This window comes from Streptomyces phaeofaciens (assembly GCF_014648915.1).
In the GTDB taxonomy this organism is placed as follows: domain Bacteria; phylum Actinomycetota; class Actinomycetes; order Streptomycetales; family Streptomycetaceae; genus Streptomyces; species Streptomyces phaeofaciens.
On record NZ_BMSA01000003.1, the window covers coordinates 286,227 to 342,334 of the forward strand.

The following is a 56,108-nucleotide window of genomic DNA, read 5'->3' on the forward strand; positions in this document are numbered from 1 at the left end:
CATGGCCGCCGGGGCTGCGCAGCATGCGGCTCCGTGAGCCGTGCAGGATGCGGGAGGGGCCGGTCGACGTCCGTCCGCCCGGCTCGTGCGCGCCGCCGCCGGGCATGGCGTGGCCGGAGTCCTGGTGACCCTCGCCCATGTCCGCCATCCCCCTGCCGTGGCTCAGCTGCGCGAACACGGCGTCCGGGGTGGAGCCGTCCACGCCGTCGACCCAGTCGTCCAGGACGACGACCCACTCCTTGTCGTACGAGAGCGGCTCCCTGGGGTCCTCGACGATCAGCGGGGCGTACAGGCCGCGGTCGAGCTGCATGCCCGAGTGGGAGTGCACCCAGTACGTGCCCGGGTGCGAGACCGCGAAGCGGTAGGTGAAGTCCGCGCCGGGTCTGATGGAGGACTGGGTCAGGCCGGGCACGCCGTCCATGTCGCAGCGCAGCCGGACGCCGTGCGAGTGCAGGGTCGTCGCCTGCGGCAGATGGTTGGCGAGGGTGAGCTGGAGGATGTCGCCCTTGGTGATGCGGAGCTCGCGGCCCGGCAGCATGCCGTCGTACGCCCATGATCTGACGGTCGGTCCGCCCAGGTCGAGGGAGGCCTCGGTGGCGGTCAGCGTGAATCTGCGCAGCGGGCCGGACCCGCGGGCCCGCTCGGCGGCCTCGACCTCGGGACCGGACGGGCTCACGTATCCCCCGGGCCCGTGGCCGCCGCCGTGGCCGCCTCCGTGGCCGTCGCCGCGGCCGGCGGGTCGGGCCGCGGCCGGGGGGCCGGGCCGGGGCTGCGAACGGGTCACCGTCCGGGGGCCGGGCCCGGCGGGCGAAGCGGACGCCGTGGAGGCTCCGGACCCGGCGGGCGAGCCGGAACCGGCATAGGAGGCCAGGGCTCCCGCGCCCACGGCCGCGATCGAGGCACCGAGCACGGTGCGCCGCGTATGTGTGGTCATGCCTTAAATAAGACATGTCATATCGTCACATTCGGGATATCCGAGGCGGCGCGTCTCGCGAATCGTGTGCGCCGGCGGCGCCCGCCGAGGTGCGCGGCGGGACGCGCGGTGCGGTCAGTCCCGGCCCGCGTGCTCCTTGCGGCCCACCAGGACCAGCGCCGCCCCGCCGATCACCACCAGGCCGATGGCCGTGCCCGCGATGATCGGGGTCGCGCTGGAGCCGCCCGTCTCGGCGAGGTTGGTGTCGCTGGACGAGGTGCCGCCCACGGTGGCCGGGCTCGGCTCGCTGAGGGTCTGGGTGGTCAGGTTCCCGGTCTCGGCGGCCCGGGTCCGGCAGTCGAGGACGCCGGTGAAGCGGTACTGCCTGCCCTGGGGGCCGGCGATCGTGAAATCGTAGGCCTGGTCCTCCTCGAGCGGGACCGTCACGGTCTGCGAGGCGCCCGCCGCGATGGTGTACTCGGCGCCCATCAGCTCGAAGACGAAGGCCTCGTCGCCCTGGTTGGCCGCGGTGATGTCCACGCCGTGCTCGGCGCAGTTCTTCGCCGCGGACAGGGCCGGTACGGCGCCCTGCGTCGCCCAGGCGGCGCTCGCCGTCGCCGACACGGTCGACTCGCTGGAGCCGGCCAGGATCTGCGTCTGGCTGCGGCTCTCGGAGGTGAACGCGCGGCCGACGGGGATGGTGGTCGAGGCCCGCACGGTCAGCTCGGCGGTCCCGGCCCCGGCGTCCTCGGGCACGTCGAAGAACAACTGGGTGCCGTTCTTCGCGGTGGTCACCGCCACGCCGTCCTTGTCGACGATCCGCACCCCGCTGGTGGCGGCGTCCATCGGCGGGGTGACCGTCACCGTGCCGGCGTCCGTGCGCACCGTCACCGGGCCGAGCGGCGCGCCGGGGCGGCCGGAGACGGCGGGCGGGTCGAGGGTCAGGGACGCCTCGGGCTCCGCCGTGTCGCGGGCGGCCTTCTGGAGGTAGTCCGCGAGCTGTTCGGCCTGCGGGTCGACGGCGTCGACGTCCGCGCCGTCCGCGTGGCGCCAGATGGCCACCTGGGTGCCGGCCGCCGCGTCCTGCTCGGTGAGGGCACCGGCGATGCCGGCCCTGCTCGCGAGCGAGGCGAGATCGTTGACCTGCGGGTAGGAGTTCTGGAGGATCCACCGGACGCGGCCCGCGTCCTGGCCGGCGCCGAGCGAGGTGCCGCTCCAGGGCGTCTCGTGGTACTTGGCGTCCTTCTGCGTGGGGTTGCGAAGGTCGACGCCGTAGGTCTGGAGCGTGCCGCCACCCTCGACGGACATCTCGAACAGGCCCGCCGAGACCTCCAGGTCGCCGCTCTCCTCGTGGATCACGGCGGCGCCGAACGTCTCGAGGCCGCCTATGGTCGCGGTGGCCCCGCCCTCGCCCGGGGTCGCCCCGTCGGCGACGGCCGTGCCCGCGGTGGCGACCACGCCGGCGACGGCGAGGCCGGACACCAACGCCGCCGCGGCGAGCCGGACCGCGCCCCGCCGTCGCGCGAACGGCGCGGAGAACGATGAAATCAACGCAATTCCCCTTCGAGCAGGACCCGTTGATGTGAGGGGTGAGGTCCCACCAGCAGAATCAGAAGCCCCGTGAGCTATGTCCGGCATCCTAGAGACGCGGGCGTACCACCCTTCCCGGTCATCTCATCGGATGGACGATCCGACTCGGAATCGTTATCCCCAAGATCGTCCATGGGCGGGGCTTATCGACAAATCCACCTGACCACTTGAGGTGAACTCGTCGCCAACACACATGGATCCATCGATAAGCCGCAGTCCCATCAATTGATGGTGTTTCCTGGCATCACGTCACCGCAGCCGGTACACGCGGCTGTTGAGCCGGCGTCGCGGCGGAGTCCCCGGGCGGCGTCTCCCAGTGGGTCTCCGGCAACGGGGGCGCGCCCGCGGTCGCCTCGGGCCTGGACGCCCGCCGGAAGGCGGACGTGCCGCGCGCCAGGTCGTGGCCGATGGCCACGGCGTCGATGTCGGCCGACGTCCGGTTCTGCTGCCCGTCGCGCGTCTCCGTGCGCACCTTCAGCCTGCCCTGCACGATCACGGGGTCGCCCACGTTCAGCGAGGCTCCCGCGTTCGTGGCCAACTGGCGGCCGGCCCACACCGTGAAGAAGTTGGTGTGCCCGTCGGTCCACGTGTTCTTCTCGCGGTCCCAGTAGCGCGAGGTCACCGCCAGCCGGAACCTCGCCGACGGGCCCGTCGCCAGCTCCCGGTAGACCGGCTGCGTCGCCACGTTCCCCACCGCGCAGACCATCGTCTCGTTCATCGCGAACCCCTCCCGTCGCCCGGGCGCTCACCCGGGCGGATACCCGTACGGGCCCGTCCCGTACGGCTGCGTCCGGCGCGTCGGCCGCGGTGACACCCGCACCGCGTACCGCCGCCGCACCGGCGTCCGCGTCCGTCGCGATCGCCGTACGGCCAGACTGCCTCCGCCGGGCCGAGCCCGCCGAGCCCTGTGGATCACCACACCCCTGGGGAAAACGCCGCCACCCGCACGAGTGATCCACGTCCTGGCGAACGCCGATCACCCACCACGCGCCGGCCGCACACCCGGTCACGCCGCTCCCCGGTCACGCCACTCCCTGATCACGCCACCCCCTGGTCACAGCGCCCCCGTTCACCGCGCCCCGGCCCCCACCCCCGTGACCCTCCCGTACTGCTCCCGTACCTCCCGGTACCGCAGCAGTTCCGCCGCCACCGGATCCAGCACCCGGGCCCGGCCGCACCCGGCGGCCGCGTCCCGCAGGCTTCTCTCCGCGTCCTGCCCGTACCGCCGCGCCGGGCCGCGGGCCGCCATCTTGCAGCTCCACTCCACCAGCGGCCCGCCGACGATGCCCGCCAGCATCAGCAGCACCGGAACCCCCAGGTTCGGGGCCATCACCTGGGCGATCTGACCGACCAGCCACAGCCCGCCGACGACCTGGAGGAGCGTCATGGCGGCCTGCGCCAGAACGGCGGCCGGCCACCACCCGGGCCGGGGCGGCCTGCCCGGCGGCAGCCCGGTCCGCGCGGCCAGCTCGTCCAGCGCCTCCGGCAGCCCCTGGGCGCCCCGTACGGCCGCCTCCCGCACCGCCTGCCCCCACGGCGCGGGCAGTCCCGCGGAGGCCCGGTCGGACACCGTGCGCACCGCCTGTTCGACGCGCTGGCGGGCCGTGGCCTCCTCGTCGGCCTGAGTACGGACCTGGAGCCGGCCGGTGGCGGCGGGCTCCCGCCGGTCCTGCTGCCACCGCCACAGCCGCAGCCACGGCGTGCCGCACGCGCGGTTGGCGTTGCGCAGCCAGGCGCGTTCGGCGGCCTCGCCCGCCGCGGTCGCGCCCACCGCGTCCGCGAGCCGGCCCGCGAACTCGTCCCGGGCCTCCTCGCTGAGCCCGGTGCGCTGTCCGGTGACGTAGACGGGCCGCAGCCGGGCCGCGGCGCCGTCCACGTCGGCCGCCACCCGGCGTGACGCGGCCCCGCGCTCGCCGACGAACTGACCCAGCAGCTCCCGCAGTTCGGTCACGCCGTCCCCGGTGATCGCGGACAGGGCGAGCACGGTGGCGCCGGGTTCGCCGTACTCGCCGAGCGCGATGCCGTCCTCGTCGAGGAGCCTGCGCAGGTCGTCGAGGACCAGCTCGGCGGCCTCCCCGGGCAGCCGGTCGACCTGGTTGAGGACGATGAACATGACCTCGGCGTGACCCGCCATGGGCCGCAGATAACGCTCGTGGAGGACGGCGTCGGCGTACTTCTCGGGATCGACGACCCAGATGACGGCGTCGACCAGGGCCAGGATGCGGTCGACCTGCTCACGGTGCTGGACGGCGGCCGAGTCGTGGTCGGGCAGGTCGATCAGGACGAGTCCGTCCAGCTGCGCCTCGGCCTCCGCGCTCTGCACGGGGCGCCGCCGCAGCCGGCCCGGGATGCCGAGCCGGTCGATGAGGGTGGCGGCGCCGTCGCTCCAGCTGCACGCGATGGGCGCGGCGGTCGTGGGCCGGCGTACACCGGTCTCCGAGATGGTGACCCCGGCGAGGGTGTTGAACAGCTGGGACTTGCCGCTGCCCGTGGCGCCCGCGATGGCGACGACCGTGTGCTGCCCGGAGAGCTTGCGCCGGGCCCCCGCCTCGTCCAGGACGCGGCCGGCCTCGGCGAGCGTCCGGTTGTCGAGCCGCGCGCGGGACAGCCCGACCAGCTCGCGCAGGGCGTCGAGCCGGGAGCGGAGCGGGCCGTCGTAGGCGAGCGGGGCGGGGGCGGCCGGTGCGGCGCCGACCCGGGACTCCGGGGAAACGCCCTGTTCGGCGCCGGTGCCCTCGTTGACGCGGCGCGCGATGAGCCCGTCGTCCCAGGCGCCGGCGGAGTCCGTACGGTCGTCGGCGGGGGCGTCCGCGGGGGCGCCCGTACGGTCGTCCGCGGCGCGGTCGGTTCCCGGATCGCGTGGCACGCGCGTGGGGGCGCGTTCGGCGCGCTCCCGTGTACGGCCGCCCCCGGCGGGTTCCTCGTCCGGGCCGCCGTCCGGGCCGCCGGCAGGACCCCTGTCCTGGCCCCTGTCCGGGCCCGCGTCGGGGCGCTTCGCCGGCCGCTCGTGCCGGGTGTCCTCGGGGGCCGTGGCCGTCCCCTCGCCCGACGGTTCTCCGGTGGGGGTGTCCGTCACGGAGTGGTCGCCCTCCTCGTGGGCCCGGTCGTCCGCCGAATGGCCGTGGTCCGTGTGATCCATGTGATGCGTGCGATCGGCGCGATCGGCGCGACCTGTGCGGTCGGTGTGACCCGTGCGGCCCGTGTGATCGGTGTGATCCGAGCGGCCCGTGTGATCCGTGTGGTCCGTGTGGTCCTGGTCAGTGACAGCGGTCACCGGTCACCTCTCCTTCTGCAGTACGGACAGCGCGGCGATGAGTTCGGCCTGGGGCTCGGCATGGACGTCGAGAGCTTCGAGCGGGGCGAGCCGGCGCTCGCGTTCGGTGTGCATCACGCGGTCCAGGTGCTCGCCGAGCAGCCGTCCGCCCCGGTCGCGCAGCCGCAGCGCGCCGTGCGCCCCGAGCCGCTCGGCGAGGCCCTCGCCGGCGGAGCGCGCCCGGCGGCCGCCCAGCAGGACCGTGGCGACGAGCGCGGCGACCGCCTCGGGATCGGGGGCGGCCCCGCGTTCCAGGGCGCGCACCTCGTCCTCCGCGTACTCCTCCAGCTCGCGCCGCCATCGCCGTACGGCCAGGCCGATGCGGTGTTCGGCGTTGTCCGGCAGGGGGTCCCGGTCCGTCAGCGCCGGTGCGTCGGAGGCCGGTTCGCGGCGCCAGGCGTCGTCGACGCGCTCGTCGGCGGCGGTGACCGCGCAGAGCAGCAGCGCGGCCAGGCTCTCCACGAGGGCGTCCAGGAGTTCACCGGCGGTGCAGTCCAGCGGGAAGGCGCGCCAGCGCTTGAGCGCGTCCCCGGCGAGCACGGCGCCGCTCTGCAACCGGCCCCGCACCCGCGCGTACTCGCTGTCGTACGCCCCGTCGACGGCCGAGGTGAGCCGCAGCGCGGCCGCGTACTGCGCGGCGGCGGCACTGGCCAGTTCGGGCATCCGGGAGCTCAGGGAGTCGAGGACGCCGTGGGCGGTCCGGGCCAGCACCTGGCGGCGGGCGGCGGGGTCCTGGGCCTGGTGGACCAGCCAGGTCCGCAGGGAGGCCACGGCGCTGGCCGGCAACAGTCCTCCGCCCCAGGCGGACTCGGGCAGTTCGGGCACGGTGAAGCGCGGTACGTCGCCGAGGCCCGCCTTGGTGAGGAGGGCGCCGTACTGCCGGGATACCTCGCCGACGACCTGGTGGGGCACCCGGTCGAGGACGGTGACGAGCGTGGCGTCGTACTCCTTCGCCGTGCGCAGCAGATGCCAGGGCACGGCGTCGGCGTATCGGGCGGCCGTGGTGACCATCACCCAGATGTCGGCGGCACACATCAGCTCGGCGGCGAGGACGCGGTTGTCGGCGAGGAGGGAGTCGATGTCGGGCGCGTCGAGGAGGGCGAGGCCCGGCGGGAGGGTCTCGGCGGTCTCGATGCGCAGTACGCGCCGGCCGTCCGGGCCGGTCGGCAACAGGTCGTCGGACGGCTCCTGATGGGGCATCCACACGCGGGTGAGGTCGGGCAGGACGCGCATGCCGCTGAACCAGTGATGGTCCTCCGGATGGCAGACCAGGACCGGTGTCCGGGTCGTCGGCCGCAGCACGCTCGCCTCGCTGACGCGCCGCCCCACGAGGGAGTTGACGAGCGTCGATTTGCCGGCGCCGGTGGAGCCTCCGACAACGGCCAGGAGTGGCGCTTCGGGCTGTCTGAGGCGGGGCACCAAATAGTCGTCGAGCTGGGCGAGCAGTTCGTCGCGGTTGGCACGCGCGCGTGGCGCCCCCGCCAGGGGCAGCGGGAAGCGTGCGGCGGCGACACGGTCGCGCAGGGCGGAGAGTGCGTCGAGCAGTTGAGGCCGTACGTCCAAGGTCACCACATGCGAAGAATGCCCAATTTTAGGGGATTTATGAAGCATATAGGCATGTCTGCGCGCCGATAGGACACAAGGGACGGAAGGTGCGACTGGGACACAGCCACAGCCCAGGCATAACGAGTGCACAACACCCGGGGTTCGAGGCGCCAAAAGCGATGCACGATTCGCACCTGCCTGCGATTATCAGGACCGCTTCACTGAACCTCCACATTGAGCCACGGAGGCGAAGCAACAGGGACAAGGAACCGGGAGCCCTATCCTTGTCCCCGGCAACGTCACGGATCAGCCCACACCCGGGCAGCACGTACGAGGCCACCACACCGGCCCCCGTAGCTCAGTGGATAGAGCAGGCGCCTTCTAAGCGCTTGGCCGCAGGTTCGAGTCCTGCCGGGGGCGCAAGTCTCCGCCCTCCCTCTGGGAGGGCTTTTTTGCTGGTCGAAGCGGTTTTCGCTCGCTACGACGAAGTCCCGGACACTCCCTCGATGATCAAAGGGAGGTTCCGGGGCCGTCCGACTGTCACCGGGTTTTCGCGGGTGGCCCTGTCGCGTACGTGTCGAAAATCTTTGGCGAGAAGATCAGCCCTCGCCGCGCCGCTCCGGGGCTCCCCCGCCGCCTCCAGCCGCCTTTTCCGGTCAGGGGGCCGCGCCTCACCGGGGGCGGCTCGACGTGCGGCCGATGCGGAGCGGTCAAGCGGCGTCGATGCGGTCGAGCAGCGCCCGGGCCTCGACGGTGCGGCGATGGTCCGGGCCGAAGGAGGCCATGCAGGCGTCGTGAGCGGCGGTGGCTCGACGGCGGGCTTCGGTAGCGCGGTGCAGCCCCAGGAGGGCGGTGGCCACGGCCAGCTCGACGGCACCGGTCTCCGGGCGGCAATCGTCCTCGGGCAGAGCGCGGCGCAACTCGCCGGCGCGCTCCGCCTCGGCGAGGGCCTCCTCGTACCGGGCCTGTCCGCTGAGGCTGCGGGCCAGGCCGAGCCGCAGTACCAGGGACAGCCGGTCCGGTTCGTCATGGGCGGCCAGGTCCTCGCGGGCGAGGGCCTCGGCCTCCACGTGGCGCCCCTGCGCGTCGAGGGCGAAGACCAGTCCGTTGCGGGCGGCCCTCGCCGTGATCTGCAGCTGTAGCCCCGTACCGCGGCCGACGGCCGCGCACTCCGTCTCGCACTCGGCGTACCGACCGAGCGCGGCCAGCGTCTGGGCACGGTCCGAGCGCAGCTTCAAGGTCTGCCAGTGGCCGGCTCCAAAGATCCTTCCGACGCCCGGCAGCACGTCGTCGTACAGGGCGAGAGCCTCGGCGTGACGGCCCTGGGCGCCCGTCGCGTTCGCGATGATGCTCAACGCCAGCGGCGCGTAGGTGTCTTCACCGGGCAGCGACCGGGCCACGGCACGGGCTTCGGCCACCGCCTCGGCGTAGCGCCCGGCCTTGTACAGGGCATGGGCGCGGTCCACAGGGGTGCTCGTCGTCCGCCCGGCGCTGTTTCGGCCGCGTATCCGGAAGAATTTCATGGCCGGAGCATACGGATGCCGCGCACACCGTTCCACGGAGCGGGGGAACGGGTGTTCGGCAACTTCACTCATCGTCAATAAACAACCAGGTCAGGCCCGTTCATTCGATTATCTACCCAGGAGCACGGGGGATTCATGGAAGACATCACGACGCATCAGCCTGCCTCTTCCGGCCGGCAGCGGCCGCGGACCTGGGCCGCCGTCGGTCTCGTGCCGGCCGCGGTTCTTGTCTCCCTCGGCCTCGCCGTCGGCGGGTTCCTCATGGGCCGGGCCTCGGCGGACAACGGTGGGGACGACAAGGGCGCGGCGGACTGCGCCAAGGTGAAGGATCTCGCCGCCACGCAGAAGGCGGAAGCGGACTCGTTCTACAACCAGGAGGGGCGCGACGACGACTGGCTCTTCGGTACGCGTACCTACGCCTACCTCGTGAAGCAGAACCCCGAGTGCTTCGCCGCCGACACACGTGCGAAGGCGCAGGCGACGCTGGACCGCCTCGAGAGCATGGGCTGAGGGTCGGCATCCGCTCGCCGGAAGGCCGCCCGGAATTCCGGCCGACCCACTGAGGCTCAACGCCCGTAGCGCGCCAGCAGGGCCGTCCCGTCGCGCCGGACCAGGCGGAGGCCGTGTGCCCCGATCACCGCGACCGACGCCGGATGCGAGCCGTCCACCACCAGGTCCGCCATGGTGGGCAGGGGCGGCCGAGGGGTGAGCCGGGGCGGCCAGGTCAGTACCGCCGGCGGGGTGTCGGGGGCCGACATGCGCAGCTCGCGCAGCGGGAGGCCCAAGCCCACACCGAGGGCCTTCAGCACCGCTTCCTTGCGGGTCCAGGTGCGCAGGAAGGCGGCCTTCCGCCCGGTGGGCGGGAGGGTGTTCAGCGCGGCGAGCTCGGGCGCGGCCAGGGCCGTACGCGCCGCCGTGTCGACGTCGACGGCACCGTCGCCCTCCTCGACGTCCAGCCCCACCTGGGCGCCCCGGCACACGGCGACACCGATGACCTCGCCGCTGTGGGTGACGGAGAAGTCGTACGGCGGTGTGTCCGGCATGTCCGCCAGCCGCACCTTGCCGTGCGGGCCGCCGCAGCGTGGGCACACGCGCCGCAGGGGAACCTGTGCGGCGGGGACGCCGAGCAGCTCGCCCAGGACGAGGCGGCTGAGGGCGCAGCCGACGAGGAAGCGGCCCTGGTCGGCGGGCCGGACGGTCGCCTCGTACCGGCCGCGTTCCACGGTGTCGAGGAGGTTCAGCAGACCGTCGCGGGCGTCACCGAGGCGAGCCCACGACACATCGACCCGAAAGGCGGGAACAGCCGACGGATTCGGAAATCCCGGTGAACCCTCCGCGGGAACAGCCGGAATGGTCAGTGCACCGCGCGCAGCATGCGCGTCACATTGATCTTCGTCGGCGAAAGGCCCAGCTCCACGCTCTGCATCATCCGTTCGCCGTTCAGTCGGCCGTAGGCGAGCAGGTCGACGTTCGCCAGGCTGAATTCCGGCCAGGTGTGAATGCTCAGATGCGACGCGGAAAGCAGAAGAATGGCAGTGACCGCACCATTCGGGAATACGTGCGACGATTCACCGAGTACCGTGGCGTTTCCCTTTTCGGCGGCCGTGCGCAGCACCTGGAGGAGGCGCTCCTCGTCGGTGAGGATGCTGTGGTCGCTCACCCATACGTCGACGGCATAGGAGCAGAGATCGTCGACGTTTATGCCCTCGGTGGCGAGGTTGGCAGGATTGGTCATGGGGAACCGGGGGCGACGCGGCGCTGCCCCCGTCTCCTTTCACATAGATCCCGCGCTGGTCCGCGCGGCCGAAGAAAAAGGTCACGAGGCCGGTGACCGGCGCTCGGTGGAGCCCAGCGTAGCATCCGGGGCGCTTCGGGGCGCGCGAGCGCAGGGTGTCAAGGGGTACGGGGACGCCCGGCGGATTCGGCCGGAAACCATCGGTGCCGAATTCCTGAGAACCGGGCCCGATAATCCACCGTGAATACCTGTGAAGAATTCATGTGGCACTTTTCTGTTCCCGGCCGCCGCACCGAGTCCGATCACGCCCTCACCAGCCCGTATACTCGATACTCCCTAATCCATCGGCTGGCCTGGAGCAGCATTGTGACGAACGCGAGTCGGCACCCCCGGAGTACCACCGCCGATCAAGTGCTCACGGAAGTCGCGGACGCCGTCAGGCTCCAGGAGGGCCCGCCCGGAGTTCGCTCGGTCCTGCGCGCCCTGCGCCGCCTCGCCCCCGCCTCCACCAAGGACCTCAGCCGCGCCACCGGCCTGCCCGTCCCGATCGTGGCCGCCCTGGGCAACGAACTGCGCCGGCGGGGGCTCGTCACCAAGGAGCGTCCGTCCCGGCTGACCGAGGCCGGTCAGGACGTCGTCGCCGAGCTCGGTATGGATCTCACCCTCGACGCCACCTGCCGCACCTGCGACGGCCGTGAGCTGGTGATCCCCGACGTGCTGGACGAGGCGGTACGGCGGCTGCGCGCCCTGATGGAGTCCGGGCCGGCCGCCGACATGGCGATCGACCAGTCGCACTGCACGGCCGAGACCAAGGTGCGCCGGGTGCTCGCGCTGCTGACGGCGGGCGCGCTGCCGGGCGGCTCCCTGTTGCTGGTCGGTGACGACGACCTCGTGTCGCTCGCCGTCGCCGTCGTGGGCGACGTGCTCGGCGCGCCGATCGTCGAGCGGGTGACCGTCGTGGACATCTCCAGCGAGATCCTCGACTACATCCAGAAGGTGTCGGCGGGGCTCGGCACCCGGGTCGAGACGGTCCGGCACGATCTGCGCCAACCGCTGCCCGCCGAACTGCACGGCCGGCACGACGTGGCGATGACCGACCCGCCGTACACCCCCGAGGGTGCCCGGCTCTTCCTGTCCCGCGCGGTGGAGGGCCTGCGGCCCGGTCCCGCGCACAGCGTCTTCTTCTCCTTCGGCGGCAAGAGCCCGGACGAGATGCTCGAGGTCCAGCGGGAGATCATGGCCCTCGGCCTGGTCACCAACGGCTACATCCGCAACTTCAACGAGTACGAGGGCAGCGGCATCCTCGGTGGTGTCGGCTTCTTCCAGCAGCTCCTCACCACCCGCTCGACCGCCTCCGCGCAGGGCGACTACAGCGGTCCCCTCTACACCGGCGACAAGCGGACCCGGCAGCGTGCGTACGAGTGCGTGGCGTGCGGCGAGATCGTCCCCGTCGGCCCCGGCGCCCGCTGGACGTCGGTCGCCGCCCTGCGCACGGACGGCTGCCCCCGGTGCGGCAAGGGCCCCTTCCGGCCGGGCCGCCTGATGCCGGAGGCCCCACCGGAGACACAGCCGGAGGCGCAGAAGGAGACCCAGCCGGAAGTACAGCCTCAGCAGGCTGCACCGGCCACCGCCCCGGCCACCGCCGCGACCCCGGCAGCCCAGCAGGCTCCCGCAGCCCAGCAGGCCCCCACCGAACCCCCCTCCACCCGCACCATCGGCTGGCACCCTCCCACCGCCGAGACCCGCGCCGCCCTCGAACAGCGGTCCCGCCCCTACGTCACCCGTCAGGCCGACGAGCGCGACCTCCCGGCGATCGGGGCGTTCGAGGCGGAGATCGCCCGGGTGTCCTTCGGCGAGGACGCCATCGACGATCCGGCGCGCTGGGCGGCCCGTCTCGGCCGGGCCATGGAGAAGTCCAAGGAGGGCATGATCGTCGCCCACGGTCCGGGCGAGGAGCCCGTCGGCTGGTGCTGGGTGTCGATCAACCAGAACGCGATGACCGGCGAGCGCTACGCCAACTTCCGCTCCCTCGCCGTCGCCCCGCTGGACAACCGCGGTGACGTCGCCGAGCTCCTGCTCACCGCGGGCCTGGAGTTCTGTCTGGCGAACGGCATCACGGAGGTCGTCGGCCGGGTCCACGTCGGCAACGTCCCGATGCGCACGGTCTACCGCAAGTTCGGCTTCGACCCCACCAGCCTGGCGATGAAGCTGTTCCTGCCGGAGAGCGGCGGCACCCGGTGACCGGCTACGACCCCGACAGCGTCAAGTGCGTCGTCTGGGACCTCGACGGCACCCTCTGGGACGACATCGCCGTGGAGACTCCCACCGACGAACTCCCCACGCCCCGCCCCGAGATGCTGGCCGCGATCGACGCGCTGGCGGCCCGCGGCGTGCTCAGCAGCATCGCGAGCCGCAGCGCGCCGACGGTGCTCGACCGGCTCGCCGGCCGCCCGGAGGTGCGGGAGCGCTTCCTGGCCCCGCAGGTGTCCTGGCAGGACAAGAGCGAGTCGCTGCGCCGGATCGCCAAGGACCTCGGGATCGCCGTGGAGGCCCTCGTCCTGGTGGACGACTCCCCGTACGAGCGGGCCGAGGTCGAGGCCCTGCTGCCCGGCGTCCGCACGCTCGCCCCCCAGGAGGTGCCGGAGCTGCTGGCCGTCTTCGAGGGCCGCGAGGTCACCGCCGAGTCGCGCGCGCGGGTGGGCCGCTACCGCACCGAGGAGAACCGCCGGGCCGAGAGCGAACGCTTCGAGGGCAGCCGGGAGGAGTTCCTGCGCTGGTGCGACATGCGGCTCACCGTCGGCGCGGCCACACCCGAGGATGTCCCCCGCGCCCTGGAGCTCGCCGCCCGTACCCACCGTCTCAACTCCTCGGGCCTCACCCCGGACCGGCTGGGCGAGCTGGCCGCCACGGAGGGCCACGAGCTGTACACCGCCCGGATGGCGGACCGCTTCGGCGCGTACGGCATCATCGGCGCCGCCCTCGTCGACCGCACCGACCCGGCCGTCTGGTCGGTTCCGCTGCTCGCGCTGTCCTGCCGGGTGGCGGGCCGGGGCGCGGCGGCGGCCTTCCTGTTCCGGCTGATGGGGCGGGCCCGAACGGCCGGCGCCGGTACCTTCCGGGTGACCCTGCGCCCGACGGACGCCAACCTGGAGATGCGCATCCTGCTCCGCCAGGCGGGCCTGCGCCGCACGGACGACACTCCCGGCGGCGCTCCCGACTCGGCCGTCCTCGCCCGGCCGCTGCACGGCGACCTCCCCGAGCCGCCCCCCTATCTGCACGTATCCGACCGAGAGGACACCGAGGCGTGACGGACACCCTGGACCGCGCCGCCGTGGAGCGGGAACTGCGCTCGATGATCGCCGAGGCGGCCCGGCTGGAGCCTGCCGTGGTGGCGGAACTCCCCGCGGACACCGACCTGTTCGGGCCGGAGATCGCCCTCACCTCGCTGGCCGGCGTGACCCTGCTGGGCGCCGTCGACGCCCGCTTCGGGGTGGACGTCGCCATGCTGGACCTCAGCCTGGACAGCCTTCAGTCGATCGCCACCCTGGCCGACTTCGTCGCGGCACACCTCCAGGACCGCTGACCCCGGCCGCTCGTCCGTACGGCGCCCGCTGTTCAGAAAGGGTGATCCGTGCCGACGTGCCGTGACCCGCTCCGGGCGGCCGCGTTGAACGGGGCGTGCGACGGCACCCCTTGCCGCCGCGCGAACCGATTCACTTAAGGAGAACGTGATGTCTCGCATCGCGAAGGTGGCCGCTGTTGCCCTCGGCACCAGCGCCGTGGTGGTCAGCGGAGCCGGCCTGGCCATGGCGGACTCGGGTGCGCAGGCCGCGGCCGTGGGCTCGCCCGGTGTCCTGTCGGGCAACGTCGTCCAGGCCCCGATCCACGTGCCGATCAACGTCTGCGGCAACACCATCAGCATCATCGGCGCCCTGAACCCGGCCTTCGGCAACAAGTGCGCCAACGTCAGCGGCCACCACCACAAGGAAGACGGCTACAAGGACGGCGGCCACAAGGACGGTGGCCACAAGGACGGCGGTCACCAGGACGGCAGCCACCAGGACGGCAGCTACGGCTACGGCGACTGACGCGCGCTTCCCCCGCACCACCAGGAAGAGCCCCGGCACCTCGAGCGCCGGGGCTCTCCCCATGTGAACCGCGGAATCGACGAAGCCGGGCGGTGACGGCTTCTCACGCGTACCGGTAGATCCGCCCCACGTCCTCCAGCTGATCCGGCGTCACGTTCCAGGGCGGGAGCTTCTCGTGGCGGGCGACGACCCTGCGGTACTGCCGGCTGCCCGGGCCGGGCGGTTCGGCGGGCAGGTACCGGTGTTCACGGTGGCGCTGCTGCCAGCGGGTCCACACCAGGTCGATGAAGGCGTGGTGCATCCAGAACACGGGGTCGTTGACGGACGCGCCGCCGAGCATCTCCCCGCCGACCCATCGGTGCACGCGGTTGTGGGTGCGCCAGGCGGCGCTGCCCCGGCCGGTCCCCCACCCCTCCAGTCGGTTGCGGAACCCCCGGTTGGACGTCGAGTCCCAGGGCGAGACGTCGTAGACCGGTTCGCTCAGCGCGCCGTCCACGTCGGCCTTGGTCGGCAGCTCGATCGGGTTGGCGGCCCGGCCCAGGTCCCGGGTGAGGAACCTGCTGTCCGTGATGTTCTCCTTGAGGGTCCAGTTGCCGGTGGAATAGGCGAACGGCCCGGTCGTCACCTGTCGGTCCGACTTGCGTCCGTTGCCGCCGAGGAGGTCCTTCGTCCAGGGCGCGGCGCCGACGGAGCGGGCGCGCGTCCAGTCCCAGTACGGCACCGTCACCGAGGAGTCGACCCGGCGCAGCGCGTTCTCCAGGTCCAGCAGGAACCGGCGGTGCCAGGGCAGGAAGGAGGGTGCCATGTGGGCCGTCCGCAGTCCGCCCTCGCCGTCGGAGACGTAGTAGTCGATGTGGCTGCGCACGAACTCGTCGTACTCTCCGCGCCGTTTGATCTCCAGCAGCGCGTTGACGAAGCGGCGGCGCTCGGAGGCGGTGAGGGTGGTGACGTCCTTACGCGTGTAGGCCATGGTGTCCCCCCTGTTCCGTACCGCCGTCCCCCTCGCCGGTGTCGCGCAGCTGCTCGCCGGGGCCCAGCTCGTCGACGGCGGCGCGGGCCGCCTCCAGCGGGGTGGGGTACGAGCGGTAGTGGTCGACCATGCTCAGCCAGGTGCCGTCGGCGCGGCGCATCAGGTGCAGCGGGCGGCCGTCGACCGTGACCTGCCAGCGGGGGTCGACGGCGGCCGCACGGCCGCCCGTTCTGGTGGGGACGCCCTGGATGCGCCGGCCGCGGTACACCTCGTCGAAGGCGAATCCGGATCCGGGCCCGGCGAGTGTCGGGTCCGGATGCGGGTCCGTGGGCCAGGAGGCGGCGACGACGGGGGTGAGGACGAGGGCGGCGGCGGGGGCGAGCAGGACACGCAGCAGCTCTCGCCTGCTTCTGGGTCTTGCCGGGCCCGCCGTCGCCGCGGGTACGGGTACGCCGTCGACGCTTGTGGTCATGGTGTGCTCCTCGTGCGGTTCGGATCTCCGTACGGGTAACCGCCGAGCACCCCGTCGGGTCACCGCCCGGCCCCCGAACGGCCCGTCGGAAACACCGGAACGCCGCCGGAGACGGCTCAACGGGCCCGGACGGGGACGTCCGGGCCCGCTGCCGAGGCCCGGCGGCCGCGTTACAGCCCCTGGCCGAGGCCGAGGTTCGCGCCGGGCACCGCCTGGAGGACCGGGGTGATCACGCCGGCTTGCGGAAGCTTCGGGTCCGGGAGGCCGAAGTTGTCGGGGTCGGGGGCGGTGAGCGGGGCGTCCAGGGCCAGGCCGGGGCCGAGGGTGCGCAGGCCGGAGGCGGGGACGTCGAGACCGACGTGCCGGAAGTCGTCGCCGGGGACCTCCGCGACGGGGGCGCGCAGGCCGAGGCCGGGCAGGCCGGCGCCGACGGGCAGCTGCGGGACGGCCCGCTCCGGGAGCAGCCTGCCCTCGACGTACCGCGGTCCTTCGGGGGCGCCCGGCACCGGCAGCGGGATCTCGGCGCCGGCCGTGGGCAGTTCCATGCCGAGGGACTGCTCGACGCCGTTCAGCGGGAGGGGGACGGGGACCGTGTCGACCGCGGCGGCGGGGGTCGCGACGGCGGCGCCGGCCGCGGCCGCCACACAGGTCAGCACGGCGGCGAGGGTTCCTCGGGTGGTCGGCTTCATCTCGGGTACGGGCCCTTTCTGCGGTGTTCCGGGGGGCGGTGCGTCCGTACCGGGTAACGAGCCGGAAAACGGCATCAGCTCAACAATCCCCCGAGTGCAGCAATTGCCGGACAGCGGCATTGTCAGCTCGTCCAGAAATCCCACCAGCGCGTCAGGACCAGCATGCCGACGACCCCGATGTGCAGCAGCGGCGGCACCCAGGCGAAGTCGGCGAGGAACACCCTGACCGGATCCGGCGCCGGGAGGAAGCGGTGGCGTACGTCGAAGGCGACGGTGTACCAGAACATCAGGATGGTGGCGACCCACGCCAGACAGCACCACAGGCACAGCGCGTTGATCCGGTACAGCGACTCGAACTGGAGCCAGGACACGAACCCGACGCCGAAGAGGCAGCCGGCCGTGAAGGTCAGCCAGTACCAGCGGGGGAGGACGGCACCGGCCAGCAGACTCATGCCGACGCAGACGACGATGCCGTAGGCCACCAGGCCCAGCATCGGGTTGGGGAACCCGAACGCCGAGGCCTGGTCGCTCGTCATGACGCTGCCGCAGGAGACGACGGGGTTCAGGCTGCATCCGGGCGTGAAGCCGGGGTCCTCCAGCAGCTTGAACTTGTCGAGGGTGATGACCCAGGAGGCCAGCAGCCCGGCCGCGCCGGTGAGGACGAGCAGCAGGGCGTAGGCGCGGCTGCCGCCCGCTGCCGTCGTCATGGGCCTCAGCCGCGCAGGCTGCGGGCGGGCAGGACGACGTGCGCCGCCGCGGTGAGCGTCTCCTCGGCGCCGGCGAAGGCGGCCAGTGCCTCGGCGTCGACGGGCTGTCCGGGGACGGCCTCGGGCCAGGGGCGGGTGGTGAAGACGAGGTAGGCGTAGCCGCGCTCCTCGACGGCGGCGAGCCACTCGGGCGGCGGCACGCACTGGGCGTTGAGGCCCGGCATGTTGAGGACGGCGGCGCCGGACTCGACGAGCAGGGTCACCGGCAGGCCCGGCCGCTCGGTGCCGTCGACGAGGTCGCCGCCGACGGGCAGGCCGTTGTCGACGAGGAGGTGCTCGACGGCGGCGGTCGTGGTCTCGGCGCCGCCGTCCGCCGCGTCGCCGAGGGAGTAGGCGAGGAGGTAGGGCATGTCGGCGCCGTCGGGGGTCTCGCCGCTCCACGGCATCACGACGAGGGTGCCCAGGTCGGTCACGCGGAAGGGGCGGGTGGTGCTTGGGGTTGAGGTCACCGCGCGACCATATCGGCGCGCCGGCGGGCCGCCGTCCGCCTTCTCACCCGTGCGGAGGACGGCGGCGGGGCGCTCCACACGAACGAGGGACGGGGTCGAACAGGGCCGACGGACCGGCGGGGGACGGTGCCGGAACGCGTCGAGGGCCGGCTCCGCGTCCCACGGAGCCGGCCCTTCGGTGCGGCGTCGCTCAGCCCTGGAGCGGCAGTCCGCCGAGGAGTTGGGGGGCGTTCGCGTTGAGTGCCTTGGCCGCGCCGTCGACGCTGTGGAGCACGGAGCCCTTGTTCTCGGTGTCGAGGGCGTTGGACTGGTGCTGGAGCGGCATCACGTCGGCGGGCTCGATCTGCCCCTTCGCGAGCGTGTCCACGGCGCCGTTGAGGCTGGTGGGCGTCATGTCGGCGGCGTCGTAGGCGAACGCGGGCGCGGCGGCACCGGCGAGGACGACGGACCCGGCAACGACGGCGGCAGCCTTCAGGGACTTCATCGGGTTCCTTTCTTCGGCGACCGCGCGACGCGCGTCACCACGGGGAATTCTGACGCCGTGCCTAACGATCCCCGGCGAAGGGGGAAACCCCCACAGCCCGAACGGCCGCCCTCCTGGCGGAAGGGCGGCCGTTCGGCGAAGTGGTTCCGTGACGTCAGTCGTTGACGCAGGTGTTGCCGAACGCGGGGTTCAGCAGGCCGCCGCCGTTGATCGTGTTGCCGCAGATGTTGATCGGCACGTGGATGGGCGCCTGGATGACGTTGCCCGACAGCACGCCCGGGGAGTGCTCGGCGACGCCGTTCGCGCCACTGTCGGCGGCGGCGATGCCGGAGGCGCCGGCGACGGCCGCGGCGGCAACGGAGGTCAGGGCCAGGCCCTTCGCGATACGCGACATGAAGAGTGCTCCTTGGGGAATGTGACACAAACACCTGGGCGGGGATGCCCGGCGCTGTGTCAACGCGTGACACCCCCGTGGGTTGTGCCGCCGTACGAGTGACGCAGGGACCGTTCATCACACTTTCCCGGGATCATGGCGGGGACCACGGCGGGGCCACGGCAGGACCGCGGCCGTTCGGGTGATTCGCTCACGCACTCGACGGGCTCCCGGTCCGCGGCGCACGCCCGCCGACCCGGTCGATCCATCTGACGATCTGTTGAACCCACCGCTCAGCGGGCCGGGGGCGGCTCCGCGGGCGCGTGTACCGGCGTACGCGGACGCCCTCCACCATCACCCCCGCGTGTTCGATCTCTGAGCCGGTTTGCGGCAGGGCGGTGACCAGCGGGCGTACCGGCTCGTTTCGCACGAGGACGCGGCGTGGGCCGGGGCGCTCTTCGTCGCCGTCGACCACACGGACGAAGCAGGCAGGCGCACTCCCGTCCGTACCGAGCGTCACCGTGAGCGAGGAAACCGCGCCATGCACCAGCCAGAACCCGTCGGACTGAGGGTCCTGCACCTCACCCAGCCCGTGGACGGCGGGGTCGCCCGTGTCGTGACGGACCTGGCGCGGGCCCAGCTCGCCGCCGGACTGCACGTCACCGTGGCCTGTCCCGACAGCGCCCTCACCGGCGAACTGCGCTCCCTGGGCGCGGACGTACGGCGCTGGGAGGCGACCCGGTCCCCCGGCGCCTGTCTGCCCGGCGAGGTACGGCGGCTCGCGCGCGTGGTCGACGAGGTACGGCCGGCGCTGGTGCACGCGCACAGCGCGAAGGCCGGGCTGGCCGGGCGGCTCGCGGTGCGCGGGCGGATCCCGACCGTGTTCCAGCCGCACGCCTGGTCCTTCGAGGCGGTCGGCGGGACCGTCGCCGCCCTCGCCCTGAACTGGGAGCGGTTCGGGGCGCGCTGGGCCGCCCGGCTGGTGTGCGTGAGCGAGGCGGAGCGGGCCACCGGCGAACGTGCCGGGATCGCCGGCCGGTGGCACGTCGTCCCCAACGGCGTCGACCCCGAACACTTCCGCCCCGGCCCGGCCGGCCCCGCGCGGGCCGCGCTCCTGCCGGACCTCGACCCGGCCGCGCCGCTGGTGGTGTGCGTGGGCCGGCTGTGCCGGCAGAAGGGGCAGGACGTACTGCTCCGGGCCTGGGCGGACGTCGTACGGGAGGCGCCCGGGGCGCGGCTGGTGCTGGTCGGCGACGGGCCGGACCGGGCGGCGCTGCGCTCGCTGGCGCCGCGGTCGGTGGTGTTCGCCGGCAACGCCGCCGACGCGGCGCCCTGGTACCGGGCCGCCGATCTGGTGGTGCTGCCCTCGCGCTGGGAGGGCATGGCGCTGGCCCCGCTGGAGGCGCTGGCCTGCGGCCGGGCCGTGGTGCTGAGCGAGGTGGACGGCGCCCGGGAGAGCCTGCCGGCGGATCTCCTCCCGCACTGCCTGGTGCCCGCCGACGACCCGAAGGCGCTGGCCGGGGCCGTCACCGCGCTGCTGGCGGACCCCTCGCTGCGGGCATCGCTCGGCCACCGGGGGAGCCGGCACGTCCTGTCCACGCACGACGTGCGGCGCACGGCCGAGGCGGTCGCGGACCTCTACCGCGAACTCCTCGGCCAGGTACCGGCCGCACGGGTCGAGCCCTCCGAGTGCAGGGAGTCCCTTCACCCGTGACTGCGGAAAGTACCGTCCCCTCCCCCGGCACGAAGGCCGGGTACCCGCCCGTCTCCGTCATTCCACGGCGTGAGACCGGCACCGGATTCCGTTTTCCCGCCCGGCGTCCCCCGGCGCGGCCCCTCTCACCGCTGCCCCTGCTGCTCGCCGACGGCCTCGCCGCGCTCGCGGGCGCGGCGGCGCTCGTCACGGCCGGCCATCACCCGCCGCTGGTGGTCCTGCTGGTGGCCACGACGTTACTGCTGCGCCCGGGCCGCCCGGGCGCGGTGACCGGGGTGCTGGACGAGTTGCCCGCCCTCTGCGGCCGGACCGGCGTGGCCTGGCTGGCGCTCGGCGCGCTCGCCGCCGCGTGGCACCCGTCGCACGCGCTGCCCGCGCGCACCCTGCTCCTCGGTTTCACGGCGCAGACCACCGCCGTGTGCGCCGGGCGCGCGCTGGCGCATCTGCGTCGCCGCCGTGCGCTGCTGCGTCACCCGCGCGCGGCGCTGGTCATCGGCCCGGCGGCGACCGCGCAGCGGGTGGCCGCCGCGGTGCTGCGCCATCCGCGCTGCGGGGTGATGCCGGTGGGCGTGGTGGCCGAGCGCCCGGACGGCACCGACGGACTGCCCGTGCTGACCACCGGCCAGGAGGTGCAGCGGGCCCTGATCCAGAACGGCGTCCGGGACGTGCTGTGCGTCCACCCCGCCGTGCGCTCCGTGCAGGGCCCGCTGCTGCGGGCGCTGGCCGCGTCCGGCTGCACGGTGTGGGAGGTCGACGCCGACAGCCCCTCGTACGCGAGCCGTGAGCAGCTCGCCGGGTTCGCCTGCCGGCGGCTGGACCTGGGGCTGCGCCGGCGCGGCAGCCTCGGCAAGCGGCTGCTGGACATCACGGTCTCCGGGACGCTGCTGCTGCTGGTCGGCCCGCTGCTGACGGTGTGTGCGGCGGTGCTGCGGCTGACCCAGGGGCCGGGGGTCGTCTTCCGGCAGGAGCGCATCGGCCGGGACGGGCGGCCCTTCACCCTGCTGAAGTTCCGCACCCACCGCCCGGTCGACGAGCACGAGTCGGCGACCCGCTGGAGCGTGGCGGGCGAGGTGCGGATGAGTCCCTTCTGCCGCTTCCTGCGCCAGACCTCGCTGGACGAGCTGCTCCAGCTGTGGAACGTCCTGCGGGGCGACATGAGCCTGGTCGGACCGCGTCCCGAACGCCCCTTCTTCGTCGGCCAGTTCAGCCAGACCCATCCCGGCTACGCGGCCCGGCACCGGATGCGGACCGGGATCACCGGGCTCGCCCAGGTGCAGGGTCTGCGCGGCGACACCTCCATCGAGGACCGGGCCCGCTTCGACAACGCGTACATCGACAACTGGTCGCTGTGGCAGGACGTCTGCATCCTGCTGCGCACCGCGGCCGCCCTCGTGCGACCGACCGGGAGCTGATCCGACCGATGACCTTCGCCCTGCCCCTGCCGCGCGCCCGGACGCTGTCACCGGTGCTGCCGGTCGCCGCCGTGGTCGCCGTCCTCGCCCTGCCCGTCTCCCCCGGCGGCGAGGGCGGCGCGGGACCGGCCGACGCGCTCTCCGCGCTCGTCGTGCTGTTCTGCGCGGTCCGGCTGCTGCGGGAGCGGCGGCGCCCGCTGTCCCGTACGTCCGCCGTGGTCCTCGGGCTGCCGGTCGCCGGGATCGCGCTGGCCGCGCTCGGGGCGTCCTCGCCGGGCGCGGGGCTGACCGGCCTGGGCCGCTATCTCCAGGTGTTCGTGCTGGTCCCGGCGGCCGTGCTGCTCCTGATCCGGGGCCGGTCCGACCTGAGGCTGCTGGCCTGGGCGTTCGTGGGGCTCGCCGGGTGGCAGGGGGCGGTGGGCGTGCACCAGTTCGTCACCGGGACCGGGGCCTCCTACCAGGGCGAGACGATCCGCGCGGTCGGCACCTTCGGGCCGCAGGACGTGATGGGCATGGCGACGGTGGTGTCCTTCGGCCTGGTCTGCGCGGTGGGACTGGCCCTCGGGCGGACCGCCGTACGGCAGCGGGCGGTCGCCGCCGCCGCGGCGCTGGCCCTGCTGGTGCCGCTCGCGCTGTCCTTCAGCCGGGGGGCGTGGATCGCGACCGTGGTGGCCTGCTCGGTGCAGCTGGGGCTGGCCGGGCTGCGGCGGGCTCTGACGGTGGCCGCGGTGGCGGTCGCGGCGGGGGTGGTCCTGGTCGGCGGGTTCGGGGTGGGCTCGGCGATGCTCCAGGAGCGGATCGGCAGCATCACGCAGGTCGGCGACGCCCCGGACCAGTCGGTCACCGACCGGTACACGATGTGGGCGGCCGCCGTCGGGATGTGGCGGGAGCAGCCGCTGACCGGCGTCGGGCTGAAGGGCTTCCCCGAGCACCGGGACGCGCACGCCTCGCTGGCGCTGTCCTCGGGCAGTGACACCGACGGCGCGGGCTCGGGCTTCGTGCGGCAGCCGTTGCTCTCCCCGCACAACATGTACCTGCTGATCCTCAGCGAGCAGGGCCTGATCGGGCTGCTCGCGCTGGCGGGCGGCTGGCTGGCCCTGCTGGCGTGCGGGCTGCGCGGGTGGTGGGCCGTGCGCCGGGCCGGTCCCGGCCTGGACTGCGCGCTCGTCGCCTGCGGCCTGCTGCTGTGGCAGCTCACCGACTTCATGTACGCCGACATCGGCGGGCCCTCGACCGTGCTGACCGCCGTCGTCCTCGGGGTGGTGGCGTGGTGGGCGCTGGCCGGCGGGCGGGCCGTCGGCGCCGTTCCGGCGGGCCCGGCCTGCGGCGGGGAGGCGCAAAGCCGATGAGGGGAACTCCTTCCCGGACGCCTCGCACGGGCCGCCGGACCACGCGCGCCGGCCGCCGGGCGGTCGTGCCGCCGGCCCGGTCCGCCGCTCCGTCCGAGGAGGCTGCTTCCGGACTCCCCGTGGCCTCCCGGGGTTTCCTCGCCAAGGCCGCCCTGGTCACCGCCGCGCTCTCGGTCGCCGGGGCGCTGCTGGGGCTGGTCCGCGACCAGGCGCTGGCCCGGCTGTTCGGGGCGGGCAGCGACACGGACGCCTTCCTGGTCGCGTGGACCGTGCCGGAGTTCGCGGCCACGCTGCTGATCGAGGACGGGCTGGCGTTCGCGCTGATCCCGGCGTTCAGCATGGCGCTGGCCCGCCGCGCCCAGGGTGTCCCGGGCGACCCGGTGCGCGCCCTGGTCGCCGGGACGCTGCCGCGTCTGTCGCTGGCGTTCGTCGCGGTCGGCGCGCTGCTCGCCGGGATCGCGCCCCAGGTGGTCGAGGTGCTCGCCCCCGGTCTGCCGGATCCCGCGCTCGCCGTCGACTGCACCCGGCTCACCGCGACCTGCGTGGTGAGCTTCGGTCTCGCCGGGTACTGCAGCGCGGCCCTGCGCGCGCACCGGCGGTTCGTGGCGCCCGCGGCCATCTACGTGGCCTACAACGTCGGCATCATCACCGGGATGCTCGTGCTGGGCGGGCGGTGGGGGGTGCGGGCGGCGGCGGCCGGGGTGGCGGTCGGCGGCTGCCTCATGGTCGCCGTCCAGCTTCCTTCCCTGCTGCGGCAGCTGGGGAAGCGGGCCCCCGTGGGGGCGGACGGCGGTGCGCAGGAGGCGCGGCCGCTGGACACCGCGCTGCTGGCGACCGTGCTGCTCTTCGCGCTGTGCCGGCAGTCGCAGGTCCTCGTCGAGCGGTTCCTGGCCTCCTCGCTGCCCTCCGGGGCGATCTCGCACCTCAACTACGCCCAGAAGGTCGCGCAGATGCCGATGATCCTGTCGGTGATGGTGTGCACGGTCACCTTCCCGGTGGTCGCGCGGGCGCTGGCCGACGGGGACACCGAGCGGGCCCGGGACCGGGTGGAGCGGGATCTGGCGCTGGCCGCGTCCATCGTGCTGCTGGGCACGGCGGCGGTGGTGGCGTGTGCCCCGCAGATCATCGAACTCCTCTTCCAGCGGGGCGCGTTCACCGCGCGGGACACGGCGGCGACCGCCGGGGTGATGCGGGTGTACGCGTTCGGGCTGCTCGGCCAGACCCTCACCGGTGTGCTGGCCCGCTCGTACTTCTCGGCGGGCCGCGGCGCCTGGCGTCCGGTGGGCGCGATGGCCACCGGGATCGTGGTGACGTCCGTGACCGGCGCGCTGTGCGTCACGGCCTGGGGTGTGTACGGCATCGCCGCCGCCAACGCGGCCGGGATCACCGTCACCGCACTGGTGCTGCTGGCCGGGACGGGCCCGCGCAGCGTCCCGATCCGGATCCCGTGGGTGCTCCGCGAGCTGGCCCGACCGGTGCTGGCCGCCATCGTGGCGACGCTCGCCGGCGCCCTGGTGGCCGCCCGGTGCGGCGGGCCGCTGTCCGCGCTGGCCGCCGGGGGGCTCACCGTGACCGCCGTCTTCGTGCTGCTCGGCCGGGCCCTGGGTGCCCAGGGCGTGGCCTGCGCGCTCCGTTCCGTACGTTCCGTGACCCGAAGGCTGCCGTATGTCTCTTCCCGTTGACACCAGGGTCCCCTGGGTGGCGATGTACCACTCCGTGGGGGACTGCTCCGACGACCCCTACCGGATCACCGTCACCCCCGAGCGGCTGGACCGGCAGCTGGCCTGGCTGACGCGCCGTGGCCTCAGGGGTGTCTCCGTGGCCGAGCTGCTGGCCGCGCCCACCCGCCGGGGCCTGGTGGGCCTGACCTTCGACGACGGTTACGCCGACTTCCTGTCCGGCGCCCTGCCCGTGCTGCGCCGCCACGGCTGTACGGCCACGCTGTTCGTGCTGCCGGGCCGGCTCGGCGGCGACAACGCCTGGGACCCGCTGGGCCCGCGCAGGCCGCTGCTCACCGCCGACGGCATCCGGCAGGCCGCGGCCGAGGGCGTCGAGATCGGCTCGCACGGCCTCACGCACGTCGATCTGACCCGCGCCGACGACCTCACCCTCAAGGCGGAGACCGTCGAGAGCCGCGGCGTCCTCGCCGACCTGCTCGGCACCGCGATCGCCGGCTTCTGCTACCCCTACGGGACGGTCGACCGCCGTGCCATGGACGCCGTACGGGGCGCCGGGTACGGCTACGCGTGCGCGATCGACCCCGGCCCGCTGAACGGCCCGCACGCACTGCCCCGGGTCCATGTCGGGCAGAACGACACCGCGCTGCGCCTCTTCCTCAAGTACCGGCTGCACCGGCTGCGCCGGCGTCCCGTCGAGGGGCTGTAGTGCGGGCGCTGCACATCATCACGGGGCTCGGGGTCGGCGGGGCCGAGCAGCAACTGCGGCTGCTGCTGCGGCATCTGCCTGTGGAGTGCGACGTGGTGACGCTGACCAACCCGGGGGCGGTGGCCGAGGGGCTGACCGCGGACGGCGTCCGGGTGACGGACCTCGGCATGCGCGGCAACCGCGACCTGGCCGCGCTGCCCCGGCTGGCCGGGATCGTCCGCTCCGGCGGCTACGACCTCGTCCACACGCACCTGTACCGGGCCTGTCTGTACGGGCGGCTGGCCGCGCGGATGGCGGGGGTGCGGGCGATCGTCGCCACCGAACACTCGCTGGGCGATTCCCAGTTGGAGGGCCGCGGGCTGACCGTCGGGGTCCGCGCGCTGTATCTCGCGGGCGAGCGGCTGGGCCGTGCCACGGTCGCGGTCTCCCCCGCGGTCGCCGCGCGGCTGCGGGCGTGGGGCGTGCCGGCCCCGCGCATCGGGGTCGTGCCCAACGGCATCGACCTGGCCCGCTTCCGCTTCGACCCGGCGGCCCGGCTGCGCACCCGGCGGCAGCTGGGGCTGCCCGAGGACGCGTTCGTCGTCGGCTGCGTCGGACGCCTCACGGCCGGCAAGCGCTTCGCGGTCGTCGTCCGCGCGCTGGCCCGGCTGCCCGGCGACTGCCGGCTGCTGCTGGTCGGCGGCGGCCCCGAGGAGGCCGCGCTGCGGCGCACCGCCCGGGAGGCCGGGGTGGCGGACCGGGTGCTCCTCACCGGCGAGCGCCCGTACGTCCCCGACGGCACCCCGGGCCCCGACCTGCCCTCCCTCACCGCCGCCATGGACGTGCTCGCCTCCCCGTCCCCCGACGAGACGTTCGGCCTGGCCGTGGTGGAGGCGCTGGCGTCCGGGCTGCCGGTGCGCTACGCCTCCTGCCCCGCGCTCGATCACCTTCCCGCGCCCGGCGCGCGCCGGGTGAGCGGTGACGAAGGGGCGTTCGCCCGCGCCCTGGCCGAGGTCCGCGCCGCGCCGCCGGGTCCGCGCACCACGCCCGAGGCCGCGCACCACTACGACATCACCCGCAGCGCCGCCCGGCTCATGGACGTCTACGCGGCCACCGTCGCCGGCCGTCCTCTGCCGTCCCCCGCTTCCCCGACACCCCAGGGAGTCAGTTCCCCATGACCGAACACTCTCGCCGGCTCACCGCCCCGCGCCGCGCCAGGACCCTCCCGCCCTGGTCGCTGCTGGCCGCCGGCGCCGTCACCGGCGGTCTGCTGGGCGGCGCGTACGGCGTGCTCCAGCCGCCGGTCTACACGGCCACCGCCTATGTCGTCGCCGTCCCCACCGAGAAGTCCGACCCGGCGTCCGCGCTGGGCTTCGCGCAGGCCTACGGCCGGGTCGCGACCCAGCTCGCGGTGCTCGGGGACGCGCAGAAGACGGCGGGGGTGCCGGTGCGCACGCTCCAGCACAGTGTGCAGACGGCGACCTCGCCGGACGCCCCGATGGTCGCCGTCACGGCCACCGCCGCGCGCGCCGATCTGGCCGCCGACATGGCCAACGCGGTCTCCCGCGCGCTCACCCGGCACGCGCGGGGCACCGAGAAGGCCACCAACGTCGAGCTCCAGCAGTTCGCCCCCGCGGTCCGGCCGACCGACCCGTCCTCGGCGTCCCCCGCGGTGACCGGGCTGGTGGGGGCGAGCGCGGGCGGGCTGCTGGGCGGGCTGGCGCTGCTGGTGCGGCCGAGGCGGGAGCGGGAGGTGCCGGGCCGCCCGGCCGTCACCGTCCCGGGCCCGGCCCTCGCCGCGGACGTCCACGGGGCGCTGTGAAACCGGCGGTGTACACGACGGGCCCGGTCACCGGGCACAGCGCCGGGGGCGGCACGGCGGCGGTCGCCGGCCTCGCCTGCGAACTCGTCACCGACGAGCGGGCCTTCGCGGGCCTCGCCGCCGACTGGGGGCGCCTGTACGGGCGTTGCGCGACGGCCACCCCGTTCCAGAGCCATGCCTGGCTGCACTCCTGGTGGCTGTCCTACGGCAGGCGCGGCCGACTGCGCCTGCTGCTGGTGCGCGACGGCGGCGACCTCGTCGCGGCCGCCCCGCTGACGGCCGTGCGCCGCCCGGTGCCCGCGTGGGTGCCTCTCGGCGGGGCGATCTCCGACTACGGGGACGTGCTGGTCGACGACGAGCGCGCCGAGCGGGCCGTGGCCGGGCTCACCGAGGGGCTCGCGGCGGCCGCCCGCACCGCGTTGATCGACTTCCGCGAGGTCCGGCCGGGCGGCGCGGTGGAGCGGGTCTACGACCGCTGGCACGGGCCGCGCCGGCGGGTGGACGACTCGGTGTGCCTGGAGCTGCCGGCCGTGCCGATGGACGAGCTGGTGGGCCGGCTGCCGTCGGCGAAGGCCCAGCGGGTGCGCGCCAAGCGGCGCAAGCTGACCGCGCTGGGCGTGGAGCGCCGGGCGGTGGGGCCCGAGGAGGTGGACGGCGCGCTGCGCCGGCTGCTGGAGCTGCACCAACTCCAGTGGCAGGGCCGGAAGGTGACGGGCGAGCATCTGCGCCCGCGGTTCCACGAGCATCTGGTGCGCTCGGTCGGGCCGATGGTGCGCTCCGGGGACGCGGTGGTCACCGAGTTCCGGCTCGACGGCGACGTGGTGGCGGTCGACCTCACCCTGCTGTCCCGGCGGCTCGCGGGCGGCTATCTGTACGGCGCCCATCCGGGACTGCGGGAGCGCAAGGCGGACGTGGCGGTGATGCTGCTCGACGCCTGCGCCGAGCACACCCGGGACGGGGGGCGTGCCGCGCTGAGCCTGCTGCGCGGCAACGAGCCGTACAAGCACCACTGGCGGCCGGATCCGGTCGTCAACCAGCGGCTGCTGCTGGCCCGGCGGCGGACCGCCCCGCTGCTGTCGGCGGCTCTCTGCGACGTGGCCGCGCGGCGGCGGGGCAAGGAGCTGCTGCTGCGCTGGGAGCAGCGGAAGGAGCGTGACGGTGGCGGCAGGTCCTGACGCGGGCCTGCCGTCACCGCACCGCGGTTCACCTGGTGCGCGACCACCGGTCGACGGGGACGCACAGCCGGCCGCCGAGCCAGTGCTCGATCCATGCGCCGAGGTCCATCGGCGTGCAGTCCGGCGGGGTCGTGGGTTCCGTGGGGGGCGGGGTGGCCGGATCCAGGGGGGTCGTGGGTTCGCCGGGGGCCGTGGACGCGGGTGCCGGCGGTTCGACGGGGGTCGCCGGCCGGTCGGTGCGGCCCGAGAGGACCGAGCGATAGACCTCGGAGGCCTTCGGGTTGCGCCCGCACTGCCAGACGCCGTGCGGGCAGTAGTCGGTCAGCGTGTGGTAGAGCGGCTGCTGCTCGTCCATCCACGCGAGCATGCGCCGCATGTACTCGGGGTTGTCGCCGTTGCGGAAGAGTCCCCATTCGGGATACGAGACGGGCTTGCCGTGGGCTCGGGCGAAGTCCACGTGCGCCTGAAGTCCGTAGGGTTCACCGACCTGTTCGTCGAAGGACAGGCCGGCCGGCTGGTCGTAGGAGTCCATGCCGACGACGTCGACCGTGTCGTCGCCGGGATAGCACTCGGTCCACGCGATCGCGTCCTTGCCGCGCGACGGCGTGAAGTCGAAGGCGAACCTCTGGCCCGGCACGGACCGCATCGTCGTGACGATCCGGTTCCAGTACGCCTTCCACGCCCCGGGGTCGGGGCCGCAACGGTGGGTGTACGTGGTGCCGTTCATCTCCCAGCCGAGCACGATCACCGTGTCCGGCACCTCCAGCGCGACCAGCCGCTCGGCCAGCGCCCGGAAGTGGTGGTCGAACAGGCCCTCGGCACCCTGCCGCAGCAGCGTCCGCACCTCGTCGTCCGAGACCCCCTCCTCGTTGCGTTCCATCATGGGCACGTTGAGGACGAGCATCCGGTCGGCCTTCTCCCGCCGCCAGTCCGCCCAGACGTCGAGGAATCCTGGCGGGCCCTCGATGTTCCGCCACCGGTCGCCCGGCAGATAGGTGTGGCCGACCCGCAGTTCGGCGCCGCCCAGCCACTCGCCGAGCTGGGCGATCCGGGCCACGCCCCAGGCGCCGTAGTCGAGGTAGGCGCCGAAGGCCGGGGCCTGCCGCGCGGGGGCGGCCGGGGTGGGAGCGGGCAGGTCGGAGGCGGCCGGGACGGGAGCGGGCGGATCCGCCGGCCGCACCGCTCCCGCTCCCGCGGCGAATCCGGGACCGGCCGCGAGGGCGGCGGTCGTCGCGACCGCGGCCGCGACGACGGCCAGCCGCCGGGACCGGCCACGTCGCTGATGTGGAGCCATACGTGCTCCTTTCTCCACTCTCACGGTGCCACGCGTCATTCGTACGCATTAATGACACTCAGTCATATGAAAGTCACACCAAAAGGACCACCGCCACCGCCGTTACGGCTTTCGAGTGCCCCGCTGGCCCATTTCGGTGACCCGACCCCTGAAGACCGGAGAGAAATGCCCGTGTCGCTGCTCGACACCCGCGTCCCCGCCGTCCTGCTGCGGATCGACCGGAACCCCTTTCACCACGGAACGCTGGGTGCCGTGCGCTCGCTCGGCCGGGCCGGAATCGACGTGCACGTGGTCGCCGACTCGACGGGGAGTCCGGTACGCGCGTCCCGGTTCGTACGCCAGTTGCATCCTCCGCCGCCGCCCGGCGCCACCCCGGCCGACATCGCCGCCGTCCTGCTGCGGGCGGCCGCCCGGATCGAACGGCCCGCCGTACTGATCCCGATGGACGACGCGGGCGCGCTCGCGGTGAGCGGACTGCGCGAGGAGCTGACACCCGCCTACCTGCTGCCCGAACAGCCCGCCGCGGTGCCCGAACAGGTCGCGGACAAGGCCGAGTTGGCCGGGCTGTGCGCGGCGGCGGGCGTGCCGCACCCGGTGACGGTGGTCCCGGACAGCGCCTCGCAGGCGGCCTCCGCCGCCGGCCGGCTGGGACTGCCGGTGGTCGCGAAGTGGAGCCGGCCCTGGCTGCTGCCGGCCGGCAGCGGACTGCGCAGCACGGCCGTCGTGCGCTCCCCGCAGGAGGCGCGCGACCTGTATCTGCGCACCGAGGAGGCCGGCAGCCGGCTGCTCCTCCAGGCGTTCCTGCCGCCCGGCCCCGACCGCGACTGGTTCTTCCACGGGTACGCCGACCGCTGCGGCACCCTGCGCGCCGGCGGCCCCGGCCGCAAGCTCTCCGCCTGGCCGCGCGGCGCCGGACTGACGGCCGTGGGCGAGTGGGCCGAGAACCCGCGCGTGCGGGCACTCGCCGAACGGCTCACCGACCGGCTCGGCTACCGCGGCATCCTCGACCTCGACTTCCGCCGCTGCGGCACCACCGGCGACTACCACCTGCTCGACTTCAACCCCCGGCCCGGCGCCCAGTTCCGGCTCTTCGCCGACACCGCCGGACTGGACGTCGTCCGCGCACAGCACCTGGATCTGACCCACCGTCCGCTGCCGGCCGGCGAGGCGCTGCCCGGGCGGGCGTTCGTGGTGGAGAACTACGCGCCGCTGGCCGTGCTGCGCCGGGCGCCGCACGGCCGCGAGCTGGCCTGGCACGCCGCCGACGACACCGCTCCCGGGCGGGCGATGTGGCGCCTGTGGTGCGCCCATGTCACCCGCCGGCTGCTGGCCCGCGTCCGCCGCCCCGGCCCCGCCGCCCCCGCCGCCCCGGCCCCGCCGCCCCCGCCGCCCCGGTCCGGGCGCGGGTGTGCCGCCAGGCGCCGCCCCCGGCCGCCGAGATGACCGGACCGACCGACGACGAGAAGGCGGGCAGCCGCTGATGGACGACCTTCTGGTGGTGGGCGCGGGACCGTACGGTCTGTCGATCGCGTCGCACGCCGCGGCCGCCGGGCTGAGCCTGCGCGTCCACGGCCGGCCGATGGCCTCCTGGCGCGACCACATGCCCCGGGGCATGTTCCTGAAGTCCGAGCCGTGGGCGTCCCACCTCTGCGACCCGGCCTCCCGCTGGCGCCTCGACACCTACTGCGCGACCCGGGGCGTGCCGACCCGGCACGGCGAGCCGATCCCGGTGGAGACGTTCGCCGCGTACGGCCTGTGGTTCGCCCGCCATGCCGTCCCCGAGGTCGACGAGCGCACGGTGACCCGGATCGCCCCGCGGCCCGGCGGCTTCGAGGCGGTCACCGAGGACGGCACGACCCTGCACGCCCGGACGGTGGCCCTCGCGGTCGGCGTCATGCCCTTCGTGGACATACCCGCCGCCCTGCGCGGCCTGCCCGCCGACCTCGTCTCGCACAGCAGTCACCACACCGACCTCGACCGTTTCCGCGGCCGGGACGTCACGGTGATCGGCGGCGGCCAGGCGGCCCTGGAGACGGCGGCCCTGCTCGCCGAACAGGGCACCCGGGTACGCGTGCTGGCCCGCGCCGGGCGGCTCCACTGGAACGACACGCCACCCGCCTGGGAACGCCCCTGGTGGCGGTCGGTCCGCTCCCCGCACAGCGGCCTCGGCCCCGGCTGGCGCAACTGGTTCTACGCCGAACGGCCCGGCCTCTACCAGCGGCTCCCCGAGCCCGCCCGGACACGGATCGCGGCCACGGCCCTCGGACCGGCCGGCGCGTGGTGGGTGCGCGACCGTGTCGAGGGCGCCGTGGAGATACGGCTCGGCCAGAACGTGACGGCGGCCCGCGCGGTGGCGGGCGGGGTGCGGCTGGAGCTGGCGGGCGGCGGCTCCGTCACGACCGGCCACGTCATCGCGGCCACCGGCTTCCGGGCCACCCGCGACCGGCTCGGCCTGCTCTCCGACGAACTGCGCGACTCGCTGGCCACGGCCGCCGACGGCTCGCCCCGGGTCGGGCGGGACTTCGAGTCCTCCCGCCCGGGTCTGTTCCTGGCCGGCCTCCTGACGGCGGCCGCCTTCGGCCCGGCGATGCGCTTCGTCCACGGCGCGTCCTTCACCGCGGACACCCTGGTCCGGGGCGTACGGCGCCGACTGCGCACCGGTGTGCCGGGCGGGACGCTCCCGGCACCGGCACAGGTCGTACGGGACTGACCGGAGACGGGTGCCGGGCGCGCGAGGCGTCCGGCACCCGGCACGGTCAGCGACGGGACGCGGACCGGCCCCGGCGGTAGAGGATCGCGCCACCGGCGATCAGGACGGCACTGACACCGGAGGCCGCCAGCAGCGCCTCCCGCTCGCTGCCGGTGTGCGGCATCTGCGGCCGGTCGGGACCGCCACCGTTGTGGTCACCGCCGGTGTCACCGCCACCGCTGTGGTCGCCACCGTCGTGACCCCCACCGTCGTGACCGCCTCCGTCGTGGTCACCACCGGAGTGGTCGCCACCGGAGTGGTCACCGCCGTAGGGGGGCGGAGTGGGGTGGTCGTCGTCGCCACCGTAGGGCGGCGGGGTCGAGTGACCACCGCCGTACGGAGGCGGGGTGGAGTGGTCGTCGTCGCCACCGTACGGAGGCGGGGTCGAGTGACCACCGCCGTACGGAGGCGGAGTGGATTCGTCGTCGCCACCGTACGGAGGCGGGGTCGAGTGACCACCGCCGTACGGAGGCGGAGTGGATTCGTCGTCGCCACCGTACGGAGGCGGGGTCGAGTGACCGCCACCGTACGGAGGCGGGGTGGAGTGGTCGTCGTCGCCACCGTACGAAGGCGGAGTGGAGTGACCACCGCCGTACGGAGGCGCAGTGGAGTCGTCATCGTCGTCGTAGGAAGGCGGGGTGGAGTGGTCGTGCTCGTCCCCGTATCCGTACCCGGCGTCGGAGCCGGAGTCGCCGTAACCGGAGTCCGAGCCCTCGTGCTTCGAGCCGCCGCGGCCCGAGTCGTCGTCGTGGTCCCGCGCGGCCGGCGTGCGGTCCTTGCGGGGGGCGGCCGGGGAGTCGGCACAGGAGTTCCCCGCGGCGGGGCCGAGCGCGGCGGCGGCGGCCGGGTTGCCGCATGCCTTCACCGGCATGTCCGCCGGGTCCTGGACGTTCTTGCCCGACAGCACGCCGGGTGAACTCTTGGGCGCCCCGCCCGCGTGCGAGTCCGCGAACGCGGTACCGCCGGCGCACAGGGACAGAATGCTCGTCGCGGCCGCCGCCGCGACCATTCCCTTACTCAGCGTCTGTCGCAAGATCCTTGTCTTCCTGCTTGAAGAAGTGGGAAAGCCGGCCTCGGCCCGGGCCCCGCGGCCGGCGGTACGCGTCGTCAGCCGTTGCTGCAGGTGGTGCCGAACACCGGGTTCAGCCCGCCGATGACGGTGATCGGGTTGGCGCAGAAGTTCAGCTGGGCGTTGACGGGGATCTGGACGACGTTGCCGGACAGGAATCCGGGGGACCCGACGGCGACGCCGTGGGCGCCGGTGCCGGTGCCGGTGTCGGCGAAGGCCGGGGCGGCTCCGCCGAGGGCCAGGACCAGGCCCGCGACGACTGCTGCGCTCTTCTTCATGACTTTCCCTTCTCTGCGGTCATGCCTCGTTGACGGTTCGTAACCGCGCAGGCGCAACGGTCCGCTCGCACCGCGACCCACAGGCTGCACACGAGAGATAGACAGGGAAGGAACCCCGCGAACGCCCGTCACCCCGCATTTCACTCGAATACCTTCATACAAACAACTCGTATGGACTATCGAAGGAGAAACACTTCACCTGAGCAGTGGAGGATGAATTGACAGAGCGCCGGAATGATGCGGGGCAAAAAAAACCGCCGGACGGCTCGCAGGAAATGCGAGCCGTCCGGCGGCAGAGGCGTCAGCCGTTCTGAAGGCCGTTGCCCGAGAGGGCCGAGATGTCGCTCAGGAGGTGCGACAGCGGCTCGTCGCCCTTGGCCTGGGTGCTGTTCTCGGCGCACTGCTGGTTCTGCGGGGCCGACAGGACGTTGACGTCCTGGACGCCGACCGGGACCCCGCCGAGGAGTCCGCCGACGTTGGCCTTGACCGGCACCCCCAGGCAGAGCTTGTTGAGGGAGCTCTGGACCAGAGTGGCCTGCGGGCTCATGTCGCCCTTGGTCACGGAGTTCCCGAACGACTCGTGCGCGCCGTTGCCGCTGGCGGAGGTCGTGCCGGCGTCGTCCCCGATGGCAAGCGCCTGGGGGGCGGCCGCCGCCGACGCACCGACGACAGATGCGGCGACCGCCGCCGCGGCCATTGCCTTCTTCAGCATTTCTCGCGTCCTTTCCATGTCCCGGCACCGATGCCGGGACCCTGTACCTGCCCCCGACTCAACCGGGCCCGCCGGGAATGGTTGCGGCGCTTCACCCGATAGGAGTTCCGGCCAGGGATTTCCGGCCCGGCCGGGCGCTCCCCGCAATAGGCCATCGGAGTGAAGCGCAGGAACCAAATCCGGCGAGTGGAGTTGACCAGAGCGCTCCGGTGGACGGGGTTTCTCCAGAAGGGACTTGCAAGTGATCAAGAAGGTATTGGCCAGCGCCGCGGTCGCCGTTTCCGTCGTCGGTGCCATGGCTGCCGCCGCTGCCCCCGCACTCGCCATCGGCAACGACAGCGGCACCACGTCCGCCAGCGGCAACGGCGCCCACCAGGAGTTCGGCAACTCGGCCACCTACGGCAACATGAGCCCCCAGATGGCGCTCATCCAGGGCTCCCTCAACAAGCCCTGCATCGGCCTGCCCGCCAAGTTCAACGTCGGTGGCATCCTCGGCGGAGTCCCGGTCGCCGTCCAGGACATCAACGTCCTGTCCTCCCCGCAGAACCAGCAGTGCGTCGAGAACTCCACCCAGGCCAAGGGCGACGAGGCACTGTCGCACATCCTGGACGACATCTCCCTGCTCGCCGGCAACGGCGTCGCCAACCACTGAGTTCCGTCCCGACAGCGGGCCGCCGGATTCACCGGCGGCCCGCTGTCCGTGCGTCCGGACGAGGGGCGCGTGGCACTCGTGCCGGATGCGCTGCTCCAAACGGGGCAAAGCCCGCAACTTTCCCCGGGTGGAAGGCATTAGGCAGCACGCAGCTCCTCCCCCGGAGTCCGCTTTTCGAAAGGGAACGAACATGAAGAAGCTGTGGGCAACCGCGGCTGTCGCCGCCTCCCTGGCCGGCGTCGCGATCGCCTCCGCTCCGCAGGCCCTGGCCATCGGTGACGACAGCGGCACGACCTCCGCCAGCGGCAACGGCGCCTCGTCGGAGTTCGGCAACTCGGCCACGTTCGGCGACATGAGCCCGCAGCTCTCGCTGGTTCAGGGTTCGCTGAACAAGCCGTGCGTGGGTCTGCCCCTGAAGGCCAACGTCGGTGGCCTCGGTGGCGTGGTCCCGGTCGGCGTCCAGGACCTCAACATCCTGTCCTCCCCGCAGAACCAGCAGTGCGTCGAGAACTCCACCCAGGCCAAGGGCGACGAGCCGCTGTCGCACATCCTGGACGACATCTCGGCCCTGTCGGGCAACGGCCGCGGCAACGGCTGACGCCTCCCGCACCGCCTCGGCGGGTCACCGGTTATCCGGTGGCCCGCCGTTCGCGTTGGGCGCGGTCCGTGGGGCCGGGGTTCAGCGGCTCGCCGGCTCCGCCTCGTCGCCGTAACCGGCCCGGTCCGCCTTGTCGGCCTCGTGGATGGCCTCGGCGAGCTGCTCGACGTCGTCGTCCTCGGTCAGGTCGGCCAGGGTGTCGGCCCGCTCGGCCAGTTCACGCAAGGAAGGGGCGTCCGGCAGCGGGGTGTCCGGGTGGCGCAGGGCGTCGGCGAAGTAGGCGGCGGTCGCGGCGACCTGGAAGCGGGCGGGCGCGTCGTCGAGGCCGTCGTGCAGGGCGTCGGTCTCCAGTTGGCCGGAGGTCTCGTGCGGGGTGCGGGTGCGGGGGTCGAGCCAGCGGACGGTGGCGGTGGCGAGGTGGCCGTCGGCGCCCGGCTTCGTGCGGACGGCGTAGAAGGCGGTGACGGTGTGACCGGGGCCGACCTCGCCGCCGTCGACGCGGTCGTCGCGGAAGTCGTCGTCGGCGACGCGGCGGTCGTCGTAGCCGACGAGGCGGAAGTCGGCGACCGTCTCGGGGTCGAAGGCGACCTGGGCCTTGGCGTCCCGGGCGGTCAGGTCGATGTTGCGCGGGAGTTCCTCGGAGAAGACCGTGCGGGCGTCGTCCTCGGTCGAGACGTAGGTGGTGTGGCCGTCGCCCTTGTCGGCGAGGCGCTCCATCAGGGCGTCGCCGTAGTCGCTGCCGACGCCGACGCCGAAGAGGGTGATGCCGTCCTCGCGGCGGGCGGTGGCGATGCGTTCCAGGATCGAGTCGGCGTCGGTGTCGCCGGTGTTGGCGAGGGCGTCGGAGACGAGGACGACCCGGTTGGTGGCGCCCTCTCGCAGGCCCTCGACGGCGGTCTCGTAGCCGGCTTCGACGCCGGCGCCGAGGTTGGTGGAGGACAGGGGTTCCAGGCTGTCGATGGCGTCGTGGACGCGGCCGCGGCGCTCGCCGAGGCGGGTCATCGGCAGAACGGTCTCGGCCCGGTCGCTGAAGGTGACGATGGCCACCGAGTCGTCGTCGCGGAGCCGGTCGGTCATGGTGCCGAGGGCGTACCGGGCGAGGTCGAGGCGGCCCGGGTCGCCCATGGAGCCGGAGACGTCGATGACGAAGGTGAGGGCGGCGGGCGGCCGTTCGTCCCGGCTTTCGGCCGGGCGGGTGGCGAGGCCGACGCGGACCAGGGACCAGTCGTCGTCGCCGGTGCGGGCGCCGCCGACGGTGACCGAGAAGCCGTTGCCGTCGGGCCGCTCGTAGTCCTGGCGGAAGCTGTTGACGAACTCCTCGGGGCGGACCGTGGAGGGGTCGGGCAGCCGGCCGTCGGCGAGGGTGCGGCGGGCGTAGCCGTAGGACGCGGTGTCGACGTCGAGGGCGAAGGTGGAGAGGTGGTCGGGGTTCGCCTCGCGGGACGTGCCGTCCTCGTCCATGTCCTGGCCGCTGCCGCCCCTGGGCTGGGCCGGGGCCGGGAAGCCGTCGGCGCGGTCCGCGCCGCTGCTCGCCGGGTCGCCCGCGCTGCACCCGGTGAGCAGCAGCCCGGTGGCCGCGGCCAGGGCGAACAGATGCCGTGTCCGGTGGGTCTTCATGTGCCGTGCCCCCTGTGTCCGTCGATGTCTGTGACTGTGACGGGGCGGGGGGCCGGAACGTGCGCCACGGGGTGTTGCGGATGGGTCTCGAAGCGGGCACGGAAACGGCCCGCCGAGACCGGTGGGTGATCTTCCGTTGACCTACGAGACGATGTCCTTGCGGGCGAAACCCCTGAAGGCCAGGGCGAACAGCACGACGGCGTACGTTACCGAGACCGCGGCGCCCTGGATCATGCCGGACCACTCGGGGGTGGGCTGGACGGCGTCGGCCCAGGCGAACTGCCAGTGCGCGGGCAGGAAGTCGCGCCAGTCGCCGAGGGCGGTGACGGCGTCCAGGACATTGCCGACGATGGTCAGGCCGACCGCGCCACCGACCGCGCCGAGCGGGGCGTCGGTCCTGGTGGACAGCCAGAACGCGAGCCCGGCGGTGACCAGTTGGGAGACGAAGACGTAACCCACCACGATCACCAGCCGCTGGGCGGCGGTGCCGGAGTCGAGTGCGCCGCCGGTGGGGAGTTCCAGCGGGCCCCAGCCGTAGGCCGCGCTGCCCACGGCGAGGGCGACGACCGGCAGCAGGATCATCGCGGCCAGGCTGAGGCCGAGGCCGACGACGAGCTTGGACCACAGCAGGCGGGCCCGGGGCACGGGTGCGGCGAGCAGATAGCGCAGGGAGGACCAGCCGGCCTCCGAGGCGACCGTGTCGCCGCAGAACAGGGCGACCGGGATGACCAGCAGGAAGCCCGCCGAGACGAACAGGTTGACCGCGGCGAAGTTGGCGGCCGAGGCGGTCGCCGTGTCCATCAGGGTCACCTGGTTGTTGCGGCCGCCCGGCTCGCCGCCGATGGCGAAGGCGATGAGCAGGACGAACGGCAGGGCGGCGAGGATCGCGCCCATGACGAGCGTGCGGCGGCGCTTGAGCTGGCGGGCCAGTTCGACGCGCAGGGGCAGGGTGTGGCCTGCCCGGTAGCCGGAGGCGACCTCGGTGAGCGTGCTCATGCGGAACCTCCGATCAGGGTGAGGAAGGCGTCCTCCAGGCGGCGGTGCGGGCCGACCGAGGTCACGGGCACGTCGAGCCGGACGAGTTCGGCGACCAGGCGCTGGGCGGTGCCGTCCGCGTCCAGGCGGACGAGGAGTCCGTCGTCGGTGACGAGCGCCGAGGCGATGCCGGGCAGCGCGGCGACCTTCTCCGCGACCGGCTCCTCGACGGGGGTGACGGTGCCGACCAGGAGCGTGTCGCCGGAGCCGACGATCTCGGCGACCGGGCCCGCCTGGACCAGTCGTCCCCGGTCCATGACCACGAGGTGGGTGCAGGTCTGCTCGACCTCCGCCAGCAGATGGCTGGAGACGATCACCGTGCGTCCGGCGGCCGCGTACCGGATCATCACCTCGCGCATCTCGCGGATCTGCGGCGGGTCGAGGCCGTTGGTCGGCTCGTCGAGGATGAGGAGGTCCGGAAGGCCGAGCATGGCCTGGGCGATGGCGAGCCGCTGGCGCATGCCCTGGGAGTAGGTGCGCACCGCGCGGGCGAGGGCGTCGCCGAGGCCGGCGATCGCCAGGGCCTCGTCCAGGTGGGCGTCCTCGGCCGGGCGGCCGGTGGCCCGCCAGTACAGCTCCAGGTTGTCCCGGCCGGAGAGGTGCGGGAGGAAGCCCGCGCCCTCGACGAAGGCGCCGACGCGGGAGAGCACGGGGGCGCCGGGGCGGATGGCGTGGCCGAAGACGCGGATCTCGCCGTCGTCCGGCTTGATCAGGCCCATCAGCATGCGCAGGGTGGTCGTCTTGCCGGCGCCGTTGGGGCCGAGGAGGCCGAGCACCTGGCCCTTCTCGACGCGGAAGGAGAGGTCGCGGACGCTGTAGCGGTCACCGCCCGCGTACTTCTTGCCGAGGCCGGTGATCTGGAGGGGGACCTCGGCCTGCGCCGGGTCGGGGGCCGGGCCGGCGGTGCGGCGGCGGCCGGTGAGCAGCAGGGCCAGGGCGAGCCCGGCGCCGGCCAGGGGCAGCCACCAGACCCAGGACGGGAGCGGGGCCGCGGCGGTCGTCACCGCGGGGGCGGTCGGGACCGACAGGTCGCCCTTCAGGGAGACGGTGTACGTCGCCGGGGCGGTCGGGGAGGCGTAGCCGAGGTCCGTGGAGGCGAGGACCAGGCGCAGCCGGTGGCCCTCGTCGATGTCGTGGTCGATCGCCGGGAGGGTGATCGTGACGTCCTTGCCGGCCTCGGCGCCCTCGACGCGGACCGGGGCGACCAGTTGGGAGGGCAGGACCTGTTGGGTGCCGTCGGCGCCGACGTCGTACACCTTGGCGAAGAGGACGGCGTCGTCGGAGGTGGACCGCACGTGGACGGTGGCCGTCGGGGAGCCGGTGATGCGCAGGTCGCCGGTGACCGGGGCGGACTCGAAGGCGGCGAACTGGCCGGGGAAGTCGAGGGAGACGCCGACGCCGAGGGAGGAGAGCTGGGAGAGTCCGCCGCCGCCGAGGCCGGGCAGGGCGGAGACGGCGGGCGGGTTGGCGCCGGCCGGGTTGGCGACGCGCTGTGCGCCGCCGGTGAGCGCGATGGAGCGGTCGTCGCCGGTCAGGCCGGGGTAGCTGTCCGCGCTCGCGCCCCTGAGCCGGGCGGCGCCGTCGGTGGAGTCGATGCCTCCGGTGCGGGTGACGCGGAAGGCGGGGCCGGTGTCGGCGGCCGTGTCGTCCTTGAGGTACCGGTCGAACCAGGAGGTCACCCGGGCCTCTATCCGGCCGCTCTCCAGGTCTCCGCCGTCGTGGCCGCCCGCGATCCAGTCGACGTCGACGGGGGCGCCGTTGGCGCGGATCGCCTTCGCGGCGGCGTCGGACTGGGCGAGGGTGAAGAGGGAGTCGGTCTGGCCCTGGACGAGGAGGGTGGGGACCTTGATGCGGTCGGCGACGGCGGACGGGGAGCGTTCTTCGAGCAGCGCGCGTGCCGCGGCGTCAGGGGTGCCGGACTCGGCGACCCGCTCGTACATCGCGCACAGGGTGGGCTCGAACTTGGCGCAGCCGCCGGCGGTGTTGAAGAAGACGCCGGTCCACAGCTTCTTGAACACGCCGTCGGGGAACAGGGCGTCGGCGAGGTTCCAGTAGGTGATCGCGGGGGCGATGGCGTCGACCCGGTCGTCGTACCCGGCGGCGAGGAGGGAGATCGCGCCGCCGTAGGAGGCTCCGGCGACGCCGACGCGCGGGTCGCCCGCCGCGTCGAGCCGCACCTGGGGCTGCTGTGCCAGCCAGTCGATCAGCCGGGACACGTCGGCGACCTCGGCCTTCGGGTCGTTGAGCCCGATCTTGCCGGTGGACCTGCCGAAGCCGCGCGCCGACCAGGTCAGTACCGCGTAGCCGTCGCGGGCGAGGTCCTCGGCCTGCTGCCGGACGTCGTCCTTGTCGCCGCCGAAACCGTGGCCGAGCAGGACGGCGGGCCGGCGGCCGGCCGCCGCGGAGGTGAAGTAGGAGGTGTCCAGCCGGACCCCGTCCACCGTCATCACCCGGTCGGTGTGGCGCACCGCGGGCGTGTCGTCGTCGGAGGCGACGGCCGTCCACGTACCGGCACCGGCGAGGACGATCACGGCGGCCGCGGCGGCGAGAAGCCGCCCGGGCCGCCGTGGTCCCCGCAGACCGGGCAGTCGAAGATCCATGCTTCAACGGTACGGGGTCAACCTGTCGGAACGTTGTCGACCGGAGGCCGAACTCGGGGCCATCCCGGGGGTGTACGGGGCGGGGCCGCCGTACACCAGGCGCGGTACGTGTCAGGCCCGCGCGTCCTCCGGGAGGGAGATCAGCCAGCGGGTGGCGCGGCGGGGGCGGAGGTAGAAGGCCCAGTAGAGGGTGGCGGCGGCGGTGATGCCGCCGGTCCACAGGAGATAGGCGGTCTCCTGCTGGGTGAGGATGTAGGCGAGGACGGCGATCAGCAGGACCGGCACGGCGGGCCACAGCGGCATGCGCCAGGCGGGGACGTGGCGGTGGGAGTCGCGGCGGGCGAGCAGGGCGGCGACGGCGACCAGGAGGTACATGCCGGTGACCGAGACGCCGGTGACGCCGTACAGGGTGTCGAGGTTGACGAAGCACAGGGCCGCGCCGGGGACGCCGACGGCGAGGGTGGCGACCCAGGGGGAGCCGAAGCGGCCGAGTTTGGCGAAGACGTTGTTGACCGGCTCGGGCCAGGCCTTGTCCCGGGCGGAGGCGAACAGGACACGGGAGTTCTGGATGACCATGACGATGCCGGCGTTGATGATCGCGAGGGCCACGCAGAGGCTGACGAAGGTGCCGACGGCCGAGTTGGACCAGGCGGTGACCATGGAGCCGATGTCCCCGCCGGTCAGCTCCGAGAGGTCGGAGGCGCCGAAGGTGATGGCGACGACCGGGACCAGGATGATCACCGAGGAGATGGCGAGGGTGGCCAGGACCGTGCGGGCGACGTTGCGGCGCGGGTTCTCCAGCTCCTCGGAGAGGTAGACGGCGGTCGAGAAGCCCTGGGTGACGAAGAGGGCGATGGCGAGGCCGGAGACGACGAGCGCGGCGGTGACGGTGTCGGTGTGGCCGTCGGCGCCGGACACCTGCATCGACAGGAGGCTGCCGGGGCCGCGGTGGCCGTGGGCGAAGCCCAGCACGGCCACGACCGCCGCCGCGATGACCTCCAGGACCAGGAAGACGCCGGTGATCCAGGCGTTGGCCCGCAGGTCCAGCAGGCCCGCGAGGGTGGCGAGCAGCATCACGCCGGCTCCGGCCACGGACGGGTCGAGGTGGACGAGGGGGGCCAGGTAGTCGGCCGTGCCCATCGCGATCACCGGCGGGACGATCATGACGACCAGCAGGGAGAGGACGAAGACCAGCCAGCCGGCGAGGCGTCCGGCCAGCGTCGAGACCATGGCGTACTCGCCGCCCGCGCTGGGGATGAGGGTGCCCAGCTCCGAGTAGCAGAACGCCACGGCGATACAGAGCAGTGAGCCGATCGCGATCGTGAGGGCGGTCGCGGTGCCGAGCGAGCCGAACAGGTCCGGGACGACGACGAAGAGGGTGGAGGCGGGGGTCACGCAGGACAGCGTCAGAAGGGTGCCGCCGACGACTCCGATGGAGCGCTTGAGCTGCTGGGGACTGTCGGGTGCCTGAGGGAGGGCGGTCTCGACAGGGCGGAGCGTGTCGGTCATGCGGCGGTTCCGATCGACTCGTGCGGCGAGGTGAGGGGCGGGAGCGCTATCGCCTCCGGCGGCTTGGGTCGTACCTGGTTCGTCCACTCCCGGCGGCTGCATGGAATCCCAACGGAAACCGGTGCGTCAATAGCGGTTTACCTACGGAATTCGTAGATCAAATCGCCCCGTGATCGCGGATACGGCAGTTCGAGTCGGAATATTGGGCTCGCTCGGGACGTGCGGGAACCGCAGGGGCGGGCGGCAAAAAACGTGAGGCCGTCCGGCATGCGGGCGTGTCAGTGTGTCTCGTTGGAGTGCGGGGATCACAGGCGATTCACAGGGGTGGGGACGAATGAAGCCGAGACACAGTGCTGCCTGGGCGGGGGCCGCGGTGGTGGCGCTCGTGGCGACCGCGGGGTGCGGCACGAAGGCGGCCGAGGGGGCGGCCGAGGCCGTGGACCGGAGCGCGGCGATCATGGCGGCGCTGACGCGGGCGACCGACCGGGCCGATCAGGTCGGCTCGGCGCAGGTCGAGATGACCACCGATCTGGGCACCGGCACCCCGATCGCGATGGACGGCACGTACTCCTGGGGCGACGGGTACGCCTACGACGTCCAGATGGACACGAAGGCGTCGCAGATGCAGACGTTGCAGGACGCCCCGACGATCCGCACGCTGCTCGTGGACGGCGCCTACTACTACGACGTCGACCCGCAGCCCTCCGGCCCGCTCGCGGGCAAGGAGTGGATGAAGGTCGACGCCTCGGCCGTGTTCGGCGAGCAGGGCGCCCAGGCCCTCAGCGGCAGCAGCGGCAGCCCGGTGGCCTCCCTGAAGGGCCTCAAGTACGCCGAGGACGTCGACGACCTGGGCACGGAGACCGTCGACGGGAAGCGCACGACCCACTACCGGGCGACGATCGACTCGTCCCGCATGGGGAAGTTCAAGGACGCCCTCGGCGACGAGAACGGCCTCCTCGGCGCGACGACCGGCGGCGTGGACTCGATCACCGTCGACATCTGGGTCGGCGACGACGACCTGCCGGTGCGCATCCTCCAGGTCATGGGGGCCATGAAGGTCACCGTCGACTTCGAGAAGTTCGGCGCCACGGCCGAGGTGAAGGCCCCGCCGGCCGCGCAGACCGGCGACCTCACCGAGGCGATCAAGGACGCCTCCGGCCGGTAGACCCGCAGCCGACGGTGCCCCGTCCTCCCCGTGCGGGAGGGCGGGGCACCGCGGTGCTGTCCGGGACTCAGTGGTTGCGCGGGAAGCCCAGGTCCACGCCGCCCGGACCGTCGGCCGGGTCCGGCCAGCGGGTGGTGACGACCTTGCCGCGGGTGTAGAAGTGCGTGCCGTCGTTGCCGTAGATGTGGTGGTCGCCGAAGAGCGAGTCCTTCCAGCCGCCGAAGCTGTGGTAGCCGACGGGGACCGGGATCGGGACGTTCACGCCGACCATGCCGGCCTCGATCTCCAGCTGGAAGCGGCGGGCCGCGCCGCCGTCCCGGGTGAAGATCGCGGTGCCGTTGCCGAACGGGGAGCTGTTGATCAGCGCCACGCCCTCGTCGTACGTGTCCACGCGGAGCACGCACAGCACCGGGCCGAAGATCTCGTCCTGGTAGGCCTTCGCCGTCGTCGGGACCTTGTCCAGCAGCGAGATGCCGATCCAGTGGCCGTCCTCGAAGCCGTCCACCGTGTAGCCGGTGCCGTCGAGGACCACCTCGGCGCCCTCCGCCGCCGCGCCCGTGACGTAGGACGCCACCTTGTCGCGGTGCGCGGCCGTGATCAGCGGGCCCATCTCCGAGGTCGGGTCGTTGCCGGGACCGATCTTGATCTTCTCGGCGCGCTCGCGGATCTTCTCCACCAGCTCGTCGCCGATGGCGCCGACGGCCACGACCGCCGAGATCGCCATGCAGCGCTCGCCCGCCGAGCCGTAGGCGGCGGACACGGCGGCGTCGGCCGCCGCGTCCAGGTCCGCGTCCGGCAGGACCAGCATGTGGTTCTTGGCGCCGCCCAGGGCCTGGACGCGCTTGTGGTTCGCGGCGGCCGTGGTGTGGATGTAGCGGGCGATCGGGGTCGAGCCGACGAAGGAGACGGCCTTGACGTCCGGGTGCTCCAGGAGACGGTCCACCGCCACCTTGTCGCCGTGCACGACGTTGAACACGCCGTCGGGCAGACCGGCCTCCGCCAGGAGCTCGGCGATCTTCAGGGACGCCGACGGGTCCTTCTCGGAGGGCTTCAGCACGAAGGTGTTGCCCGTCGCGATCGCGATCGGGAACATCCACATCGGGACCATCGCCGGGAAGTTGAACGGCGTGATGCCGGCGACGACACCCAGCGGCTGGCGGATCGAGGACACGTCGACCCGGGAGGCCACCTCGGTCGACAGCTCGCCCTTCAGCTGCACGGTGATCCCGCACGCCAGGTCCACGATCTCCAGGCCGCGCGCGACCTCGCCCAGCGCGTCCGAGTGCACCTTGCCGTGCTCGGCGGTGATCAGTTCGGCGATCTCGTCCCGGTGCGCGTCCAGCAGCGCGCGGAACTTGAACAGGATCGTGGTGCGCCTGGCCAGCGAGGACTGGCCCCAGGTGGCGTAGGCGTCCTTGGCGGCGGCGACCGCCGCGTCGACCTCGTCCACCGTCGCGAACGCGACCTTGGTGGTGACGGCGCCGGTCGCCGGGTCGGTGACCGGCCCGTACGTACCCGACGCGCCTTCGACGGTCTTGCCGCCGATCCAGTGGTTGACGATCTTCGTCATGACCGAGTGCTCCTTCACAGATGGCGGCGTCGGGTAGAGACGTGCCGTTCGTACAGCTCACGTGCCTTCACCGCGGACGGTCGCGTCGCGGTCTCGGCCACAGGTACATCCCACCAGGCCTGCGCCGGCGGCGGGCCCGACACAGTGTCGGCCGTTTCCGTCTCGACGTAGACACAAGTGGGAGTGTCGGCGGCGCGCGCCTCGGCGAGGGCCTCGCGCAGTTCGCGGACGGTCTTCGCGCGCAGCACGCGCATGCCCAGGCTCGCCACGTTGGCGGCCAGGTCGACGGGGAGCGGCGCCCCCGTGAAGGTGCCGTCCTGCGAGGTGAACCGGTACGCGGTGCCGAACCGCTCACCGCCCACCGACTCCGAGAGTCCGCCGATCGAGGCGTAGCCGTGGTTCTGCACGAGCAGGATCTTGATGGCGATCCCCTCCTGCACGGCCGTGACGATCTCGGTCGGCATCATCAGATACGTGCCGTCGCCGACCAGCGCCCAGACGGGCCGGTCGGGGGCGGCCATCTTCACCCCGATGGCGGCCGGGATCTCGTACCCCATGCAGGAGTAGCCGTACTCCAGGTGGTACTGGTCCCGGGAGCGCGCCCGCCACAGCTTGTGCAGGTCGCCGGGGAGCGAACCGGCCGCGTTGATGATCACGTCCGACTCGTCGGCCAGCGCGTCGAGGGCGCCGAGCACCTGCGACTGCGTCGGGCGTACGTCGGGCTCGTCGGCCTCGTAGCAGGCGTCGACGCGCTGCTCCCAGCGTTCCTTGTCCTCGCCGTACTCGCCGACGTAGGCGTCCGTGACCCGGTGGCCGTGCAGCCGGAGGGCCCCGGTCAGCTCCTGGAGGCCGCTGCGGGCGTCCGCGATCAGCGGCAGGCCCGCGAGCTTGTGGCCGTCGAAGGGGGCGATGTTCAGGTTGAGGAAGCGGACTCCCTCGCCCTGGAACAGGGTGTGGGAGGCCGTGGTGAAGTCGGTGTAGCGGGTGCCGACGCCGATGATCAGGTCCGCCGTGCGGGCCAGTTCGTCGGCCGTCGCCGAGCCCGTGTGGCCGACGCCGCCCACGTCCTGCGGGTGGTCGTAGCGCAGCGAGCCCTTGCCGGCCTGGGTGGAGGCGACCGGGATGCCGGTGGTCTCGGCGAACTCGGCGAGGGCCTCCTCGGCGCGGCTGTGGTGGACACCGCCGCCGGCGACGAGCAGGGGGCGCTTCGCGGCACGGACGACGCGGACCGCCTCGGCGAGTTCGGCGGGGTCGGCGCCCGGACGGCGTACGGCCCAGGTGCGCTCGGCGAAGAACTCGTCGGGCCAGTCGTAGGCCTCGGCCTGGACGTCCTGGGGCATCGCGAGGGTGACCGCGCCGGTCTCCACCGGGTCGGTGAGGACCCGCATCGCCTGGAGTGCGGCCGGGATCAGAGCCTCCGGGCGGGTGACACGGTCGAAGTACCGCGACACCGGGCGCAGGCTGTCGTTGACCGACACATCGCCCGCGTACGGGACTTCGAGCTGCTGGAGCACCGGGTCGGCGACGCGGGTGGCGAAGATGTCTCCGGGCAGGAGGAGCACCGGGAGGTGGTTGACGGTCGCCAGGGCGGCGCCGGTGACCAGGTTGGTCGCGCCGGGGCCGATCGACGTCGTCACCGCGTGGGTGGAGAGGCGGTTGGACTGGCGGGCGTAGCCCACCGCCGCGTGCACCATGGACTGCTCGTTGCGGCCCTGGTGGAACGGCATGTCGTCGCCGTACTCGATCAGCGCCTGGCCGAGGCCGGCGACGTTGCCGTGGCCGAAGATGCCCCAGGTGGCGTTGATCAGCCGCTGCCGTACGCCGTCGCGCTCGGTGTACTGAGCGGCGAGGAAGCGCACCAGCGCCTGGGCCACGGTGAGCCTGGTGGTCATCGGTAACCCCCTGTGGTTTCTACGTGATCCGGGTGGAAGCAGATCCGCCACTCCCGTGTCCCGCCGGGACCGGCCATGACGTTCAGGTAGTACATGGCGTGGCCGGGCTGGGCGATCGACGGGCCGTGCCAGCCGTCGGGGACCAGCACGGCGTCGCCGGAGCGGACCTCGGCGAGGACATCGGAGCCGCCCTCGCGCGAGGGGGACACCCGCTGGTAGCCGAAGCCGTGCGGTCCGTCGATCTCGAAGTAGTAGATCTCCTCGAGCTCGGCCTCCTCGCCCGGCCGGTGCTCGTCGTGCTTGTGCGGCGGGTACGAGGACCAGTTGCCGCCGGGGGTGATCACCTCGACGGCGATCAGCTTGTCGCAGTCGAAGGCGTCGGCGGAGGCGAAGTTGCGCACCAGACGGGCGCAGTTGCCACTGCCGCGTTCCTCGACGGGTACCTCCGGCGCGGGGCCGTAGCGGGCGGGGAGTTGTCGCTCGCACTTCGCTCCTGCCAGGGCGAAGCGGCCTCCCGCGCCGGAGGCGATCTGGGCCCGGGCGTCACGGGGAACGTACGCGAAGTCCGTTACGGACGCGAAAACGCTTTCCCTGCCCAGGAGTTGAAATTCTTCACCCGCTGTTCGCACGGTACATCCGCCCTCCAGCGGAAGCACGATCCACTCGCTGTCGCCGGTGGTGAGGGTGTGTGTGCCCCCCGGTTCCAGCGCGACGATCCGCAGGCTGCTGTAGGTCCAGCCGGCCCGCTTCGGGTCGATGTCGAGAAGGTGGCCGGCGCCGGCGTCGGCGGTGGCGCCCCTCGGCACGTACAGGTCGTTGCTCATGCGGCCCTCACAGCAGTCCTACGGCGGTGTCCACGGCGTCGGCGACGTTCCCGTCCGCCGGGTAGAGCAGCGAGCGGCCGACCACCAGGCCGCGGACGGTGGGCAGTTGCAGCGCCCCGCGCCACTTCTCGTACGCGCCGTCCTGATCGTCGCCGACCTCGCCGCCCAGCAGGACGGCGGGGAGCGTGGAGGTCTCCATGACCTCGGCCATGTCGTCGGGGTTCTCGGTGACGGGGAGCTTCAGCCAGGTGTAGGCCGAGGTGCCGCCGAGGCCCGAGGCGATCGCGATCGACTTGGTGACGGCCTCGGCGGAGAGGTCGTTGCGCAGCCGGCCGTCGTCGCCGCGGCGGCTGATGAACGGCTCGACGAAGAGCGGGAGCCGGCGGGCGGCCATGTCGTCGATCGCGCGGGCCGTGGTCTCCAGGGTGGTGAGGGAGCCCGGGTCGTCGTAGTCGATCCGCAGCAGGAGCTTGCCCGCGTCGAAGTTCAGGCGCTCGATGTCCTCGGCGCGGTGGCCGGTGAAGCGGTCGTCCAGCTCGAAGACGGCGCCCTGGAGGCCGCCGCGGTTCATGGAGCCCATGACGACCTTGTCGTCGAGGGCGCCGAGCAGCAGCAGGTCGTCCAGGATGTCGGCGGTGGCGAGGACACCGTCCACACCGGGGCGGGACAGGGCCAGGCACAGGCGCTCCAGCAGGTCGGCGCGGTTGGCCATGGCCAGCCGGTCGCCGCCGACCCCGAGCGCGCCGCGGGCCGGGTGGTCGGCCGCGACGATCATCAGCCGGCCGGAGTCGTTCAGCAGGGGCCGGCGCGGCCTGCGGGCGGCGGCCTCGGCGATCGCCTCGGGGTGCCGGGTGCGCAGCCGGACGAGTTCGGAGACGTCGACGGTCACAGGACGGCCCCCGCCCGGATCGCCGCTTCGACCTCGTCCGCCGTGGGCATCGCGGACGAGCACTCCAGCCGGGAGGCCACGATGGCGCCGGCGGCGTTGGCGTGCCGCATGATCTTCTCCAGGTCCCAGCCCGCGAGCAGGCCGTGGCAGAGGGTGCCGCCGAAGGCGTCGCCGGCCCCGAGGCCGTTGAGCACCTCCACCGGCAGGGGCGGGACCTCGGCGGACTCGCCCTCGCGGTTGACGGCGAGGACGCCCTTGGGTCCCTGCTTGACGACGGCCAGCTCGACACCGGCGTCCAGGAGCGCCCGGGCGGCGGCCCGGGGCTCGCGCACCCCGGTGGCGACCTCCACCTCGTCGAGGTTGCCGACGGCGACGGTGGTGTGTTTGAGGGCCTCGGCGTAGAAGGGGCGGGCCGCGTCCGGGTCGCTCCAGAACATGGGGCGCCAGTCGAGGTCGAAGACGGTGGTGCCGGCCTTGGCGCGGTGGGCGAGGGCCGCCAGGGTCGCCGTGCGGCTGGGCTCCTCGCTCAGGCCGGTGCCGGTGACCCAGAAGATCCGGCTCTCGTGGACGGCGTCGAGGTCCAGCTCGTGGGCGTCGATCTCCAGGTCGGGCGCCTTCGGGCGGCGGTAGAAGTACAGCGGGAAGTCGTCCGGCGGGAAGACCTCGCAGAAGGTGACCGGGGTGGGCAGTCCGGGGACCGGGGTGACCCAGCGGTCGTCGACGCCGAAGCCGCGCAGCGCCTCGTGCAGATAGGTGCCGAAGGGGTCGTCGCCGGTGCGGGTGATCACCGCGGTGGACCGTCCGAGCCGGGCCGCGGCGACCGCGACGTTGGCCGCCGAGCCGCCCAGGAATTTCCCGAAGGACGTGACCTGGGGCAGCGGCACACCCGTTTGCAACGGATAGAGGTCTACTCCGATCCGCCCCATGGTGATCAGGTCGTACGCCATCGAGTTCCCTTCGTGTCGGCCAGGCCCGGTCGGCCTGCCGCCGGTCGGCGATCCCACCGGTCGGCCGGCCGTCTGTCGGCCTGCCCCGCATCGGCTCTCACGGATTTCTAGCCCCGTATCGAGCACCCTGTCAATAGTTTGTCCAGACATTCGGACCAGGCCTTGACAGTCCCGCGGAGAGACCGCACGCTGACGGCCATGACGTCGTTGTCACCTCAGTCCTCACTTTCCCGCATCCGGATCGGATCGGCCCCCGACAGCTGGGGCGTCTGGTTCCCGGACGATCCCGCACAGGTGCCCTGGCGGCGCTTCCTCGACGAGGTCGCGCAGTCCGGCTACGAGTGGATCGAGCTCGGCCCCTACGGGTACCTGCCGACCGATCCCGCAGTCCTCACCGAGGAAACGGCGAAGCGCGGCCTGAAGGTGTCGGCCGGCACGGTCTTCACCGGGCTCCACCACGGCGAGGCCGTCTGGGACAAGACCTGGGCGCATGTCGCCGACAACGCGGTGCTCGCCCAGGCGATGGGCGCGAAGCACCTGGTCGTCATCCCGTCCTTCTGGCGGGACGACAAAACCGGCGAGGTGCTGGAGCCGGACACCCTCACGCCCGAGCAGTGGCGCAACCTCACCTCGCTGACCGAGCGGCTCGGCAAGGAGGTACGGGAGCGCTACGGCCTCCAGATCGTCGTCCACCCGCACGCCGACACCCACATCGACAGCGAGGAGAACGTCGCCCGGTTCCTGGACGGCACCGACTCCGGCCTCGTCTCGCTGTGCCTGGACACCGGGCACTACGCCTACTGCGGCGGCGACAGCGTCAAGCTGATCGAGACCTACGGCGAGCGGATCGGGTACCTGCACCTCAAGCAGGTGGACCCGGAGATCCTGGCGGACGTGCGGGCGAAGGGGACGCCGTTCGGGCCGGCCGTGGCCCAGGGCGTGATGTGCGAGCCCCCCGCGGGGGTGCCCGCGCTGGGGCCCGTGCTGGAGGCCGCCCAGAAGCTGGACGTGGAGCTGTTCGCGATCGTGGAACAGGACATGTATCCGTGCGCGCCGGACACGCCCCTGCCGATCGCCCAGCGGACTCGGGCGTTCCTGAGGTCGTGCGGGGCGTAGTCGCTGCGCGGCGTGAACGGGGAGGGGGCTGCGCGAGGGCCGGTCGGGGCTTGGCGGGGTGGGGGCGTTGGTCGGCCGCGGGCTCTAGGCTTGTCGGTTCCGGCGTAGGAGCATGGGGGGCCTTCGGCGGGATGCGGGAGGGCTCATGGTGGCGGGTGCGATGCGTGTCCGGGCCGGGCACGGGCCCGGTGGGGCCTGGGAGTTGGTCGCCGGGGCGCCTCATCCGCGGCTGCGGCCCGGGATCATCAGCTATCGCGGGATACGGCTCGCCCTGAACCGGCCCCGCCGCCGGCTGGAGACTCCGATCGGGGCCTCGACGCTGCTGCTCGGGTTCGAGGGGCCGGTGCGGATCTCACGGGACGGGCAGGCGCCGGACACGCTGGTGTCGGTGTACTGCGGGCCCACCACCACCCCGGCCGTCGGGGAGCACGGCGGGCGGCTCTCGGGGATCGAGGTGCTGCTCACGCCGTGGGCGGCGTTCACCCTGTTCGGCACTCCGCAGCACGAACTCGTCAACCGGACCGTCGACCCCGACGACCTCCCGCACTCCCTGGCCACCTCCGTCGCCGAACTCGCCGCCGCGCTGGCCGCGTTACCGGACTGGGAGCGGCGGTTCGGGCTGCTCGACGAGGTGTTCACACGCTGGCGGGAAGCCGGGCCGCGGAGTTCGGAACGGGTGGCGCGGGCCTGGTCGCTGCTGGTGCGGACGGCCGGCGCGATACCGGTGCCACGGCTGGCCGAGGAGGTCGGCTGGAGCGTACGACAGCTGGAGAACCGTTTCCGTGAGCAGATCGGGCTCGGCCCCAAGGCGGCCGCCCGGGTCCTGCGACTGCAACGGGCCCGCCGGCTGCTGGCGGCCGGACGGGGCGCGGCGGAAACGGCGGCGCTCTGCGGTTTCTACGACCAGGCGCATCTCAGCGGTGAGTTCAAGGCGATGACGGGCTGCACACCGAGGGAGTTCGTGCAGGCCAGGCGGCAGCCCTCGCCGCTGTCGCCGGTGGCCGACCGGATGAGCGGCGAGGCGACGAGCCTGGTCCTGCCCGCTCCCGCGGCCGCCTGGTCCGGACCTGGTGCGCATTTTTCCAAGACCGGGCGGGTTGGCTGAATACAGGCTGGGGGTCCGGTGGTTCCGGGGGGATGGCGGGGCAGCGGGGTCGGGCCGGGCTCGTCGCAGCGGGCCCGGCCCGCCGCCTGTGGTGAGGGCGTTTCCGCAGACGGCACGGTGTCGACGCACCCCGCCCGCCCGCCCGCGTCCGCCTTTGCGTCACTTGCGTCACAAACACCCCCTTCCTGTCACACATGTCCCGCGTACGCGGGTCTTTCGTCACGCGCGGTCGACAGCTGCTTTCGGTCGGTCACCCTGCGTCGCCCACGGGGCACAGGGCTGGTGATCACCAGCGCAGCGCCGGGCTCCCCCGGGCGGCCTCCCGGCCGCCGCCCCGCGTGCGCGGGGAGGTGCGACCCATGACCGACCGAAGGCTCTGGTCCTACAAGGAGATCGCGGCCCACATCCGGGTGCAGCCGGACACCGTACGGTCCTACCGCAAGCACGGGCTGCTGCCGCCGCCCGACCGGGTCGAGGGCGGCAAGCCCTACTGGTACGCCGAGACCGTCGACGCCTGGGTCGCCTCCCGCCCGGGCAACCGGGGGCGCCGGGCGGAATGATCCGCGGGGAGGGCCCGCGGAGGCCGCCGGCCACGGCCTGCGGGTCCGGGCCCTCCCTCGGCCCTCCCCCCCGGTCCCCTCCCTCAGCTCCACGGCGCGATGACCGTCACCCCGGCCCCCGGCGCCGTACCCATCGCCGCCAGTGCCTCCGGTACGGCGTCCAGGGTGATCGTCGAGGTCACGAGCAGGTCGGGACGGAGCACGCCCGACCGGACCGCCTCCAGCATCGCCGGGTAGGTGTGCGCGGCCATGCCGTGGCTGCCGAGGATCTCCAGTTCCAGGGCGATGGCGCGGGCCATCGGGACGGGGGTCGTGCCGTCGGGCGAGGGCAGCAGACCGACCTGGACGTGCCGGCCCCGGCGGCGCAGGCCGTTCACCGACGCGGCGCACGTGGCCGGGGAACCGAGGGCGTCGAGGGAGAGGTGCGCGCCACCGGCGGTGAGGGCGCGGACGGCCGCCGCCGTGTCCGGCACGCTCGTGGCGTCCACGCACTCCGCCGCACCGAACGTGCGGGCCAGGTCCAGGGCGCGGGGGGAGACGTCCACCGCGATCACCCGGGCCCCGCTCGCCGCCGCGATCATCACCGCGGAGAGGCCCACCCCGCCGCAGCCGTGCACCGCGACCCACTCCCCCGCCGCGACCCGGCCCTGCTGCACGACGGCCCGGAACGCGGTGGCGAACCGGCAGCCCAGGGAGGCCGCGGTGGCGTAGGAGAGGTCGTCGGGGACGGCGACCAGGTTCACGTCGGCGTGGTCCAGGGCGACGTACTGGGCGAAGGAGCCCCAGTGGGTGAAGCCGGGCTGGGTCTGGCGCTCGCACACCTGGTGGTCGCCGGCCGCGCAGGAGGGGCAGCTTCCGCAGCCGCAGACGAAGGGGACGGTGACCCGGTCGCCCGGGTGCCAGCCGGTGACGGCCGCGCCCACCTCCTGCACGACTCCGGCGAGTTCATGGCCGGGGACGTGCGGCAGGGCGATGTCCGGGTCGTGGCCGGCCCAGCCGTGCCAGTCGCTGCGGCACAGGCCGGTGGCCTCGACCCGGACGACCACTCCATGGGGGGCGGGCCGGGGGTCGGGCACCTCCCGTACCTCGGCGGGTTCGCCGTACCGTTCGAAGACCACTGCGCGCATCCACGGCTCCTTCTCGCCCCGCTCCGGCGACTCCCCGGAACTCCCCGGTGATCACCGGGGCTGCCCGGTGATCACGGGGAACGCTAGCCGCGCGCGGCCTCCTTGTCCCGCGCCCGCTCGGCCTCACCGGATTCCCCGGGCTCGCCGGGTGCCGCGGACTTCCCCGGTCCCTCGCTCGGCGTGGGCCGGGCCGGGCCCGCCGACTCCCCCTCGCTCAGTCCGAACCGTTCGTGGAAGCGGCGCAGGGGGGCCGGGGCCCACCAGGTGGCGCGGCCGGTGAGGCGCATGATCGCCGGGACCAGGAGGCTGCGGACGACCATCGCGTCCATCAGGACCGCCAGGGCGATGCCCAGGCCGAGCATCTTGGTGTTGGTGACCCGGGAGGTGCCTATCGCGACCATCACCACGGCCAGGATGACCGCCGCCGCGGTGATCAGTCCGCCCGTGCGCCGCAGGCCCAGCCGGACCGCCCGCTCGTGGTCGCCGGTGCGGTCGTACTCCTCCTTGATGCGGGAGAGCAGGAACACGCCGTAGTCCATGGAGAGTCCGAAGGCGACGCAGAACATCAGGACCGGGAGGGTGGTCTCGATGGAGCCGGGGCTGGTGAAGGCCAGCGGTCCGGAGAGATGGCCCTCCTGGAAGACCCAGACCACCGCACCGAACATCGCCGTCAGGCTGAGCGCGTTGAGCAGCACCGCCTGGAGCGGGATGAGCACGCTGCCGGTGAGCAGGAAGACCAGGAACAGCGTCACGACCGCGATGAAGGCCACCGCCCACGGCAGCTGGGCGCCGATCGCATGCTTGGAGTCGACCAGGACGGCCGCCGCGCCGGTCACCTTGGTGTCGAAGGGGGCCTGTGTGGCGCGCAGGTCGCCGACCAGTCGCTGGGCCGCGTCGTCCACGGCCTCGCCGCGGGGCAGCACCGTGAAGTACGCCGCGTCGCCGCTCACCAGCGGGCCGTCGACCCGGACGACCGCGGGGAGTGCGGCAACACGCTCCTTGTAGGCCGCGTACTGGGCCGGGGTGGCCTTCCCCTCGGCGAGGATCTCCAGGCCGCCGCCGGGGTTGCCCGGGAAGCCGTCCCTGATGTGCTGCTGGACGACGTGGGACTCGGCGGAGGAGGGCAGCTGGCGGTCGTCCGCCGTACCGAACTTCACGCCCAGGAAGGGCAGTCCGAGCAGGACGAGGACGGCCGTGGTCCCCAGGGCGAAGAGCGGGGCCCGGCGCATGACCAGGTCCGCGGTGCGTGCCCAGCCCTTGCCGTCCTCGGCGGCGCCCGGCCCCTCGGATCCGGCGTCCCCGCCCTTGCGGCGGAACACCCGCCGCAGGTCCAGCGCGTTGACCCGGTCGCCGAGCAGGAGGAGGGCGGCCGGGAGCAGGATCAGGGCGGCCGCGGCGGCCAGCAGGACCACCGCCATGCCTGCGTAGGCGAAGGAGCGCAGGAAGTACTGGGGGAAGACGAGCATGGCCGCGAGCGACACGGCGACCGTGAGCGCGGAGAACAGGACCGTGCGGCCGGCCGTGCGCAGGGTGGTGCCGATGGCCGTGCGCGGATCGGCGCCGGCGGCGAGTTCCTCGCGGAAGCGGCGGACGATGAACAGGGCGTAGTCGACGGCGAGGCCGAGGCCCAGGGCGGTGGTGAGGTTCATCGCGAAGACGGAGACGTCGGTGAACGCCGTCAGGCCGCTGAGGACCGCGTTGGTGCCGAGGATCGCGACGATGCCGATGCCCAGCGGCAGCAGGGCGGCGATCGCGCTGCCGAAGACCATCACCAGCAGCACCAGCGTGACCGGCAGGGCGATCAGCTCGGCGCGGGTGAGGTCCTCCTGGATGATGGTCTGCATCTCGTGCCGGACCGCGACGATGCCGCCGACCTCGACCTCCACCGGGCCGTGGGTGCCGCGGTAGGAGGGGGCGATGTGGTCGAGGGTCTCGCCCATCGTCTTCTCGTCGCCCGTGATGCGGGCGGCTATCAGCGCCTCGTGGCCGTCCGTCGCGCGCAGGGCGGGGGCCGCCGAGGGGTCCGCCGTCCAGTAGGAGCCGACCCCGACGA

Annotated in this window: 51 protein-coding genes and 1 tRNA gene (2 of these 52 cut by a window edge); 22 read left to right on the top strand and 30 right to left on the bottom strand. The window is 73.4% G+C overall.

The features are described 5' to 3' along the window. The 5 genes from IE275_RS08185 to IE275_RS08205 all read right to left on the bottom strand — a co-directional run. Window positions 1-934, bottom strand: the 5' portion of a protein-coding gene (locus IE275_RS08185) for a multicopper oxidase family protein (RefSeq protein WP_189709214.1). It extends 779 nt beyond the left edge of the window; 934 of the gene's 1,713 nt are visible here — the first part of the coding sequence; it begins with the start codon at window positions 932-934; the stop codon falls past the left edge of the window. A gap of 114 nt (window positions 935-1,048) precedes the next feature. Continuing rightward, window positions 1,049-2,464 carry a TQXA domain-containing protein gene (locus IE275_RS08190; RefSeq protein WP_189709216.1) on the bottom strand — a complete coding sequence of 472 codons (1,416 nt, stop codon included), beginning with the start codon at window positions 2,462-2,464 and terminating at the stop codon, window positions 1,049-1,051. Between the two features lie 283 nt (window positions 2,465-2,747). Further along, a complete protein-coding gene (locus IE275_RS08195) occupies window positions 2,748-3,221 on the bottom strand; it encodes a single-stranded DNA-binding protein (protein ID WP_189709218.1) in 474 nt (157 codons plus the stop codon). Window positions 3,222-3,572: 351 nt separating this feature from the next. After that, window positions 3,573-5,642 (bottom strand): YfjP family GTPase, encoded by a 2,070-nt coding sequence (locus tag IE275_RS08200; protein ID WP_373299182.1) that lies wholly within the window; start codon window positions 5,640-5,642, stop codon window positions 3,573-3,575. Window positions 5,643-5,780: 138 nt separating this feature from the next. Further along, a complete protein-coding gene (locus tag IE275_RS08205) occupies window positions 5,781-7,388 on the bottom strand; it encodes a dynamin family protein (RefSeq protein WP_189709222.1) in 1,608 nt (535 codons plus the stop codon). Between the two features lie 320 nt (window positions 7,389-7,708). Here IE275_RS08205 and IE275_RS08210 point away from each other — a divergent pair. Continuing rightward, window positions 7,709-7,781: transfer RNA gene (locus IE275_RS08210), tRNA-Arg, on the top strand. A 290-nt stretch (window positions 7,782-8,071) separates the two neighbouring features. On the opposite strand, the gene IE275_RS08215 is transcribed toward IE275_RS08210, so the two are convergent. Next, window positions 8,072-8,884: a tetratricopeptide repeat protein gene (locus tag IE275_RS08215; RefSeq protein ID WP_189709224.1), complete on the bottom strand. Its 813-nt coding sequence runs from the start codon at window positions 8,882-8,884 to the stop codon at window positions 8,072-8,074. Window positions 8,885-9,019: 135 nt separating this feature from the next. On the opposite strand from IE275_RS08215, the gene IE275_RS08220 reads away from it, so the two are divergent. Further along, window positions 9,020-9,394: a hypothetical protein gene (locus IE275_RS08220; RefSeq protein ID WP_189709226.1), complete on the top strand. Its 375-nt coding sequence runs from the start codon at window positions 9,020-9,022 to the stop codon at window positions 9,392-9,394. Window positions 9,395-9,450: 56 nt separating this feature from the next. On the opposite strand, the gene IE275_RS08225 is transcribed toward IE275_RS08220, so the two are convergent. Both IE275_RS08225 and IE275_RS08230 read right to left on the bottom strand, forming a co-directional pair. Beyond that, a complete protein-coding gene (locus IE275_RS08225; RefSeq protein WP_229870153.1) occupies window positions 9,451-10,164 on the bottom strand; it encodes a 4'-phosphopantetheinyl transferase family protein in 714 nt (237 codons plus the stop codon). A 74-nt stretch (window positions 10,165-10,238) separates the two neighbouring features. Continuing rightward, on the bottom strand, window positions 10,239-10,619 hold the full coding sequence (locus IE275_RS08230; RefSeq protein WP_189709228.1) for an S-adenosylmethionine decarboxylase family protein: 381 nt from the start codon (window positions 10,617-10,619) through the stop codon (window positions 10,239-10,241). Between the two features lie 411 nt (window positions 10,620-11,030). Between IE275_RS08230 and IE275_RS08235 the strand changes: the two genes are divergently transcribed. The 4 genes from IE275_RS08235 (at window position 11,031) to IE275_RS47055 (ending at window position 14,707) form a co-directional block, all read left to right on the top strand. After that, window positions 11,031-12,860, top strand: coding sequence for a GNAT family N-acetyltransferase (locus tag IE275_RS08235; protein WP_189709230.1), 1,830 nt, complete (start codon window positions 11,031-11,033; stop codon window positions 12,858-12,860). Then, entirely contained in the window at window positions 12,857-13,927 is a 1,071-nt protein-coding gene (locus tag IE275_RS08240) for an HAD-IIIC family phosphatase (protein WP_189709233.1), read from the top strand. The genes IE275_RS08235 and IE275_RS08240 overlap by 4 nt, the downstream gene beginning before the upstream one ends. Next, window positions 13,924-14,202: an acyl carrier protein gene (locus tag IE275_RS08245; protein ID WP_189709235.1), complete on the top strand. Its 279-nt coding sequence runs from the start codon at window positions 13,924-13,926 to the stop codon at window positions 14,200-14,202. Before IE275_RS08240 ends, IE275_RS08245 begins: the two co-directional genes overlap by 4 nt. Window positions 14,203-14,350: 148 nt before the next feature. Then, window positions 14,351-14,707 carry a chaplin gene (locus IE275_RS47055; RefSeq protein WP_189709238.1) on the top strand — a complete coding sequence of 119 codons (357 nt, stop codon included), beginning with the start codon at window positions 14,351-14,353 and terminating at the stop codon, window positions 14,705-14,707. Window positions 14,708-14,810: 103 nt separating this feature from the next. On the opposite strand, the gene IE275_RS08255 is transcribed toward IE275_RS47055, so the two are convergent. The 7 genes from IE275_RS08255 to IE275_RS08285 all read right to left on the bottom strand — a co-directional run bounded on the left by IE275_RS08255 (window position 14,811) and on the right by IE275_RS08285 (window position 18,932). After that, window positions 14,811-15,677 (bottom strand): tyrosinase family protein, encoded by an 867-nt coding sequence (locus tag IE275_RS08255; protein ID WP_189709240.1) that lies wholly within the window; start codon window positions 15,675-15,677, stop codon window positions 14,811-14,813. Then, window positions 15,661-16,149 (bottom strand): tyrosinase cofactor, encoded by a 489-nt coding sequence (locus IE275_RS08260; protein ID WP_189709242.1) that lies wholly within the window; start codon window positions 16,147-16,149, stop codon window positions 15,661-15,663. The genes IE275_RS08255 and IE275_RS08260 overlap by 17 nt, the downstream gene beginning before the upstream one ends. Before the next feature lie 170 nt (window positions 16,150-16,319). Next, entirely contained in the window at window positions 16,320-16,838 is a 519-nt protein-coding gene (locus IE275_RS08265) for a hypothetical protein (protein ID WP_189709244.1), read from the bottom strand. 122 nt (window positions 16,839-16,960) lie between these two features. Beyond that, window positions 16,961-17,545, bottom strand: coding sequence for a vitamin K epoxide reductase family protein (locus IE275_RS08270; protein ID WP_189709246.1), 585 nt, complete (start codon window positions 17,543-17,545; stop codon window positions 16,961-16,963). A 5-nt stretch (window positions 17,546-17,550) separates the two neighbouring features. Beyond that, the gene (locus IE275_RS08275; protein ID WP_189709248.1) at window positions 17,551-18,054 is read right to left on the bottom strand and encodes a DUF5949 family protein; all 504 of its coding nucleotides are present in this window, start codon (window positions 18,052-18,054) and stop codon (window positions 17,551-17,553) included. Between the two features lie 190 nt (window positions 18,055-18,244). Beyond that, complete coding sequence (locus IE275_RS08280) at window positions 18,245-18,538, bottom strand: hypothetical protein (protein ID WP_189709250.1); 294 nt, start codon at window positions 18,536-18,538, stop codon at window positions 18,245-18,247. A gap of 154 nt (window positions 18,539-18,692) precedes the next feature. Beyond that, window positions 18,693-18,932: a chaplin gene (locus IE275_RS08285; protein WP_189709252.1), complete on the bottom strand. Its 240-nt coding sequence runs from the start codon at window positions 18,930-18,932 to the stop codon at window positions 18,693-18,695. A gap of 520 nt (window positions 18,933-19,452) precedes the next feature. Between IE275_RS08285 and IE275_RS08290 the strand changes: the two genes are divergently transcribed. From IE275_RS08290 to IE275_RS08325, 8 genes are read left to right on the top strand one after another with little or no spacing between them, the layout of a single operon-like run. After that, complete coding sequence (locus tag IE275_RS08290) at window positions 19,453-20,625, top strand: glycosyltransferase (RefSeq protein ID WP_189709254.1); 1,173 nt, start codon at window positions 19,453-19,455, stop codon at window positions 20,623-20,625. Further along, window positions 20,622-22,037, top strand: coding sequence for an exopolysaccharide biosynthesis polyprenyl glycosylphosphotransferase (locus IE275_RS08295; protein WP_189709262.1), 1,416 nt, complete (start codon window positions 20,622-20,624; stop codon window positions 22,035-22,037). The genes IE275_RS08290 and IE275_RS08295 overlap by 4 nt, the downstream gene beginning before the upstream one ends. Window positions 22,038-22,045: 8 nt before the next feature. Next, the gene (locus tag IE275_RS08300; RefSeq protein ID WP_189709264.1) at window positions 22,046-23,386 is read left to right on the top strand and encodes an O-antigen ligase family protein; all 1,341 of its coding nucleotides are present in this window, start codon (window positions 22,046-22,048) and stop codon (window positions 23,384-23,386) included. After that, a complete protein-coding gene (murJ, locus tag IE275_RS08305; RefSeq protein ID WP_189709266.1) occupies window positions 23,383-25,068 on the top strand; it encodes a murein biosynthesis integral membrane protein MurJ in 1,686 nt (561 codons plus the stop codon). The genes IE275_RS08300 and murJ overlap by 4 nt, the downstream gene beginning before the upstream one ends. Beyond that, complete coding sequence (locus tag IE275_RS08310; protein WP_229870154.1) at window positions 25,052-25,771, top strand: polysaccharide deacetylase family protein; 720 nt, start codon at window positions 25,052-25,054, stop codon at window positions 25,769-25,771. Before murJ ends, IE275_RS08310 begins: the two co-directional genes overlap by 17 nt. After that, window positions 25,771-26,928, top strand: coding sequence for a glycosyltransferase (locus IE275_RS08315; RefSeq protein ID WP_189709268.1), 1,158 nt, complete (start codon window positions 25,771-25,773; stop codon window positions 26,926-26,928). Before IE275_RS08310 ends, IE275_RS08315 begins: the two co-directional genes overlap by 1 nt. Continuing rightward, a complete protein-coding gene (locus tag IE275_RS08320; RefSeq protein WP_189709270.1) occupies window positions 26,925-27,572 on the top strand; it encodes a YveK family protein in 648 nt (215 codons plus the stop codon). The genes IE275_RS08315 and IE275_RS08320 overlap by 4 nt, the downstream gene beginning before the upstream one ends. An 8-nt stretch (window positions 27,573-27,580) precedes the next feature. Further along, complete coding sequence (locus tag IE275_RS08325) at window positions 27,581-28,747, top strand: GNAT family N-acetyltransferase (protein WP_189709272.1); 1,167 nt, start codon at window positions 27,581-27,583, stop codon at window positions 28,745-28,747. A gap of 28 nt (window positions 28,748-28,775) precedes the next feature. Here the strand turns inward: IE275_RS08325 and IE275_RS08330 are convergent, their stop codons facing one another. After that, window positions 28,776-30,041 carry a glycoside hydrolase family 26 protein gene (locus IE275_RS08330; protein ID WP_189709274.1) on the bottom strand — a complete coding sequence of 422 codons (1,266 nt, stop codon included), beginning with the start codon at window positions 30,039-30,041 and terminating at the stop codon, window positions 28,776-28,778. A gap of 165 nt (window positions 30,042-30,206) precedes the next feature. Between IE275_RS08330 and IE275_RS08335 the strand changes: the two genes are divergently transcribed. Next, on the top strand, window positions 30,207-31,484 hold the full coding sequence (locus IE275_RS08335) for a carboxylate--amine ligase (protein ID WP_229870155.1): 1,278 nt from the start codon (window positions 30,207-30,209) through the stop codon (window positions 31,482-31,484). A gap of 37 nt (window positions 31,485-31,521) precedes the next feature. After that, window positions 31,522-32,751: an NAD(P)-binding domain-containing protein gene (locus tag IE275_RS08340; RefSeq protein ID WP_189709276.1), complete on the top strand. Its 1,230-nt coding sequence runs from the start codon at window positions 31,522-31,524 to the stop codon at window positions 32,749-32,751. 46 nt (window positions 32,752-32,797) lie between these two features. On the opposite strand, the gene IE275_RS08345 is transcribed toward IE275_RS08340, so the two are convergent. The 3 genes from IE275_RS08345 to IE275_RS08355 form a co-directional block, all read right to left on the bottom strand. After that, window positions 32,798-33,823 carry a chaplin gene (locus IE275_RS08345; RefSeq protein ID WP_189709279.1) on the bottom strand — a complete coding sequence of 342 codons (1,026 nt, stop codon included), beginning with the start codon at window positions 33,821-33,823 and terminating at the stop codon, window positions 32,798-32,800. Between the two features lie 74 nt (window positions 33,824-33,897). Then, window positions 33,898-34,137: a chaplin gene (locus tag IE275_RS08350; protein ID WP_189709281.1), complete on the bottom strand. Its 240-nt coding sequence runs from the start codon at window positions 34,135-34,137 to the stop codon at window positions 33,898-33,900. Between the two features lie 301 nt (window positions 34,138-34,438). Continuing rightward, window positions 34,439-34,849, bottom strand: a complete 411-nt coding sequence (locus IE275_RS08355) for a rodlin (RefSeq protein WP_189709283.1) — start codon at window positions 34,847-34,849, stop codon at window positions 34,439-34,441. 241 nt (window positions 34,850-35,090) lie between these two features. On the opposite strand from IE275_RS08355, the gene IE275_RS08360 reads away from it, so the two are divergent. After that, the gene (locus IE275_RS08360; protein ID WP_189709285.1) at window positions 35,091-35,501 is read left to right on the top strand and encodes a rodlin; all 411 of its coding nucleotides are present in this window, start codon (window positions 35,091-35,093) and stop codon (window positions 35,499-35,501) included. Window positions 35,502-35,691: 190 nt separating this feature from the next. Continuing rightward, complete coding sequence (locus IE275_RS08365; protein WP_189709287.1) at window positions 35,692-36,099, top strand: rodlin; 408 nt, start codon at window positions 35,692-35,694, stop codon at window positions 36,097-36,099. Between the two features lie 81 nt (window positions 36,100-36,180). On the opposite strand, the gene IE275_RS08370 is transcribed toward IE275_RS08365, so the two are convergent. The 4 genes from IE275_RS08370 to IE275_RS08385 form a co-directional block, all read right to left on the bottom strand. Beyond that, the gene (locus IE275_RS08370; RefSeq protein WP_189709289.1) at window positions 36,181-37,716 is read right to left on the bottom strand and encodes a vWA domain-containing protein; all 1,536 of its coding nucleotides are present in this window, start codon (window positions 37,714-37,716) and stop codon (window positions 36,181-36,183) included. 141 nt (window positions 37,717-37,857) lie between these two features. Beyond that, window positions 37,858-38,712: an ABC transporter permease gene (locus tag IE275_RS08375; RefSeq protein ID WP_189709290.1), complete on the bottom strand. Its 855-nt coding sequence runs from the start codon at window positions 38,710-38,712 to the stop codon at window positions 37,858-37,860. After that, window positions 38,709-41,351: a CocE/NonD family hydrolase gene (locus IE275_RS08380; protein WP_189709292.1), complete on the bottom strand. Its 2,643-nt coding sequence runs from the start codon at window positions 41,349-41,351 to the stop codon at window positions 38,709-38,711. Before IE275_RS08380 ends, IE275_RS08375 begins: the two co-directional genes overlap by 4 nt. A 111-nt stretch (window positions 41,352-41,462) precedes the next feature. Beyond that, window positions 41,463-42,860 carry an APC family permease gene (locus IE275_RS08385; RefSeq protein ID WP_189709294.1) on the bottom strand — a complete coding sequence of 466 codons (1,398 nt, stop codon included), beginning with the start codon at window positions 42,858-42,860 and terminating at the stop codon, window positions 41,463-41,465. Between the two features lie 334 nt (window positions 42,861-43,194). On the opposite strand from IE275_RS08385, the gene IE275_RS08390 reads away from it, so the two are divergent. After that, window positions 43,195-44,025: an SCO4651 family lipoprotein gene (locus IE275_RS08390; RefSeq protein WP_189709296.1), complete on the top strand. Its 831-nt coding sequence runs from the start codon at window positions 43,195-43,197 to the stop codon at window positions 44,023-44,025. Between the two features lie 67 nt (window positions 44,026-44,092). Here the strand turns inward: IE275_RS08390 and mmsA are convergent, their stop codons facing one another. The 5 genes from mmsA to iolC are packed head-to-tail and all read right to left on the bottom strand — an operon-like array spanning window position 44,093 to window position 50,147. Further along, entirely contained in the window at window positions 44,093-45,595 is a 1,503-nt protein-coding gene (gene mmsA, locus IE275_RS08395) for a CoA-acylating methylmalonate-semialdehyde dehydrogenase (RefSeq protein ID WP_189709298.1), read from the bottom strand. A gap of 14 nt (window positions 45,596-45,609) precedes the next feature. After that, window positions 45,610-47,487 (bottom strand): 3D-(3,5/4)-trihydroxycyclohexane-1,2-dione acylhydrolase (decyclizing), encoded by a 1,878-nt coding sequence (iolD, locus tag IE275_RS08400; protein WP_189709300.1) that lies wholly within the window; start codon window positions 47,485-47,487, stop codon window positions 45,610-45,612. Then, a complete protein-coding gene (gene iolB, locus IE275_RS08405) occupies window positions 47,484-48,311 on the bottom strand; it encodes a 5-deoxy-glucuronate isomerase (RefSeq protein ID WP_189709302.1) in 828 nt (275 codons plus the stop codon). Before iolB ends, iolD begins: the two co-directional genes overlap by 4 nt. 7 nt (window positions 48,312-48,318) lie before the next feature. Further along, window positions 48,319-49,200, bottom strand: a complete 882-nt coding sequence (locus IE275_RS08410) for a Cgl0159 family (beta/alpha)8-fold protein (RefSeq protein ID WP_189709304.1) — start codon at window positions 49,198-49,200, stop codon at window positions 48,319-48,321. Further along, entirely contained in the window at window positions 49,197-50,147 is a 951-nt protein-coding gene (gene iolC, locus IE275_RS08415; RefSeq protein WP_189709306.1) for a 5-dehydro-2-deoxygluconokinase, read from the bottom strand. The genes IE275_RS08410 and iolC overlap by 4 nt, the downstream gene beginning before the upstream one ends. A 198-nt stretch (window positions 50,148-50,345) precedes the next feature. Between iolC and IE275_RS08420 the strand changes: the two genes are divergently transcribed. The 3 genes from IE275_RS08420 (at window position 50,346) to IE275_RS08430 (ending at window position 52,928) form a co-directional block, all read left to right on the top strand. Beyond that, entirely contained in the window at window positions 50,346-51,263 is a 918-nt protein-coding gene (locus IE275_RS08420) for a sugar phosphate isomerase/epimerase family protein (RefSeq protein WP_189709308.1), read from the top strand. 145 nt (window positions 51,264-51,408) lie between these two features. After that, window positions 51,409-52,368, top strand: coding sequence for a helix-turn-helix domain-containing protein (locus tag IE275_RS08425; RefSeq protein ID WP_229870156.1), 960 nt, complete (start codon window positions 51,409-51,411; stop codon window positions 52,366-52,368). Between the two features lie 359 nt (window positions 52,369-52,727). Beyond that, window positions 52,728-52,928, top strand: coding sequence for a helix-turn-helix transcriptional regulator (locus tag IE275_RS08430; protein WP_189709310.1), 201 nt, complete (start codon window positions 52,728-52,730; stop codon window positions 52,926-52,928). An 83-nt stretch (window positions 52,929-53,011) separates the two neighbouring features. Here the strand turns inward: IE275_RS08430 and IE275_RS08435 are convergent, their stop codons facing one another. Both IE275_RS08435 and IE275_RS08440 read right to left on the bottom strand, forming a co-directional pair. Further along, window positions 53,012-54,055, bottom strand: coding sequence for a zinc-dependent alcohol dehydrogenase family protein (locus tag IE275_RS08435; RefSeq protein WP_189709312.1), 1,044 nt, complete (start codon window positions 54,053-54,055; stop codon window positions 53,012-53,014). Between the two features lie 83 nt (window positions 54,056-54,138). Further along, on the bottom strand, window positions 54,139-56,108 hold the 3' portion of the coding sequence (locus IE275_RS08440) for an MMPL family transporter (RefSeq protein WP_189709314.1). 325 nt of this gene lie beyond the right edge of the window; the window shows 1,970 of its 2,295 coding nt (coding positions 326-2,295); its start codon lies beyond the right edge, outside the window; it ends in the stop codon at window positions 54,139-54,141.

Excerpts from the sequence above, each read along its gene's own strand:
- IE275_RS08195 (WP_189709218.1), bottom strand. The coding sequence starts at position 3,221 with ATGAACGAGACGATGGTCTGCGCGGTGGGGAACGTGGCGACGCAGCCG.
- IE275_RS08200 (WP_373299182.1), bottom strand. The coding sequence starts at position 5,642 with ATGGATCACACGGACCACGGCCATTCGGCGGACGACCGGGCCCACGAG.
- IE275_RS08215 (WP_189709224.1), bottom strand. The coding sequence starts at position 8,884 with ATGAAATTCTTCCGGATACGCGGCCGAAACAGCGCCGGGCGGACGACG.
- IE275_RS08220 (WP_189709226.1), top strand. The coding sequence starts at position 9,020 with ATGGAAGACATCACGACGCATCAGCCTGCCTCTTCCGGCCGGCAGCGG.
- IE275_RS08230 (WP_189709228.1), bottom strand. The coding sequence starts at position 10,619 with ATGACCAATCCTGCCAACCTCGCCACCGAGGGCATAAACGTCGACGAT.
- IE275_RS47055 (WP_189709238.1), top strand. The coding sequence starts at position 14,351 with ATGTCTCGCATCGCGAAGGTGGCCGCTGTTGCCCTCGGCACCAGCGCC.
- IE275_RS08255 (WP_189709240.1), bottom strand. The coding sequence starts at position 15,677 with ATGGCCTACACGCGTAAGGACGTCACCACCCTCACCGCCTCCGAGCGC.
- IE275_RS08260 (WP_189709242.1), bottom strand. The coding sequence starts at position 16,149 with ATGACCACAAGCGTCGACGGCGTACCCGTACCCGCGGCGACGGCGGGC.
- IE275_RS08265 (WP_189709244.1), bottom strand. The coding sequence starts at position 16,838 with ATGAAGCCGACCACCCGAGGAACCCTCGCCGCCGTGCTGACCTGTGTG.
- IE275_RS08270 (WP_189709246.1), bottom strand. The coding sequence starts at position 17,545 with ATGACGACGGCAGCGGGCGGCAGCCGCGCCTACGCCCTGCTGCTCGTC.
- IE275_RS08280 (WP_189709250.1), bottom strand. The coding sequence starts at position 18,538 with ATGAAGTCCCTGAAGGCTGCCGCCGTCGTTGCCGGGTCCGTCGTCCTC.
- IE275_RS08285 (WP_189709252.1), bottom strand. The coding sequence starts at position 18,932 with ATGTCGCGTATCGCGAAGGGCCTGGCCCTGACCTCCGTTGCCGCCGCG.
- IE275_RS08290 (WP_189709254.1), top strand. The coding sequence starts at position 19,453 with ATGCACCAGCCAGAACCCGTCGGACTGAGGGTCCTGCACCTCACCCAG.
- IE275_RS08300 (WP_189709264.1), top strand. The coding sequence starts at position 22,046 with ATGACCTTCGCCCTGCCCCTGCCGCGCGCCCGGACGCTGTCACCGGTG.
- murJ (WP_189709266.1), top strand. The coding sequence starts at position 23,383 with ATGAGGGGAACTCCTTCCCGGACGCCTCGCACGGGCCGCCGGACCACG.
- IE275_RS08310 (WP_229870154.1), top strand. The coding sequence starts at position 25,052 with ATGTCTCTTCCCGTTGACACCAGGGTCCCCTGGGTGGCGATGTACCAC.
- IE275_RS08320 (WP_189709270.1), top strand. The coding sequence starts at position 26,925 with ATGACCGAACACTCTCGCCGGCTCACCGCCCCGCGCCGCGCCAGGACC.
- IE275_RS08330 (WP_189709274.1), bottom strand. The coding sequence starts at position 30,041 with ATGGCTCCACATCAGCGACGTGGCCGGTCCCGGCGGCTGGCCGTCGTC.
- IE275_RS08335 (WP_229870155.1), top strand. The coding sequence starts at position 30,207 with ATGCCCGTGTCGCTGCTCGACACCCGCGTCCCCGCCGTCCTGCTGCGG.
- IE275_RS08340 (WP_189709276.1), top strand. The coding sequence starts at position 31,522 with ATGGACGACCTTCTGGTGGTGGGCGCGGGACCGTACGGTCTGTCGATC.
- IE275_RS08350 (WP_189709281.1), bottom strand. The coding sequence starts at position 34,137 with ATGAAGAAGAGCGCAGCAGTCGTCGCGGGCCTGGTCCTGGCCCTCGGC.
- IE275_RS08355 (WP_189709283.1), bottom strand. The coding sequence starts at position 34,849 with ATGCTGAAGAAGGCAATGGCCGCGGCGGCGGTCGCCGCATCTGTCGTC.
- IE275_RS08365 (WP_189709287.1), top strand. The coding sequence starts at position 35,692 with ATGAAGAAGCTGTGGGCAACCGCGGCTGTCGCCGCCTCCCTGGCCGGC.
- IE275_RS08370 (WP_189709289.1), bottom strand. The coding sequence starts at position 37,716 with ATGAAGACCCACCGGACACGGCATCTGTTCGCCCTGGCCGCGGCCACC.
- IE275_RS08375 (WP_189709290.1), bottom strand. The coding sequence starts at position 38,712 with ATGAGCACGCTCACCGAGGTCGCCTCCGGCTACCGGGCAGGCCACACC.
- IE275_RS08380 (WP_189709292.1), bottom strand. The coding sequence starts at position 41,351 with ATGGATCTTCGACTGCCCGGTCTGCGGGGACCACGGCGGCCCGGGCGG.
- IE275_RS08385 (WP_189709294.1), bottom strand. The coding sequence starts at position 42,860 with ATGACCGACACGCTCCGCCCTGTCGAGACCGCCCTCCCTCAGGCACCC.
- IE275_RS08390 (WP_189709296.1), top strand. The coding sequence starts at position 43,195 with ATGAAGCCGAGACACAGTGCTGCCTGGGCGGGGGCCGCGGTGGTGGCG.
- mmsA (WP_189709298.1), bottom strand. The coding sequence starts at position 45,595 with ATGACGAAGATCGTCAACCACTGGATCGGCGGCAAGACCGTCGAAGGC.
- iolD (WP_189709300.1), bottom strand. The coding sequence starts at position 47,487 with ATGACCACCAGGCTCACCGTGGCCCAGGCGCTGGTGCGCTTCCTCGCC.
- iolB (WP_189709302.1), bottom strand. The coding sequence starts at position 48,311 with ATGAGCAACGACCTGTACGTGCCGAGGGGCGCCACCGCCGACGCCGGC.
- iolC (WP_189709306.1), bottom strand. The coding sequence starts at position 50,147 with ATGGCGTACGACCTGATCACCATGGGGCGGATCGGAGTAGACCTCTAT.
- IE275_RS08420 (WP_189709308.1), top strand. The coding sequence starts at position 50,346 with ATGACGTCGTTGTCACCTCAGTCCTCACTTTCCCGCATCCGGATCGGA.
- IE275_RS08425 (WP_229870156.1), top strand. The coding sequence starts at position 51,409 with ATGGTGGCGGGTGCGATGCGTGTCCGGGCCGGGCACGGGCCCGGTGGG.
- IE275_RS08430 (WP_189709310.1), top strand. The coding sequence starts at position 52,728 with ATGACCGACCGAAGGCTCTGGTCCTACAAGGAGATCGCGGCCCACATC.
- IE275_RS08435 (WP_189709312.1), bottom strand. The coding sequence starts at position 54,055 with ATGCGCGCAGTGGTCTTCGAACGGTACGGCGAACCCGCCGAGGTACGG.